Origin of the sequence: Limimaricola sp. G21655-S1, assembly GCF_027213785.1 — a bacterium.
Taxonomy (GTDB): Bacteria; Pseudomonadota; Alphaproteobacteria; order Rhodobacterales; family Rhodobacteraceae; genus Limimaricola.
This window is the reverse complement of record NZ_JAPWGO010000001.1, coordinates 420,586-475,490: the sequence shown is the minus strand read 5'-3', so window position 1 is coordinate 475,490 and position 54,905 is coordinate 420,586. Positions and strand designations below refer to the sequence as shown.

At 68.7% G+C, this 54,905-nt stretch carries 55 protein-coding genes (2 of these 55 only partly in view); 22 read left to right on the top strand and 33 right to left on the bottom strand.

The features are described from left to right. From O4G76_RS02390 to O4G76_RS02380, 3 genes are all read right to left on the bottom strand, one after another. A protein-coding gene (locus O4G76_RS02390; protein WP_269395808.1) for a TRAP transporter large permease subunit crosses the window boundary here: on the bottom strand, nucleotides 1-124 show its 5' end (the start). It extends 1,298 nt beyond the left edge of the window; the window shows 124 of its 1,422 coding nt (coding positions 1-124); its start codon is at nucleotides 122-124; the stop codon falls past the left edge of the window. A 40-nt stretch (nucleotides 125-164) separates the two neighbouring features. Continuing rightward, nucleotides 165-752, bottom strand: a complete 588-nt coding sequence (locus O4G76_RS02385; RefSeq protein WP_269395807.1) for a TRAP transporter small permease subunit — start codon at nucleotides 750-752, stop codon at nucleotides 165-167. 62 nt (nucleotides 753-814) lie between these two features. Then, a complete protein-coding gene (locus O4G76_RS02380; protein WP_269395806.1) occupies nucleotides 815-1,951 on the bottom strand; it encodes a TRAP transporter substrate-binding protein in 1,137 nt (378 codons plus the stop codon). A 226-nt stretch (nucleotides 1,952-2,177) separates the two neighbouring features. On the opposite strand from O4G76_RS02380, the gene O4G76_RS02375 reads away from it, so the two are divergent. Beyond that, nucleotides 2,178-5,090 (top strand): PAS domain-containing protein, encoded by a 2,913-nt coding sequence (locus O4G76_RS02375; RefSeq protein ID WP_269395805.1) that lies wholly within the window; start codon nucleotides 2,178-2,180, stop codon nucleotides 5,088-5,090. A gap of 87 nt (nucleotides 5,091-5,177) precedes the next feature. Here O4G76_RS02375 and O4G76_RS02370 read toward each other — a convergent pair whose 3' ends face one another. The 3 genes from O4G76_RS02370 to O4G76_RS02360 all read right to left on the bottom strand — a co-directional run bounded on the left by O4G76_RS02370 (nucleotide 5,178) and on the right by O4G76_RS02360 (nucleotide 8,222). After that, complete coding sequence (locus O4G76_RS02370) at nucleotides 5,178-6,719, bottom strand: tripartite tricarboxylate transporter permease (RefSeq protein ID WP_269395804.1); 1,542 nt, start codon at nucleotides 6,717-6,719, stop codon at nucleotides 5,178-5,180. Nucleotides 6,720-6,729: 10 nt separating this feature from the next. Continuing rightward, nucleotides 6,730-7,161, bottom strand: coding sequence for a tripartite tricarboxylate transporter TctB family protein (locus O4G76_RS02365; RefSeq protein ID WP_269395803.1), 432 nt, complete (start codon nucleotides 7,159-7,161; stop codon nucleotides 6,730-6,732). A gap of 71 nt (nucleotides 7,162-7,232) precedes the next feature. Next, entirely contained in the window at nucleotides 7,233-8,222 is a 990-nt protein-coding gene (locus O4G76_RS02360) for a tripartite tricarboxylate transporter substrate binding protein (RefSeq protein ID WP_269395802.1), read from the bottom strand. Nucleotides 8,223-8,376: 154 nt separating this feature from the next. Between O4G76_RS02360 and O4G76_RS02355 the strand changes: the two genes are divergently transcribed. The 3 genes from O4G76_RS02355 to O4G76_RS02345 are packed head-to-tail and all read left to right on the top strand — an operon-like array spanning nucleotide 8,377 to nucleotide 11,463. After that, a complete protein-coding gene (locus tag O4G76_RS02355) occupies nucleotides 8,377-9,048 on the top strand; it encodes a response regulator transcription factor (RefSeq protein ID WP_269395801.1) in 672 nt (223 codons plus the stop codon). Further along, a complete protein-coding gene (locus O4G76_RS02350) occupies nucleotides 9,041-10,399 on the top strand; it encodes a sensor histidine kinase (RefSeq protein ID WP_269395800.1) in 1,359 nt (452 codons plus the stop codon). The genes O4G76_RS02355 and O4G76_RS02350 overlap by 8 nt, the downstream gene beginning before the upstream one ends. Further along, a complete protein-coding gene (locus tag O4G76_RS02345; protein WP_269395799.1) occupies nucleotides 10,396-11,463 on the top strand; it encodes an ABC transporter substrate-binding protein in 1,068 nt (355 codons plus the stop codon). Before O4G76_RS02350 ends, O4G76_RS02345 begins: the two co-directional genes overlap by 4 nt. Nucleotides 11,464-11,466: 3 nt before the next feature. On the opposite strand, the gene O4G76_RS02340 is transcribed toward O4G76_RS02345, so the two are convergent. The 9 genes from O4G76_RS02340 to O4G76_RS02300 all read right to left on the bottom strand — a co-directional run bounded on the left by O4G76_RS02340 (nucleotide 11,467) and on the right by O4G76_RS02300 (nucleotide 20,116). Then, nucleotides 11,467-11,799: a cytochrome c gene (locus O4G76_RS02340; protein ID WP_269395798.1), complete on the bottom strand. Its 333-nt coding sequence runs from the start codon at nucleotides 11,797-11,799 to the stop codon at nucleotides 11,467-11,469. A 50-nt stretch (nucleotides 11,800-11,849) separates the two neighbouring features. Beyond that, the gene (locus O4G76_RS02335; RefSeq protein ID WP_269395797.1) at nucleotides 11,850-13,298 is read right to left on the bottom strand and encodes a PQQ-dependent sugar dehydrogenase; all 1,449 of its coding nucleotides are present in this window, start codon (nucleotides 13,296-13,298) and stop codon (nucleotides 11,850-11,852) included. A gap of 91 nt (nucleotides 13,299-13,389) precedes the next feature. Beyond that, on the bottom strand, nucleotides 13,390-14,382 hold the full coding sequence (locus tag O4G76_RS02330; protein ID WP_269395796.1) for a YeiH family protein: 993 nt from the start codon (nucleotides 14,380-14,382) through the stop codon (nucleotides 13,390-13,392). Between the two features lie 162 nt (nucleotides 14,383-14,544). Beyond that, nucleotides 14,545-15,603, bottom strand: coding sequence for a TRAP transporter substrate-binding protein DctP (gene dctP / locus O4G76_RS02325; RefSeq protein WP_269395795.1), 1,059 nt, complete (start codon nucleotides 15,601-15,603; stop codon nucleotides 14,545-14,547). A 29-nt stretch (nucleotides 15,604-15,632) separates the two neighbouring features. Beyond that, the gene (locus tag O4G76_RS02320) at nucleotides 15,633-16,922 is read right to left on the bottom strand and encodes a TRAP transporter large permease (protein WP_269395794.1); all 1,290 of its coding nucleotides are present in this window, start codon (nucleotides 16,920-16,922) and stop codon (nucleotides 15,633-15,635) included. Next, entirely contained in the window at nucleotides 16,922-17,512 is a 591-nt protein-coding gene (locus O4G76_RS02315) for a TRAP transporter small permease (RefSeq protein ID WP_269395793.1), read from the bottom strand. Before O4G76_RS02315 ends, O4G76_RS02320 begins: the two co-directional genes overlap by 1 nt. Nucleotides 17,513-17,565: 53 nt before the next feature. After that, the gene (locus O4G76_RS02310) at nucleotides 17,566-18,075 is read right to left on the bottom strand and encodes a flavin reductase family protein (protein ID WP_085896086.1); all 510 of its coding nucleotides are present in this window, start codon (nucleotides 18,073-18,075) and stop codon (nucleotides 17,566-17,568) included. Then, complete coding sequence (locus O4G76_RS02305) at nucleotides 18,072-18,962, bottom strand: aldo/keto reductase family oxidoreductase (RefSeq protein ID WP_269395792.1); 891 nt, start codon at nucleotides 18,960-18,962, stop codon at nucleotides 18,072-18,074. Before O4G76_RS02305 ends, O4G76_RS02310 begins: the two co-directional genes overlap by 4 nt. Continuing rightward, a complete protein-coding gene (locus tag O4G76_RS02300; protein ID WP_269395791.1) occupies nucleotides 18,962-20,116 on the bottom strand; it encodes an LLM class flavin-dependent oxidoreductase in 1,155 nt (384 codons plus the stop codon). The genes O4G76_RS02305 and O4G76_RS02300 overlap by 1 nt, the downstream gene beginning before the upstream one ends. A gap of 96 nt (nucleotides 20,117-20,212) precedes the next feature. On the opposite strand from O4G76_RS02300, the gene O4G76_RS02295 reads away from it, so the two are divergent. The 3 genes from O4G76_RS02295 to O4G76_RS02285 all read left to right on the top strand — a co-directional run bounded on the left by O4G76_RS02295 (nucleotide 20,213) and on the right by O4G76_RS02285 (nucleotide 23,148). Then, nucleotides 20,213-20,914: a GntR family transcriptional regulator gene (locus O4G76_RS02295; RefSeq protein ID WP_269395790.1), complete on the top strand. Its 702-nt coding sequence runs from the start codon at nucleotides 20,213-20,215 to the stop codon at nucleotides 20,912-20,914. 10 nt (nucleotides 20,915-20,924) lie between these two features. Next, a complete protein-coding gene (locus O4G76_RS02290) occupies nucleotides 20,925-22,058 on the top strand; it encodes a Gfo/Idh/MocA family protein (protein ID WP_269395789.1) in 1,134 nt (377 codons plus the stop codon). Nucleotides 22,059-22,191: 133 nt separating this feature from the next. Next, nucleotides 22,192-23,148, top strand: a complete 957-nt coding sequence (locus O4G76_RS02285; protein ID WP_269395788.1) for a calcium/sodium antiporter — start codon at nucleotides 22,192-22,194, stop codon at nucleotides 23,146-23,148. A gap of 112 nt (nucleotides 23,149-23,260) precedes the next feature. On the opposite strand, the gene O4G76_RS02280 is transcribed toward O4G76_RS02285, so the two are convergent. From O4G76_RS02280 to O4G76_RS02265, 4 genes are all read right to left on the bottom strand, one after another. Next, the gene (locus O4G76_RS02280; RefSeq protein WP_085896092.1) at nucleotides 23,261-23,488 is read right to left on the bottom strand and encodes a WGR domain-containing protein; all 228 of its coding nucleotides are present in this window, start codon (nucleotides 23,486-23,488) and stop codon (nucleotides 23,261-23,263) included. Between the two features lie 322 nt (nucleotides 23,489-23,810). Then, nucleotides 23,811-24,995, bottom strand: a complete 1,185-nt coding sequence (locus O4G76_RS02275; protein WP_269395787.1) for a zinc-dependent alcohol dehydrogenase — start codon at nucleotides 24,993-24,995, stop codon at nucleotides 23,811-23,813. 13 nt (nucleotides 24,996-25,008) lie between these two features. Continuing rightward, complete coding sequence (locus O4G76_RS02270; RefSeq protein WP_269395786.1) at nucleotides 25,009-25,677, bottom strand: SRPBCC family protein; 669 nt, start codon at nucleotides 25,675-25,677, stop codon at nucleotides 25,009-25,011. A gap of 133 nt (nucleotides 25,678-25,810) precedes the next feature. Beyond that, complete coding sequence (locus O4G76_RS02265) at nucleotides 25,811-26,557, bottom strand: alpha/beta fold hydrolase (protein WP_269395785.1); 747 nt, start codon at nucleotides 26,555-26,557, stop codon at nucleotides 25,811-25,813. A 77-nt stretch (nucleotides 26,558-26,634) separates the two neighbouring features. Between O4G76_RS02265 and O4G76_RS02260 the strand changes: the two genes are divergently transcribed. Beyond that, nucleotides 26,635-27,081, top strand: a complete 447-nt coding sequence (locus O4G76_RS02260; protein WP_269395784.1) for an NUDIX domain-containing protein — start codon at nucleotides 26,635-26,637, stop codon at nucleotides 27,079-27,081. On the opposite strand, the gene O4G76_RS02255 is transcribed toward O4G76_RS02260, so the two are convergent. After that, nucleotides 27,078-27,824: a sulfite exporter TauE/SafE family protein gene (locus O4G76_RS02255; RefSeq protein WP_269395783.1), complete on the bottom strand. Its 747-nt coding sequence runs from the start codon at nucleotides 27,822-27,824 to the stop codon at nucleotides 27,078-27,080. The two genes, O4G76_RS02260 and O4G76_RS02255, sit on opposite strands and share 4 nt — an antisense overlap. 162 nt (nucleotides 27,825-27,986) lie before the next feature. On the opposite strand from O4G76_RS02255, the gene O4G76_RS02250 reads away from it, so the two are divergent. Next, entirely contained in the window at nucleotides 27,987-28,451 is a 465-nt protein-coding gene (locus O4G76_RS02250) for a GFA family protein (protein ID WP_306467150.1), read from the top strand. 63 nt (nucleotides 28,452-28,514) lie between these two features. On the opposite strand, the gene groL is transcribed toward O4G76_RS02250, so the two are convergent. Continuing rightward, a complete protein-coding gene (gene groL, locus O4G76_RS02245; RefSeq protein WP_269395781.1) occupies nucleotides 28,515-30,164 on the bottom strand; it encodes a chaperonin GroEL in 1,650 nt (549 codons plus the stop codon). Nucleotides 30,165-30,212: 48 nt separating this feature from the next. Then, a complete protein-coding gene (gene groES, locus O4G76_RS02240; RefSeq protein ID WP_085896098.1) occupies nucleotides 30,213-30,500 on the bottom strand; it encodes a co-chaperone GroES in 288 nt (95 codons plus the stop codon). Between the two features lie 669 nt (nucleotides 30,501-31,169). Here groES and O4G76_RS02235 point away from each other — a divergent pair. The 6 genes from O4G76_RS02235 (at nucleotide 31,170) to O4G76_RS02210 (ending at nucleotide 35,849) form a co-directional block, all read left to right on the top strand. After that, entirely contained in the window at nucleotides 31,170-31,421 is a 252-nt protein-coding gene (locus tag O4G76_RS02235; RefSeq protein ID WP_269395780.1) for a hypothetical protein, read from the top strand. Between the two features lie 148 nt (nucleotides 31,422-31,569). Beyond that, nucleotides 31,570-32,487 (top strand): manganese-dependent inorganic pyrophosphatase, encoded by a 918-nt coding sequence (locus O4G76_RS02230; RefSeq protein ID WP_269395779.1) that lies wholly within the window; start codon nucleotides 31,570-31,572, stop codon nucleotides 32,485-32,487. 5 nt (nucleotides 32,488-32,492) lie between these two features. Further along, entirely contained in the window at nucleotides 32,493-33,371 is an 879-nt protein-coding gene (locus O4G76_RS02225) for a TIGR01459 family HAD-type hydrolase (RefSeq protein ID WP_269395778.1), read from the top strand. 60 nt (nucleotides 33,372-33,431) lie between these two features. Next, a complete protein-coding gene (locus O4G76_RS02220) occupies nucleotides 33,432-34,370 on the top strand; it encodes a bifunctional riboflavin kinase/FAD synthetase (RefSeq protein WP_269395777.1) in 939 nt (312 codons plus the stop codon). Continuing rightward, entirely contained in the window at nucleotides 34,363-34,803 is a 441-nt protein-coding gene (locus O4G76_RS02215; RefSeq protein WP_085896103.1) for a YcgN family cysteine cluster protein, read from the top strand. Before O4G76_RS02220 ends, O4G76_RS02215 begins: the two co-directional genes overlap by 8 nt. Next, nucleotides 34,803-35,849 (top strand): low specificity L-threonine aldolase, encoded by a 1,047-nt coding sequence (locus O4G76_RS02210; protein WP_269395776.1) that lies wholly within the window; start codon nucleotides 34,803-34,805, stop codon nucleotides 35,847-35,849. The genes O4G76_RS02215 and O4G76_RS02210 overlap by 1 nt, the downstream gene beginning before the upstream one ends. 30 nt (nucleotides 35,850-35,879) lie before the next feature. On the opposite strand, the gene O4G76_RS02205 is transcribed toward O4G76_RS02210, so the two are convergent. Continuing rightward, complete coding sequence (locus tag O4G76_RS02205) at nucleotides 35,880-36,479, bottom strand: 2-hydroxychromene-2-carboxylate isomerase (protein WP_269395775.1); 600 nt, start codon at nucleotides 36,477-36,479, stop codon at nucleotides 35,880-35,882. Between the two features lie 126 nt (nucleotides 36,480-36,605). On the opposite strand from O4G76_RS02205, the gene O4G76_RS02200 reads away from it, so the two are divergent. Continuing rightward, on the top strand, nucleotides 36,606-37,625 hold the full coding sequence (locus tag O4G76_RS02200) for a ribose-phosphate pyrophosphokinase (protein ID WP_085896108.1): 1,020 nt from the start codon (nucleotides 36,606-36,608) through the stop codon (nucleotides 37,623-37,625). A 19-nt stretch (nucleotides 37,626-37,644) separates the two neighbouring features. Here the strand turns inward: O4G76_RS02200 and O4G76_RS02195 are convergent, their stop codons facing one another. Continuing rightward, entirely contained in the window at nucleotides 37,645-37,995 is a 351-nt protein-coding gene (locus O4G76_RS02195; protein ID WP_269395774.1) for a hypothetical protein, read from the bottom strand. Nucleotides 37,996-38,127: 132 nt separating this feature from the next. Beyond that, nucleotides 38,128-39,000 (bottom strand): 50S ribosomal protein L11 methyltransferase, encoded by an 873-nt coding sequence (locus tag O4G76_RS02190; protein ID WP_269395773.1) that lies wholly within the window; start codon nucleotides 38,998-39,000, stop codon nucleotides 38,128-38,130. A 200-nt stretch (nucleotides 39,001-39,200) separates the two neighbouring features. On the opposite strand from O4G76_RS02190, the gene O4G76_RS02185 reads away from it, so the two are divergent. Next, entirely contained in the window at nucleotides 39,201-40,709 is a 1,509-nt protein-coding gene (locus tag O4G76_RS02185; RefSeq protein ID WP_269395772.1) for a PAS domain S-box protein, read from the top strand. Nucleotides 40,710-40,736: 27 nt separating this feature from the next. Here O4G76_RS02185 and msrA read toward each other — a convergent pair whose 3' ends face one another. The 5 genes from msrA to O4G76_RS02160 form a co-directional block, all read right to left on the bottom strand. Beyond that, nucleotides 40,737-41,387 (bottom strand): peptide-methionine (S)-S-oxide reductase MsrA, encoded by a 651-nt coding sequence (gene msrA / locus O4G76_RS02180; RefSeq protein WP_269395771.1) that lies wholly within the window; start codon nucleotides 41,385-41,387, stop codon nucleotides 40,737-40,739. Nucleotides 41,388-41,443: 56 nt separating this feature from the next. Beyond that, nucleotides 41,444-42,682, bottom strand: coding sequence for an MFS transporter (locus O4G76_RS02175; protein ID WP_269395770.1), 1,239 nt, complete (start codon nucleotides 42,680-42,682; stop codon nucleotides 41,444-41,446). Nucleotides 42,683-42,726: 44 nt separating this feature from the next. Next, the gene (locus O4G76_RS02170; protein ID WP_269395769.1) at nucleotides 42,727-43,152 is read right to left on the bottom strand and encodes a cupin domain-containing protein; all 426 of its coding nucleotides are present in this window, start codon (nucleotides 43,150-43,152) and stop codon (nucleotides 42,727-42,729) included. Between the two features lie 120 nt (nucleotides 43,153-43,272). Beyond that, entirely contained in the window at nucleotides 43,273-43,857 is a 585-nt protein-coding gene (locus O4G76_RS02165) for a YdeI family protein (RefSeq protein WP_269395768.1), read from the bottom strand. A 66-nt stretch (nucleotides 43,858-43,923) separates the two neighbouring features. Beyond that, nucleotides 43,924-46,116, bottom strand: a complete 2,193-nt coding sequence (locus O4G76_RS02160) for a primosomal protein N' (RefSeq protein ID WP_269395767.1) — start codon at nucleotides 46,114-46,116, stop codon at nucleotides 43,924-43,926. 235 nt (nucleotides 46,117-46,351) lie between these two features. Between O4G76_RS02160 and fsa the strand changes: the two genes are divergently transcribed. The 4 genes from fsa (at nucleotide 46,352) to O4G76_RS02140 (ending at nucleotide 49,483) form a co-directional block, all read left to right on the top strand. Then, nucleotides 46,352-47,005 carry a fructose-6-phosphate aldolase gene (gene fsa, locus O4G76_RS02155; RefSeq protein ID WP_269395766.1) on the top strand — a complete coding sequence of 218 codons (654 nt, stop codon included), beginning with the start codon at nucleotides 46,352-46,354 and terminating at the stop codon, nucleotides 47,003-47,005. Nucleotides 47,006-47,126: 121 nt separating this feature from the next. Then, the gene (locus O4G76_RS02150) at nucleotides 47,127-47,834 is read left to right on the top strand and encodes a DUF484 family protein (protein WP_269395765.1); all 708 of its coding nucleotides are present in this window, start codon (nucleotides 47,127-47,129) and stop codon (nucleotides 47,832-47,834) included. After that, a complete protein-coding gene (locus O4G76_RS02145; RefSeq protein ID WP_269395764.1) occupies nucleotides 47,831-48,745 on the top strand; it encodes a tyrosine recombinase XerC in 915 nt (304 codons plus the stop codon). The genes O4G76_RS02150 and O4G76_RS02145 overlap by 4 nt, the downstream gene beginning before the upstream one ends. 42 nt (nucleotides 48,746-48,787) lie before the next feature. Beyond that, nucleotides 48,788-49,483, top strand: coding sequence for a phosphatidylcholine/phosphatidylserine synthase (locus O4G76_RS02140; RefSeq protein WP_269395763.1), 696 nt, complete (start codon nucleotides 48,788-48,790; stop codon nucleotides 49,481-49,483). Nucleotides 49,484-49,495: 12 nt separating this feature from the next. Here O4G76_RS02140 and O4G76_RS02135 read toward each other — a convergent pair whose 3' ends face one another. Continuing rightward, complete coding sequence (locus O4G76_RS02135; RefSeq protein WP_269395762.1) at nucleotides 49,496-50,332, bottom strand: EamA family transporter; 837 nt, start codon at nucleotides 50,330-50,332, stop codon at nucleotides 49,496-49,498. A gap of 118 nt (nucleotides 50,333-50,450) precedes the next feature. Beyond that, on the bottom strand, nucleotides 50,451-53,372 hold the full coding sequence (ileS, locus tag O4G76_RS02130) for an isoleucine--tRNA ligase (protein WP_269395761.1): 2,922 nt from the start codon (nucleotides 53,370-53,372) through the stop codon (nucleotides 50,451-50,453). A 244-nt stretch (nucleotides 53,373-53,616) separates the two neighbouring features. Between ileS and O4G76_RS02125 the strand changes: the two genes are divergently transcribed. Continuing rightward, nucleotides 53,617-54,018: a group III truncated hemoglobin gene (locus O4G76_RS02125; RefSeq protein WP_269395760.1), complete on the top strand. Its 402-nt coding sequence runs from the start codon at nucleotides 53,617-53,619 to the stop codon at nucleotides 54,016-54,018. Between the two features lie 155 nt (nucleotides 54,019-54,173). Here O4G76_RS02125 and O4G76_RS02120 read toward each other — a convergent pair whose 3' ends face one another. Next, on the bottom strand, nucleotides 54,174-54,905 hold the 3' portion of the coding sequence (locus O4G76_RS02120) for a YcjF family protein (RefSeq protein ID WP_269395759.1). Its footprint extends 279 nt past the window's final position; only the last 732 of its 1,011 coding nucleotides appear in the window; its start codon lies beyond the right edge, outside the window — the gene reads right to left on this strand; its stop codon occupies nucleotides 54,174-54,176.

Sequence of the window (54,905 nt, the reverse complement as noted above, 5' to 3'; positions counted from 1 at the left end):
CGAAATAGGCGTAGTAGCCGAAGCCGATGCCGAGCGCCATCAGCGTGAAGGCGATGGGAAAGCCCAGGAAGACGAGGCAGATGAAGACGCCCAGCATCATCAGGGCGATTTGCGGTTCGGTCACGTGCGTGCGCTCCGTATCGGGTTAACGCGGAAGCCGCGCGTCATTTCATGTCCGGGTGATCGCTGGGGGCGGTCATCTGCTTCATCAGAAGCTGCTCGGTCTCCTCGACATCCTCCGCCGCGGCGAGCCAGACGCCGTCGCGCATCGCGAGGATGCAGCGGAAGACCTGTGCGACCCCCTGGATCGCGAGCAGGATGCCGGCGGCGACGATCACCGTCTTGAACTGGTAGATCGGCACGCCCGCCGGGCTGTTGACCGACACCTCGCCGTATTGCCAGGAGCGCGAGGCGTATTTCCAGCCCGCGAAGATCAGCGCGAAGACGCCAGGAAAGAAGAATATGATGTAGAGCAGGCCATCGACCGCGGCCTGCACCCTGACCGGCCAGAGCCGGTAGAGGAAGTCGCCGCGCACATGACCGCCGCGCGACAGCGTGTAGGCGCCGCCGATCATGAACAACGTGCCGTACATGATGAAGGAGAGGTCGAGCGCCCAGGGCGTGGGCGCACCCAGCACGTAGCGCACGAAGACCTCGTAGCTGACCCCGAAGGTCATCAGCACGATGAGCCAGCCGAAGACCTTGCCGAAGGCGGCGGAGAGGGCGTCGGCGAATTTGATGTATCCGAGCATTCGCGTCCCGTATGGTTGCGGGCCCGGCGACGCGGTCGCGCCGCCGGGCGGTCAGGCTTGGCTCAGAGCGCCAGCTTGCCGGGGTAGTAGTGCTCGTAGGCGAGCGTGTAGTCCGGCGAGTTCATCAGCGTGTAGTAGGTCACGCGTTCGACCCATTCGCGCTGGCTGTCGAGCACGCGCTTCATGAACTCGTCCTGCTCGAGCTCGGGGATCAGCGCGTCCCAGGCGTCGAGCTGGGCCGAGAGGATCGCCTGCGGCGTGCGGTGCACGGTGACGCCGCTCTCGGAGAGCTTCTGCAGGTCGCGCGAGTACTGGTCCAGCGCGGTCGCCGAGTTCGCGGTCGAGGCGGCTTCGACCGCGTGGCGCATGATCGCCTGCAGGTCGGGGTCGAGCCCTTCCATGAAGCTCTTGGAGAACAGGAACTCGAAGCTCTCGGAGGCCTGGTGGTAGGACGAGAGATAGTAGTTCTTGGCCACGTCCTGCGCGCCGAAGCGGCTGTCGGAGGTCGGGTTGTTGAACTCGAAGGCGTCGATCACGCCGCGCTCCATGGCGGGCACGATCTCGCCGCCCGGCAGCTGCGCCACCGACATGCCCATCGACTGCATCAGATCGGCCGCGAGTCCCACGGTGCGGTACTTCAGGCCCTTGATGTCGTCGACGCTGGCGACCTCGTTCTTGAACCAGCCGAAGGGCTGCGCCGGCATCGGGAAGCCGAGCATGCCCTCGACGTCGAGGCCCATCGTATCCATCAGCTCGGCGTAGAACTCCTTGCCGCCGCCGGCGTAGAACCAGCCCAGCATGGTATCGGCCGAACCGCCGAAGACGGGGCCGGTGCCGAACAGCGAGGCGGCCTTGTTCTTGCCGTACCAGTAGACCGGCACCGAGTGGGCCATGTCGATCAGCCCGTCGCTCACCGCGTCCATCACCTGGAACGCCGCGACCACGGCGCCTGCGGGCAGCACGTCGACCTTGAGCCTGCCGCCCGACATCGCCTCGACGCGGTCGGCATAGGCCTGCGCCATTTCCTGCCAGATGTCCGAGGCCGGCCAGGAGGTCTGCAGCTTCACGACGATCGGGCTCTGGGCGAGCACGGCCGGTGCGGCGAGACCGCCGGCCGCGGTGACGCCCGCGCCGAGCGCGCCCTTGCGCAGGAACGAACGCCGCGACACCTGCGCGGTCTTCTTCGGGGTAACTGTCATGAACTCCTCCCAGATATCCAATTGGGCCGGCGCTCCCCCGCGCGGCCACCCCGATCATTGAGGTTCGGCCACGTAAACGCAACTGGTAATTATTCTTGACCAGATCGGCGCCGCGTCTAGTTCGGCCCGTCCTCGTGCTCCGATTTGCATTGCGGCCCGCCCTCCACCTTGTTCGCGGGCGCGATGCCGATATATCTGGCGGGCTGGCAATCGCAGGAATTTCCCGATGACGCTCGACATCAGCACGGTCTTCGAATCGGCCGCGACGGCCTACATGCTGATCGATCGCGACCTGCGCTATGTCTGGGTGAACCGGGCCTATTGCGAGGTCACCGGGCGCAGCCCCGAACAGCTGCTGGGCCGCAGCGTACCCGAAGTGTTTCCCGCCCAAGGCGAAGCCGAGGCGATGCTGCACGCCTCCTTTGAACGGGTATTCCGCAATGGCCGGACCGATCACCTGCCGCTGATCCCCTACCCGATCGCCGATGCCGACGGCGAGGTCGAGCACCGTTACTGGAGCGCCACCCATACGCCGATCCCGGGCGGTGACGGCCGGGTGCAGTATCTGCTGCAGAACACCCATGACGTGACCGACCTGTACATGCGGGCGCATCGCGGAGAGCCCGACCAGGAGCAACTCGCGGAGCGCGGCAAGGAGGGCGAAATGCTGCTCCGGGCCGAGAGCGTGGCGCAGCAGAACCTCGAGCTCGGCATGGCGGCGCGGTTCTTCGAGACGGTGTTCGACCAGGCGCCGAGCTTCATCGCCATCGTCAGCGAGCCCGATCATATCTTCCGGCTGGCCAACCGCGCCTACATGCAGATCGTCGGCGTCGACCGGCATCTGATCGGACGGCCTGTCCGCGAGGCACTGCCGGAGGTGGTGGAGCAGGGCTTCATGGAGCTGCTCGATCAGGTCTGGCACAGCGGCGAACCGCTCACCATGCGTGACGTGCAGGCCTATCTCGAGGACGAGGAGGGCCGGCGCAAGGAAGTCTTCGTCGACTTCGTCTACCAGCCGCTCTTCGGCCCCAACGGCCGCACCATCGGTATCCTCATACAGGGCCACGACGTCACCGCCCAGCATCGCGCGGTGACCGAGCTGCGCAATGCCGAGGAGCGATTCCGCACCTTGGCGCAGAACATGCCGGCCCATGTCTGGACCGCCCGGCCGGACGGGATGCTCGACTGGGTCAGCGACCCGATCCATGCCTATGCCGGCACCAGCGACGGCCAGCTGCTGGGCGAGGATTGGGGCCGGATCGTGCATCCCGACGACCGCGCGCAGGTGGTTCCGATCTGGGAGAGTTCGATCGCGCGTGGCGAGACTTACGAGACCGAATTCCGCCTGCGGCGGGCGGATGGCAGCTGGCGCTGGTTCCTGGTGCGCGCGGTGCCGGTGCGCGACCCCGAAGGGCGGATCGCGCAATGGATCGGCACCAACACCGACATCGAGGACCGCAAGGCGACCGAGGCGACACTGGCCGAGCTGAACGCAACGCTCGAGGAACGGGTCGAGAACCGCAACCGGGCGCTCGAAGAGGTCAACGCGACGCTGCGCCAGAGCCAGAAGATGGAGGCGATCGGCAACCTCGCGGGCGGCGTCGCGCATGATTTCAACAACCTGCTGCAGGCGATCACCGGCAGCCTGCAGCTGGCCCAGCGCGAGCTCGGCCCCGATGCGCCGGCGGCGCGGCGGATCGGCCAGGCGATGGGCGCGGTCGAGCGCGGCGCCACGCTCGCGACCCAGCTGCTGGCCTTCGGCCGGCGCCAGCCGCTCGAGCCGCGCGCCGTCGACCTGGGGCGGATGCTGGACGAGCTGACCCCGATCCTGCGCTCGGCCGTGGGCGAGGGCGTGCGGATCGAAACCCGGTTGGCGCCGGGGCTGTGGAACACGCTGGTCGACGCCGCCAATCTCGAGAACGCGCTCCTGAACCTCGTCGTGAACGCGCGCGACGCGATGCAGGGCCAGGGCCGGCTCACGATCGAATTGAGCAACACCGAGATCGATGCCGGGACCGCACGGGCGATGACCGACGTGGTGCCGGGCGAATACGTGCGGCTCTCGGTCAGGGATGACGGCAGCGGCATGGAGCCCGAAGTGATCGAGAAGATCTTCGAGCCCTTCTTCACCACAAAGCCCGAGGGCAAGGGCACCGGGCTCGGCATGGCGATGGTCTATGGCTTCGTGAAGCAGTCTGGCGGCCATGTGACGATCGACAGCGCGCCGGGCCGCGGAACCACGGTACGGGTCTACCTGCCCCGTTCGCTCAGGACCGCGGCCCCGGCGCCGCAGCGCAGCGCCGGGCCGGTGCTCGGTGGTCGCGAGACGGTGCTGCTGGTCGAGGATGATTTCGACGTACGGCAGGTTGCGGCCGAGATGCTGGAGGATCTGGGCTACGCGGTGATCACGGCCGAGGATGCCGATGCAGGTCTCGGCGTGATCGAATCCGATCGCGGCTTCGACCTGCTGCTCACCGACGTGGTGATGCCGGGGCGGCTCACCAGCCGCGAGATGGCCGAGCGGGCGCAGGCGCTGCGGCCGGGGCTGCCGGTGCTGTTCGCCTCGGGCTATTCGCGCGATGCGATCGTGCATGACGGCCGTCTCGACGAAGGCATCCAGCTGCTGCCCAAACCCTATCGCCGCGAGACCCTGGCACGGCGGCTGCGCGAACTGCTCGACCGACCGGCCGGATCGGAGAGCGCCGCCCCAAGCAAGGCGCCGCAGACGCCCGCGCCTGCCCCGGCTGTCTCTGCGGCGCCGGCCCCGACCCTGCCTGCGCCGTCCGAGGGCATCGGCGGCCTGCGGGTCGTGGTCTGCGAGGATGACACCTTCATCCGGCTGGATCTGGTGGAGATGCTGATGGCCGCGGGCGCCGAGGTACGCGAGGCCGCGACGGGCGCGCAGGCGCTGGCGCTTCTGGAGGCGGCACCGGCGGACCGGCTCCTGATCGATGTGGGCCTGCCGGACCGCTCCGGCCTCGAGGTCGCGCGCGACGCGGTGGCGCGCCAACCGGATCTGTCGGTGATCTTCGCCACCGGCCGCGACACGGTGCCCGGCGCAGAGAACCTGCCGCAGGCGCGGGTGCTGACCAAGCCCTTCGGGCAGGAGGCGCTGTTGCGGGCGGTGGGTCTCGCCTGAACGCGCACGGGCCGCGCATTCCCGCGCGGCCCGTGCCTCTCCCCCGCTCCGGGCGGGGGTCTTTCGCCCCCGTCCCGCCCGTTTGCCTTAGTCGGTGATCGCGGCCTCGCGCTGGGCCGCGCCGCGCATCCGTGCCTTGACCACGCCGCCCACGAAGATCGGCAGCACGAAGCCGATGATCGCCACGGCCCAGAGCGCCAGCGTCAGCCAAGAGCCGAACAGCACCGAGTAGTCGCCATCGGCGATGGTCACGGCGCGGCGCATGTTCACTTCCATGGCATTGCCCAGAAGCGTGCCGAGGATCACCGGCACCAGCGGCACATCGAGCTTCCTGAGCACCCAGCCCGCGACGCCGAAGGCGATCATCACCATCAGGTCGAAGCTGGAGCCGGAGATGCCGTAGATTCCGACGAAGGAGACCATGGCGACGATCGGCATCAGGATGCGCGGCGGCACCATCAGCACCCGCACGAACAGCCCCACCATCGGGATGTTCATCGCCAGCAGCATGACGTTGCCGATGAACAGCGCCGCGATCAGGCCCCAGACCACGTCCGGGTTCTGGGTGAACAGCAGCGGTCCGGGGGTGATGTTGAGCGACAGCAGCACCGCCAGCAGCACCGCCGTGGTGCCCGAGCCGGGCACGCCCAGCGCCAGCATCGGCACCAGCGCGCCGCCCGCGGCGGCGTTGTTGCCCGCCTCGGGCGCCGCGACGCCGCGCGGATCGCCGGTGCCGAAGGTGCCCTCGCGGTCCACCAGCTTCTTTTCCATCGAGTAGGAGATGAACGAGCCCAGCGAGGCCCCGGCGCCGGGCAGCACGCCCGCGATGAAGCCCAGAACCGTGGTGCGCAGCATCGTCGGCGTGCAGGATTTCAGCACTTTCCAGGACGGGGTGATCCGGCCGATGTTCAGCTTCGGCGCCGTGCTGGCATCCTTGTCGGTGCCGCGATGCTCGAGGAAGATGAACACCTCCGACAGCGCGAACAGCCCGACGATGGCGACGAGAAAGTCGATGCCGTCATAGAGATGCACCTCGCCGAAGGTGAAGCGCGGCACGCCGGTCTGGGTGTCGACGCCGACCATGGCGAGACCGAGGCCCAGCGCCGCGGCGAAGGCCGATTTCGCCTGGTTGGTCGAGGACACGCCGCCCAGCGTCATGAACGCCAGCGCGAAGAGCGCGAAATACTCGGCCGGTCCGAACAGCAGCGCCACCTTGACGAGCTGCGGCGCCAGCATGACGAGGCCCCAGGTCGCGAAGAAGGCACCGACGAAGGAGGCGACGCCCGACAGCGCCAGCGCCTCGCCGGCCCGGCCGTTTCGGGCCATCGGGTAACCGTCGAGGCAGGTCATCATCGCCGGTTCGTCGCCGGGAATGTTGAGCAGGATCGACGAGATCCGCCCGCCATACATCGCGCCGTAATAGACCGAGGTGAGCAGGATCAGCGACGGCGTCGCGCCGAGGCCCAGCGTGAAGGCCAGCGGGATCAGGATCGCCACCCCGTTCGACGGACCGAGACCCGGCAGCGCCCCCATGATGGTGCCCAGAAAGCAGCCCATCAGCGCCAGGCCGAGGTTCTGCCAGGTGAGAGCGACGGCGAAGCCGTCGCCGAGTGATGCGAGCAGTTCCATGATCGCTCCTTCAGAAGCCCAGAGGCCCGCGGGCGAGGCTGAGCCCGAGGACGAGATGGAAGATGGCGTAGATGCCCAGGCTCGTGCCGACGCCGATCAGCACGCTCTGCAGCGGCGACGAGCCGAGCCGCCAGGTCAGGTAGGCGGCCGCGAAGGCGGTGGCGATGACGAAGCCCAGCTCGGGCAGCAGCTGCGCGTAGGCGATCATCACCAGCGCGGCGAGACCGATCTCGGCCAGCCGTCCCGCGCGGGGCCATTCGGGTTCCGGGTCCGGCTTGAACAGGAACCAGATCGAACTCAGCGCCATGACCGCGGCGATACCATAGGGAAAGGCGCGCGGGCCCACCGCATCCGACATGAAGCTGTCGGGGATGATGGTGGCGCGCCAGATATAGAGCAGCGCGAGCATCAGGCCGATGCCGCCGAAGATTCGATCGCTCATGCGATCCTCCCGGAATTGGGGGACGGGGCGCGCCTCGCGGCGGCGCCCCGTCCGGGCCCTCGAGGGGCCGGTTACTGGATGATGCCGATTTCCTTCGACAGCTCGGTGATCTCGCTCACCGAGTCCTGCACGAAGGCCTGGAACTCCTCGCCCTGCAGGTCGAGCGGCGCGAGGCCGTTGGCCTCCATGATCGCCTGCCATTCGTCGGAGGCGTAGAGCTGGTCGATCGAATTCGCCCAGTAGTCATAGGCCTCCTCGGACATGTCGCCCGGACCGTAGAAGCCGCGCCAGTTGGCGCCGACCGCGTCGATGCCCTGCTCCTTGGCGGTGGGGATGTCCGAATACTCGCCCTCGAGCCGCTCCGGCGCCAGCACCGCCAGCACGCGGATGTCGCCGGATTCGATGAAGCCGGTGGATTCGGACAGATCGCCGGTGAAGGCCTGGAGCGAGCCGCCCAGCAGCTGCGTGACCGCCTCGCCGCCGCCGTCGAAGGCGATGTACTTGACGCCCCGCACCTCCTCGATGCCGGCCTCCTGCGCGGCGATCAGCACCTTGAGGTGGTCCCAGCCGCCCACGGCCGAGCCGCCGCCGATCGAGATCGAGGTGGGGTCGGCCTTGATCATCTCCATCAGATGCGGCAGGTCCTGCACCTCGCTGTCGGCGGCGACGGCGATCACGCCGTAATCGGCACCGACGGAGCCGAGCCAGCGGACCTGGTCCATGGTGTTGCCGGGATAGGCGTTCTGCGCCAGACGGGTCGCGGTGGCCGAGGAGGCGGCGACGATCAGATCGTTGTCATCCTTGCGCTTGTTCACCACCTCGGCGAAGGCCACGCCGCCGCCACCGCCGGCGAGGTTGACGACCTGCATGGTCGAGGGGATCAGGCCGAGATCCTGCAGGGTCTTGCCGACCTGGCGGCAGGTGAAGTCCCAGCCGCCGCCCGGGTTGGCGGGTGCGATGCATTCGGGGTTCTGGGGCGTGAAGTCCTGCGCCATGAGCGCGGCGGGCGCGGTGCCCAGGAACGCGGCCGCGATCAGGCCGCGGCGGAACGTGATGGTCATGTCTGTCCTCCCTGTGGTCTCTGGCCGCCCGGAGCGCTCTCCGGCAGCCTCGTCCGCCCTTGTGCCGGGCCAAGCTGTCATCAAGCTGTCATGCCCCGGCTTCGGGCTTCTTTCCGCGCCGCGACGCCCCTATGCTGGGCAGCCGGAGGAGCGCATGCGGATACTGATCGTCGAAGACACGCCGGATGTCGCCGAGGCCGCGAGCGCGAGCCTCGGGCGGGCGGGCTTCGCCTGCGACATCGCTCCGACGCTGGCGGATGCGCGTGCCTGCATCGACATCACCGACTATGCCGCGATGGTCCTCGACCTGAACCTGCCGGACGGCTCGGGCCGCGATTTCCTGCGCGAGCGCCGCCGCACGGGCGATCTCACCCCGGTTTTGGTGCTCACCGCGCAGTTCTCGGTCGAGGACCGGGTCGGCGCGCTCGACGAGGGCGCGGATGACTATCTCGTGAAGCCCTTCGACCTGCGCGAGTTGGAGGCCCGGCTGCGGGCGCTGACCCGTCGCGAGGCCGGGCGCGCCGAGAACCGGATCGCGCTGGCCGGGCTCGATTTCGACGCGGGCGCGCAAAGCCTGCGGGTGAACGGGGCCGCGGTGACGGCGACGCGGCGCGAACTGGCGCTGTTGAACCTGCTGCTCGCCAACCGGGGCCGGATCATGCCCAAGGACCGGCTGTTCGATGGGCTGTTCGGCTTCGAGAACGCCGATGTCGGCACCAACACGATCGAACTCTACGTGGCGCGGCTGCGCAAGAAGCTCGCGGGATCCGGGGTCTCGATCGAGACCCATCGCGGCCTCGGCTACCGGCTCGACCTCGATGGCTAAGATGCGGAGCTGGTCGCTCAAGGCGCGAGTGGCGCTGGCGGTGGGCGCCGTCCTGGGGCTGGGCGGGATCGTGGTGCTGTCGGTGGCGCTGGCCTATGGGCGGCAGGCGGCGCGAGAGGCCTATGACCGGTTGCTTCTGGGCGCGGCCAGCGACATCGCCGCCTCGATCAGCATCCGCGACGGCGCGGCGCTGGTGGACATGCCGGCCTCGGCGTTCCAGATGCTGGCGCTCGCGCCGGAGGACCGGATTCGCTACCGCGTCACCGGCCCCGACGGCACCACGCTCACCGGAGCCGAGGACGCCCCCGCCCCGCCGCGTCAGGAAGGCACCGGGCCGGTGTTCTACGACGGCGCCTTGGGCGCCGAGCCCGGGCGCTACGTCGCAGTCACTCGGCGCTTTGCGGAGCGCAGCTTTTCGGGACCGGTGCGGGTGATCATCGGCCAGACGCTGCGGGCGCGGCAGGCGCTGGCGCGCGACATCGCCGGCGGCGCGCTGGCGGTTCTGGCGACGGCGGGGCTCGCCATCGGGCTCTTCGCCTGGCTCGCCACGCTCTCGGCGCTGCGCCCGCTGCAGCGGCTGGGTCAGGCGCTGGCCCGGCGCGATCCGGTCGATCTGACACCGATCACCCTGCCGATGCCGAGGGAGATCGCGCCGATGCTGGGCGCGCTGAACGGGTTCATGGGCCGTCTCGACCGGCAGGCCGCCGCCAGTCGCAACCTGATCGGCGACGCCGCGCACCAGCTGCGCACCCCGGTCGCGGCGATCCGCGCGCAGGCGCAGGACGCGCAGGAGGAGACCGACCCGGCGCGGCGCGACCGGCTCCTGGCGCGGATTCACGAGCGCAGCGTCGGGCTGTCGCGGCTGCTCGACCGGATGCTCGACCGGGCCATGATCATCCATCGCAGCGACACCGCGCCGCGCAGCGCCATCGATCTGCGCGACGTGGCGCTCGAGATCTACGAGGCGCTGGAGGACGCGCCCGGCGGCGCCGCGATCCGGCTCGACCTGCCGCCGGGCCCGGTCGTGGTGCGCGGCGATGCGCTGTCGCTGGTCGAGGCCGGCAAGAACCTTGCCGCCAACGCGCTGGCCCATGGCCGCGCGCCGATCCGGCTCGGCGTGGCGCGCGAGGAGGGCACCCCACTGCTGTTCGTCCGCGATGGCGGCCCCGGCCCCGCGCCCGCGATCCTCGAAGGTCTGGGGGCGCGCTTTGCCTCGCACGCACCGGGCGGTGCGGGGCTTGGCCTCGCCATCGCGCGCGAGGTGGCGCAGAGCCATGGCGGCGCGCTGCGGCTCGGCCCGCGCGAGGATGGCTTCGAGGCGGCGCTGTCGCTGCCGAGGGCGGTCGCGTGATCCGCGCCGCTCTCATCGCCTGCGCACTGATGACCGCGCCCGTGGCCGCGCAGGAGCTGGTCCGAGATTTCGGACCGGAGAGCGCGACCGAGACGCTGCGGCTACGTTCCACCACCGACATCGCGGTGCTGGGCCCGGTGATCGAGCGATTTCTCGAAAGCCGGCCCGGTCTGCGCGTCGCCTACGAGCAATGGGGCTCCAACGCGCTGTATGGGCTGCAGGCGTCGGATTGCGCCGCCGGGCGCGCCGGTGCCGATCTGGTGATCTCCTCGGCGGTGCACCAGATGGTGGATCTGGTTAACGAGGGCTGCGCCCGGCCGCATCGCTCGGCCATCACCGCCGCCCTCCCCGACCCGCTGGTCTGGCGCGACGAGTTGTGGGGCGTCACCCGCGAACCGGCGGTGATGGTCTACAACCGCGATCTCGTGCCGCCCGCGCAGGTGCCGCGCTCGCGCTTCGACCTGCTGGACCTGCTGCGGCCGACCGAAAGCCCGTTCCGCGGCCGCGTCGCCACCTACGACATCGAGCGCTCGGGGCTGGGCTACCTCTTTGCCTTCGCGGACTCGATGGAGGCCACCACCTTCGGCGGCCTGATGGAGAGCTTCGGCCGCTCGGGCGCCGTCGCCACCTGCTGCTCGGCCGAGATCATCGACGGCGTGGCCGAAGGGCGCTACCTCGTGGCCTACAACGTGCTGGGGTCCTATGCGCTGGTCCGCGCGCGCCGCGACCCGCGTCTCGGTGTGGTGGCGCCGCTGGACTACACGCTGGTGCTGTCGCGCGCCGCGATGATCCCGAGCACCGCCGGTCAGCCGCGCGCCGCGACGCAGCTCGTGGATTTCCTGCTCTCGCCCGGGGGGCGCGTGGCGCTGGAGCAGGCGCTTTTGATCGTGCGGCTCGAGGATGGCGACAGCACGGCGCTGGATCTTGGCGGGGCGGCCGAGACCCTGCAGCGCCCCATCGCGCTGGGCCCGGCATTGCTGATCGCGCTCGATGCGCACAAGCAGGCGCTGTTCCGGGCGCGCTGGCGCGACGCCTTTCCCGAAACGGGCGGCGCCGCGCCGTGAGGCTCACTGCAACGCGTCGGGGATCGTCGCGCTGATCTCGATGGCCGCGAAATAGGCGGCGAGATCCTCGATCTCCCCCTCCTCGAGTCCTTGGGCGATCAGCGTCATCTGCTCATGCGCCCGTTCGCCCTCGCGGTAGGCGCGCAGCTGTGCCGCGAGGTAATCCGCCGGCTGCCCGGCGAGGTTGGGCGCATCGGGTGCCATCGAAACGCCGTCGCGACCATGGCAGGCGGCGCAGGCGCCGACCGCGGATTTTCCCGCTTGCGGGTCGCCTTGCGACATGGCGGCGATCGGTATCAGCCCGGCCAAAACCGGGCCGGTCAGGTATCTCGTCATCATGCTCTCCGATAGGAGCCCCGCGGTTTCGGGCCGCGGGGCGAGAGGTTTCAGTTGCCCGTGCCGCTTCCGGCGTCGTGCTCCATGCCTTCCATGCCTTCCTGCATCTCCTCCATGTGCTCCTGCATGTCCTCCATCCCTTCCATGCCTTCCTGCATGCCCTCCATGTTCTCGTGCATCTCGCCTTCCATGGCCGCGTTGCCCATGGAGCCGCCGGACATGCCGGCCGAGCCGCCCTCGCCGCCGCTGTAGGAGATCCGGTAGATCGCCCCGGCGAAGTCATCGGAGACGAGAAGCGAGCCGTCCTTCATCACCGCCACATCGACGGGGCGGCCGAGATACTCGCCGTTCTCGGTCAGCCAGCCCTCGGCGAAGACCTCCGGCTCGCCGGCCGAGCCATCCTCGTTCACCGGCGTGAACATCACCCGCGCACCGACCGGCTCGGTCCGGTTCCAGGAGCCGTGCTGGGCCGAGAAGATGCCGCCGTGATACTTCGCGGGGAAGCTGTCGGCGGCGTAGAAGGCCATGCCGAGATCGGCGGCATGAGCGGTGTACTCGGCCTCGGGATTCACCACGTCGGAGGGAATTTCCTCGTCCATGTACTCGTTGGTGCGGGTCGTGCCGCCGCCATACCACGGGAAGCCGAAGTTCTGGCCCGCAGCGGTGATGCGGTTGATCTCGCCCGGCGGGATGTCGTCACCCATGCCGTCAACCTGATTGTCGGTGAACCACAGCTCGCCATTGGCCGGGTTGAAGTCCATGCCGACCGAGTTGCGGATGCCGCGTGCATAGACCTCGCGCCCCGAACCGTCGGTGTTCATGCGGATGATGCCGCCGATCCCCTGCTCGTTATAGAGATCCATCTTCTCCTTGGGCGGCACGTTGTAGGGCTGGCCCAGCGCGATGTAGAGCATGCCGTCGGGGCCGATGTCGCAGACCCGGGCGCCATGGTTGAAACTCTCCTCCTCGACCGGGATCAGCTCGCCCTGCGGCACCAGCTCGGCCACCGCCACGTCGGGCGATTCATAGAAGAACTCGGCCGCCGGGAACATCAGCACGCGGTTGTGCTCGGCCAGCACGAGAAAGCCGTCCGGCGTCATGCAGGGGCCATTGGGCACCGCGAGGTCGAGCGCCGGAGCGAATTCCTTGACCTCGTCGGCGACGCGGTCGCCGTCGCGGTCGGTCACCGCCCAGAACTTGTCCTTGCGGGTGCCGACGAAGACCACCGGCACCGAGTTGCCCAGCGCCATGTGTCGTGCGTCGGGAACGATGGCGAAGAGATCGATCTCGAAGCCCTCGGGCATCTCGATGTTCTCGAGGATGCTCTTCAGGCGTTCGGCCTTCTCGCCGGTCTGTTCGACCTGCGGGATGTCGAGCGAGGTGCCGGTGGTCCGGAACTCCCGCATTTTCTGCAAGCTGTCGTCGCCGCCCTGCGCGAGCGCCGATACCGGTAATGCCGCGCTCATCAGAAGCGCGGCCGTCATCTGGGAAATACGCATCGTGTCCTCCCTCACTTTACGCAAGGTAAAACTAACGCCGCCCAAAATTTGGTCAACAAATATTACCGCGCTTCCGGTCGTGCGAAACCGTTCAGGCGATCACCGCGATTCCCACGCCGAGCAGCACCGCGATGAAGGCGGTCTGGACCGCGACGAGGGCGATCGCCGGGCCGCCGACATCGAGGAGTTTCTTCAGCGAGGTCTTCATCCCCACTGCCGCGATCGCGGTCAGCAGCGCCCAGCGCGATACCGCGCTCGCCGCTTCGGAAAACCAGACCGGCAGCAGCCCGGCGGAGTTCAGCGCCGCCAGCGCCAGAAACCCCAGAACGAAGCCCGGCACCAGCGGCGGACGCTTGGCCCCCTCGGGCGCGCGGCGTCGCATGACCAGCGCGGCGCCGAGCACGATGGGCGCCAACATGGTGACGCGGATCAGCTTGACCAGCGTCGCGAGATCGCCGGTCTCCTCGGAGACCGAGTAACCCGCCCCCACCACCTGCGCCACGTCGTGGATCGTGCCGCCGAGGAACACCCCGGTCTGGCGCATGTCGAAGCCGAGCCGGTCGGCGAGAATCGGATAGGCGATCATGGCCAGCGTCGAGAGCATGGTCACAGAGACCACGGTGAAGATCAGGTCGCGCTCGCCCTCCTCGCGCCGCGGCAACACCGAGGAAATGGCCATCGCGGCCGAGGCGCCGCAGATCGCCACCGCGCCGCCCGAAAGAAAGGCAAAGAGCCGGTCGCGACCGAGCACCCAGGCCGCGAGGATCGAGGCGCCGATGGTGGCGAGCACGCCGCCGATGATCAGAGCCAGAAGCCCCAGCCCCAGTTCCTGCACCATGCCGGTGGAAATTCGTACGCCCAAGAGCGCCACGCCGATCCTGAGCAGCACGCGCGAGGAAAAGGCGATGCCGGGCGCGCTGCGCGGCTCTTCCGAGAGAAAGGCCAGCGCGATGCCCAGAAGGATCGCCATCAGCATCGCGGGCGCGCCGTAATGCTCCGACAGGAACTGCGCCGCCATCGCCACCAGAGCCGCGAGGGCCACGCCCGGGAACAGGCTCCGGGCGGTATCGGCGAGGCGGGTCATGGCGGCTCCTTCGGGCATGGCGGGCATGGCGGGGGTAATGCCGGGCTCTGCCCGGGCGCGGAGAGGACGGATTTCGGGAAGGATCGATGCCCCCGAACGGCTCCGGAGACACCGAGAAAGGCCCGGGGGCGGCAACCGCCCCCGGGCACGGTCCGGAGGGGCTTACTCCATGTCGGCGGCGCGGACCGCCTCGAGTTCGGTCTCGGCCTCGGCCACGGCGGCGGTCAGCGCGTCATAGATCTCCTGCCCGCCTTCGACATTGGCGGTGAACCACTCGTAGACCGGCTGCGCCGCCTCGGCGAAGGCGGCCTTCTCCTCGGGGGTCGGCACGTAGAGGTCGCCACCACCGGCGACGAAATCCTCATAGGCCTGGATCGACTTGCGCTTCGGGCTGGCGAAGGTCGCCTGCTGCAGCTGATAGAAGCCGTCGACCACGACGCGTTTCATGTCGTCGGGCAGCTCCTGGAAGGTCTGGTTCGACATCCACCACAGTGCGCCCATATAGGCGTGGCCGTCCAGCGTGACGTATTGCAGGCCCGCATCGGGGAACTTCATCGACATGATGTCGGTAATGCCGTTCTTGGTGCCCTCGACCACGCCGGTCTGCAGCGAGGTGAACAGTTCGGGCCACGGGATCGGCGTCGGCGAGGCGCCCAGCGCCCGCACCAGCTCCTGCGGCAGGTCGGCGACCACGGTGCGGATCTTCAGCCCCTCGATGTCGGCGGGCGCGGCGATCCGACGCTGGGTGTTGGCGAAGTTGCGCCAGCCACCGGTGTTGCCGATCGTCATCAGCCGGATGCTGTCGCCCGAATCCTCGAGCGCCATGTCGCGCATGGTGCGGGTGAAATCGCCGGACAGCACGGCCTCGGCGATACGGTCATCGGCCATCACGTAAGGCAGGTCGAGCACCTGCACGTAGGGGAACAGCCCCGAGGCGCCGCCGGAGGTCGAGATGTAGATGTCGATCGAGCCGTCGGCCACGCCCTGCAGGCATTCCGCGCCGTTCGAGCACAGCTGCGTGCCCATGAAGATCTCGACCGCGATGGCGCCGTTCGAGGCGGCTTCGACATGGCTCTTGAAGGCTTGCAGCCCGTCGTAATCCTCGTCGGCCTCGTTCGAGTTGGCGGTGGCGCGCAGCGTGTATTCCTGGGCCGTGGCGGGCAGCGCGGTGCCGGCCAGCAGCGCCGCGAGACCGGCGGCCTTGAAGGTGTTCGTGAGCATGGTGTCCTCCCTGTTGCTCGTCTTGTTGTTCAGTCTGCAAAGCCCGTCAGGCGCGGGATCGTCATGGAGATCTCGGGCACGAAGGTGATCATCATGATCACCAGGATCTCGACCGCGAGGAAGGGCAGGATCGCCTTGGAGATGGTCTCGACCTTCTCGCCCGAGACCGAGGCCGCGACGAAGAGCACGAGCCCCATCGGTGGCGTCGCGAGCCCGACCGTCAGATTCACGCACATGATGATCGCGAAATGCACCGAGTCGACGCCCAGAGATGTGAAGACCGGCCCGAGGATCGGACCCAGGATGATGATCGCCGGGCCCGCGTCGAGGAACATGCCCACCGCGAACAGCAGCAGGTTGATCAGGAACAGGAGCAGCAGCGGGTTCTCGGTTAGGGTCAGGATGAACTCGGCCAGAAGCTCGGGCGCATGGGAGAGCGACACCACCGTCTTGAACGACATCGCCGCGCCGACCAGCAGCAGCACCACGGCCGAGGTGATGCCCGCCTTCGACAGCACGTCCGACAGCTCCGAGAATTTGAGCGTGCGCAGGACGAAGAGGCCGATGATCAGCGCGTAGGCCACGGCCACGGCGGCGGCCTCGGTCGGCGTGAACACCCCCGACAGGATGCCGCCGAGTATGATGACCGGCGTCAGCAGCGGGAAGAAGGCCTTGAGCGAGGCCTGCCCGCGCTCGCCCCAGCTGTGACGGCGCGAGGCGACCGGGAAGTCGTAGCGATCGGCCATGATCTTCACGAGGACCATCAGCCCGACGCCGACCAGCATGCCCGGCACGATGCCCGCGAGGAACAGCGCCGCCACGCTCTCGCCCATGACATAGGCGTAGATGATCATGATGCCCGAGGGCGGGATGATCGGGCCGATCACCGAGGACGCGGCGGTGATCGCGGCGGCGAAGCGGCGGGTGTAGCCCTGCTTCTCCATCGCCGGGATCAGCATCGAGCCCAGCGCCGAGGTGTCGGCCACCGCCGAGCCCGACAGGCCCGCGAAGAGCATCGAGGACAGGATGTTCACATGCGCGAGCCCGCCGCGGAAATGGCCCATCATCGCCTGGGAGAACTCGACGAGGCGCAGCGTGATGCCGCCACGGTTCATCAGTTCGCCCGCCAGCATGAAGAACGGGATCGCCATCAGCGGAAAGCTGTCCATGCCGTTGTAGAGATTGCGGTACAGCAGCGTGAGATCGCGCTCCTGGCCGTTGAGCCAGAGCAGGATGCCCGGAGCGAACAAGAGGCCGAAGAAGACCGGCAGGCCGACCATCAGGAAGAACAGGAAGACCGGAAGGAACAGGACCAGCATTATTCGGCGCTCCCCAGAACGGGATTACGGACCATGGGCAGCCGGTCGGCGGCCCCGAAGAGCCCCATCAGGGCGCGCAGCATCAGCTCGAGATTGACGAGGATCAGCATCGCGAAGCCCACCACGAGCGACAGCATCATCCAGCTGCGCGGAATGCGGAACCAGCTGTCGAAGCCCCAGGATGTCGGCAGGTAGAGCGAGGCGGTGTCGAACCGTCCGCCCAAGCCGTTCACCTCGGCCCAGCCGATGGAGAGCCCCATCACCAGCACCAGCATGGCGATCGAGAGCAGGATCAGCGACAGCAGAGACGACAGACGCACCGGCAGCGCCATCAGCAGGCTGTCGATGGCGACGAAGCCGCCATGGCGCAGCGCGGTGGGGGCCATCAGCCCGGTCATCCACAGCATGCAGAAGCGCGCCGCCTCGTCGGGCCAGGGCAGCGCGTTGTTGAACACGTAGCGCATGACGACCTGCAACAGCGTCACCGCCACCATCACGGCGATGGCCACGACGCCGATCGCGCGGCCCGCGGTGCAGAGCGCCGCATTGAGCCGCCCCAGCGGCCCCAGCACGGCCAGAACTCCTCCCATTCCTCTCCCCTTCCCTCTCGGGTGGCCGCTCCTCCCCAGGATGCGGCGGTGTCTCAGTCCTGCGCGATCCGCGCGGTCTTGCCCGCGTAGAAGACGAGCGGGGTGCCGTCGCGCAGTTCGCAACGATCGACCCGGCCCACGACGATCACGTGGTCGCCGCCATCATGCGTGGCCTCGCGCGTGCAGTCGAAGCGGGCCAGCGCGCCGGGGATCACCGGCACGCCGTCGGCGTTCACCTCCAGATCGTGCTCGCCCAGCTTCCAGGCGTCCTTGGAGACGCCGAAACACAGATCGGCCTGCTCGGCGGCCAGCACGTGGATCACGTAATTCGTGGCATGGGCGAAATGCCCGAAGCGGCGCGACTTGCGATCCGGCGACCACAGCACCAGCGGCGGGTCGAGCGACAGGCTCGAAAAGCTGTTGGCGGTGATCGCCACGGGGCCGTCCTCACCGGCCACCGTGACGATGGTGACGCCGGTGGCAAAGCGGCCGAAAGCATCGCGCAGGAGCCGCGTGTTCTCCGCATCCGGCACGAAGCCGGTGATCTCGGCCGCCGCGCTCATGGCACTTCGGTGCCGAGGCCGGCCTCGTAGAGCGAGAACCAGGTCTCGCGGTCGATCTCGACCTTGCGCGCGTCGGAAATCTTCGCGATCCGCTCGACGTTGTTGGTGCCCAGCACCGGCAGGATGCCCGCCGGATGCGCGAGCAGGAAGGCCACCGCGACGGCGGCGCGGTCGACGCCCTGCGCCGCGGCGATGCGGTCGAGACGCTCGGCCACCGGCCCCTGCCCGGTCATCAGGTCACCGCCGCCCAGCGGCGACCATGCCATCAGCGGGATGTTCCGCCGCTGGTGATAGGCGAGATCGCCATTGGTGAAGGGCGCGAGTTCCTTCAGCGAGATCTCGATCTGGTTGGTGGCGAGCGGCGTGTCCATCGCCGATTCCAGCAGTTCCACGTCCCATGGCCGGAAGTTCGAGACGCCGACGGCGCGGACCTTGCCACTCGCCACCAGCGCGTCGAGCGCGGCGCCGGTTTCGCGGGGGTCCATCATCGGGTCGGGGCGGTGGATCAGCAGCAGGTCGAGATACTCGGTGCCCATGTCGCGCAGGCTCGTCTCGACCGCCTGTTCGATATAGGCGCGCGAGGTGTCGTAATGCTTGACCGTCTTGTCGGCGTGGCGGCCCATCGGCGCGACGATGCCGCATTTGCTGACGATCTCGATCCGGTCACGCAGCGAGGGGTCTTCCTTCAGCGCCGCGCCCAGCACCGCCTCGGCGCCATAGGCGCCGTAGATGTCGGCCTGATCCATCGTCGTGATGCCCTGCGCGAGGCAGGCGTCGATCTTGGCGCGGACATGGGCGGGGCTGGTGTCGGCGTCGTCGGCGATGCGCCACATGCCATAGACCAGGCGGCTCAGCGCCACGTCGCGCGAAATCTCGATACGGTCCATCAGCGTCGTTCTCCTGCGCCCAGCGGCGTCTTCGGTGTCTGGCTCGGCACCCGGCCATAGGCCTCCGGCAGCGAGCATGTCTTCATCATCGGCAGCACGCGGGCGCCGAAATGCTTGGCCTCGTCGATATGCGGATATCCCGACAGGATGAAGGCCCGCATGCCCATCTTCCGGTATTCCTCGAGCTTCGAATAGACTTGGTCGGTCGAGCCCACCAGCGCCGCGCCGCAGCCCGAGCGTGCCCGGCCGACGCCGGTCCAGAGGTTCGGCTCGATGAAGCCCTCCATATCCGCAAGCTCACGGTTGCGCGCCTGGTGCGACACGCCCAGCGAGGTGGCGTCGAGCGCCCGCTCGCGGATCGTGCGGCCCTGCTCGTCATCCAGTTCTGAGACGAGATGCTGCGCGTATTCGCGCGCCTCGGCCTCGGTGTCGCGGACGATGACGTGCACCCGCAGCCCGTAATCCAGCGTGCGGTCGTATTTCTCGGCCACCGAATGCACCGCGCGCATCCGCTCGGCGAGGTCTTCCTTCTTCTCGGGCCACATCAGGTAGACGTCGCAATGCTGGCCGCAAAGCTCCAGCGCGTCGGGGGAGTAGCCCCCGAAATAGAGAAGCGGACCGCCCTCCTGATAGGGCTTGGCCGGGTCGGTGGTCAGCCCCTCGAAGTCGTAGACCTCGCCCTTGTAGTTGATCTCGTCGCGGGTCCAGGCCTGCTTGAGGATCTCCACCACCTCGCGCGAACGCTGGTAGCGGAACTTGCTCTCGGCCTTTTCGCCCGGGAAATCCGAGGAGATGACGTTCAGCGTCAGGCGGCCCTCCAGCATGTGGTCGAGCGTGGCGACGGTGCGCGCCAGCATGATCGGCTGCATCTCGCCACAGCGGATCGCCGCCAGCAGGTTGATCTTCGAGGTGATCGGCGCGCAGCCCGCGACGAAGCTCAGCGTGTCCTGCCCGACCTGATAGGAGGACGGGCAGAGGATGTTGCGGAAGCCCTGAGATTCGGCGGTCTTCACGATCTCCGAGCAATGCGCCCAGGACGAGCGCAGGTCGCCCTCGGGCTTGCCCAGCAGGCGGTAATCATCCGAGCAGAGCGCTGCGAACCACGACACCTCGACCGCGTCGAGATCGGGCGAGGTGATGGGGACGACGGTCATGCGGGGGCTCCTCCAAGCGTGCGATTTCCACTTGCGTAACAGCCCGGCAAATGCAAATCAATGGTGCATCAATTTCGACCGCGAGATTTTCGCAAGATGCCCGAAGCCCCCGCCGCCCTGCCGATCCACCAGCAGATCAGCGAACTTCTCGTGCGCGAGATCGCCTCCGGGCGGCTGGTCGAGGGAGAGCGGCTGCCTCCAGAGCGCGACTTCGCGCAGCGTCTGGGCACCTCGGTGCGCACGCTGAGAAAGGCGCTGGCCGAGCTGTCGGAGAAAGGCATGCTGGAGCGGGTGCAGGGCTCGGGCAACTACGTGCGCCGCAACGCGCAGGCCGAAAGCGTCTACTCGATGTTCCGGCTGGAGCTGCCGGAGGGCGGCGGCCTGCCCCGCGCCGAAGTGCTCGATCTCGCGCGAATGGAGAAGCCCGCCGATTTGCCCGGCTTCGGCGCCGCGCCGGACGCCACGCGGATTCGCCGCCTGCGCCGTCTCAACGACACGATCATCGCGGTCGAGGAGATCTGGCTCGACGGCGCGGCCGGCGCGATCGACCCCGCGAAACTCGCGGATTCGCTCTACCTCTACTACAAGACCCATCTCGGCTTCTGGATCACCCGCGCCGAGGATCGGGTCACCATCGGGGAGGTGCCGCACTGGGCGCCGGCGGCCTTCACGCTGCGCCCCGGCACCGTCACCGGATACATCGAGCGGCTGAGTTGGGCGCAGGGCCCGGCGCCGGTCGAGTTCTCGCGCACATGGTTCGACACGGCGCGTGCCCATTACGTGCAACGCCTGATCTGAGGGAGGATCAATGACCACGCCCACCAATTACGGCATCATCGGCTGCGGCATGATGGGACAGGAGCACCTGCGCAACATCGCGCTGCTGCCCGGCACGCGCGTCGCGGCGATCTTCGAGCCCGACGCCGAGATGGCGATGCAGGCGCAGGCGCTCGCGCCCGAGGCGCGGCTGTGCGATTCGGTCGCCGATCTGATGGCGACCGAGGGGCTCGATTGCCTGCTGATCGCCAGCCCCAATTTCCGCCATCTCGAGCAGATGGAAGAGATCGCCCGCACCCGGCCGTTGCCGGTCCTCGTCGAAAAACCGCTCTTCACCGATCCGGCCGAGACGGCGCGGCTCGCGGCCTTCCGCGACAGCTACCCCGCCCCGGTCTGGGTGGCGATGGAGTACCGCTACATGCCGCCCATCGCGGCCTTCCTGAAGGAGGCGCAGGCGGCCACCGGGGGCATCAAGATGCTCACCATCCGCGAGCATCGCTTCCCGTTCCTGCACAAGGTCGGCGGCTGGAACCGGTTCAACCGTTTCACCGGCGGCACCTTCGTCGAGAAGTGCTGCCACTTCTTCGACCTGATGCGGCTCACGCTCGGCGACGAGCCGGTGCGGGTCATGGCCTCGGGCAGCCAGGCGGTGAATCACCAGGACGAGAATTACGAGGGCGTGGCGCCCGACGTGCTCGACAATGGCTATGTGATCGTCGATTTCGCGCGCGGCGGTCGTGCCCTGCTGGAATTGTGCATGTTCGCCGAGGGCGCGCGCTACCAGGAAGAGGTCACGGCGGTCGGGCCGCGGGCGCGGATCGACGCTCTGGTGCCGGGGCCGGGCCGGTTCTGGCCCGAGCATCTGGGCGAGCCGCCGGTGCCGCAGCTGATCGTCAGCCCGCGCGAGCCCAAGGGTCCCGAGATCCGCGAGATTCCGGTCGACCCGGCGCTGCTGGAGGCGGGCGACCACAATGGCTCGACCTTCTATCAGCATGCGCGCTTCCTCGAACTGGTGCGCGGCCAGCGCGCTCGCGCCGAAGTGACGCTCGAGGATGGCTGGGCCGCCGTGGCCATGGGCATCGCCGCGCAGATGTCGATCCGCGAGGGCCGCGCCGTCTCGATGGAGGAAACCGGGCTGATGCCGGCACGGCTGCGCGCCGCCTGACGGCCCGCTGGCCGACACGGCGCGAAGATTTTCGCGCCTCGAGGGGTCCGACCGCTTGTCGGACCCCCGCCCGCCATCCCATCTCTGCGCGAGGCCGGAACCACGGCCTCGGGATGGTGAGAAGGAATCCGACATGGGAATGTGGCTGTCGCTGGTCGCGGGCCTCGTGCTGCTGGTGCTCGGCGGCGAATTTCTGGTGCGCGGCGCGGTGCGCGTCGCCGAACGGCTGGGCGTGTCGCCGCTGGTGATCGGCCTGACGCTGGTGGGCTTCGGCACCTCGACGCCCGAGCTGGTCACCTCGGTGCAGGCCGCGCTCAAGGGCGTACCGGGCATCGCCTATGGCAACGTCGTCGGCTCGAACATCGCCAACATCCTGCTGATCATGGGCGGCGCCGCGCTGATCACCCCGATCGCCGTGGCCTCGGCCGCGCTCAAGCGCGACGGCGCGGTGATGGTGGCGGTCACGCTGAGCTTTGCCGCGCTGGGCCTGCTGATGCCCTTGGGCGTGGCGGTGGGCGCCGCCTTCGTCACCGCGCTCGCCCTCTACATCTACATGGCGTTTCGCCAAGAGAGCCGTGGTGCCGTGCGCGAGAAGGCCGATGCAACCCAGAGCGCCGACCCGGCGCTGGCGCCCGACGGCACCACCTCCCTGCCCGTCTCGCTCCTCACCGCACTGGGCGGCCTCGCGCTGGTGGTCTATGGCGGCTACCTTCTGGTCGAGGGCGCGACGACGCTGGCGCGCAGCTTCGGCATCTCCGAGACGGTGATCGGTCTCACGGTTGTCGCGATCGGCACCTCGCTGCCGGAACTGGTGACGTCGGTGATGGCGGCGATCCGCAAGCAGGCCGACATGGCCTTCGGCAACATCATCGGTTCGAACATCTACAACATCCTCGGCATCGCCGGCGTCACCGCGATGGTGTCTCCCGGCAACGTGCCGACCGAGATCCTGAGCTTCGACAACCTCGTGATGATCGCCGCCTCGCTCGCCGTCGTCGGCCTCGCCTGGACCGGGCTGCGGATCTCCCGCCGCGAGGGCGCCCTGCTGCTGGCCGGCTACGCGATCTATCTGTGGTCGCTCTGGCCCTGAGAACGGCACCGGCCAAAGGCGCGGCCGTCGCGCCTCGGGCGGACAGGGTCGACCGGTCAAACTCGGTGGATGGAGGTCGAAACCATCCGCCGCTCAGCTACCACGGCGACGCTCAGCGCAGCGCGTAGCCGTGGCGCAGCCGGAGCTTGAGCAGGCGTGTCGCGAGATCCTGCGCCTCTCGCACCGATCCAGAACCGGCGATACGCGAACGCCCGCGCCCGCCGATCCGGCCCCAGCGCACCACCAGCGCCGCCTGCGCGAATAGGTCCGGCTCGACGGTGATCTCGTAAAAGCGGTAGCAGTTGCGCCGCGCGTCGATCTTCTCGAGATGGATCTCCATGAGGCGGTGCCTCCGAGGCTTGCGATACATCTCATAAGAAGCGCCCGCGCGCCGCAAAACAAGGGGCGGAGGATCACCTTCGCGCAGGCCGGGATGGCCGGTGCCTTAACCCAGCGCTCCGCCTCAGGGGCGAGGCCCGCCATTTCCAGCGGGCCAAGCGCTTGGCCAGCGCGCGCTCCTCGACCTCAAGCGGCGGCATGACGGATACCGGGGCCATTCTCCCCGGAAGCACCCTACCGCGGTTTCGGCCGACCGCTTGATTGGCCCCGATGCGCCGAGGGGTCAGGAAGCCCGTCCCTCGGCTATCCAGCACGGACCGAATTTAGACCGCCGCCGTGCCGGGCTTGAGCACGACCTTGGTCCACTCGTTCTGGTTCTCCTTGAAGTTGGCATAGCCGCGCGGTGCCTCTTCGAGCGGCAGCCGGTGCGAGATCAGGAAGGTGGTGTCGATCTCGCCCTCCTGAATCCGGCGCAGCAGGTCCTTGGTGTAGCGCTGCACGTGGGTCTGGCCGGTCCTGAGCTGCAGCCCCTTCTCCATCAGCGCGCCCAGCGGAAACTTGTCGGCGAAACCGCCATAGACGCCGGGCATCGAGATGCGTCCGCCCTTGCGCACCGCCATGATCGCCATGCGCAAGGCATGCGGGGCGTCGGCGCCCATGCCCACCTTCTGCTTGATCGTGTCGAACACGTTGTCGGGCGCGAAGCCGTGGCTTTCCATGCCGACCGCGTCGATCACCGCGTCGGGACCGATGCCGCCGGTCATCTCCATCAGCGCCTCGAGCACATGGGTCTGGGTGTAGTCGATCACCTTGGCCCCCATCTGCCGCGCCAGCTCCAGCCGGTGCGGGTGGTGGTCGATGGCGATCACCTGATGCGCCCCCATGATCCGCGCGCTTTGCACCGCGAAGAGCCCGACCGGGCCGCAACCCCAGACGGCGACGGTGTCGCCATCGGTGATGTCGGCGTTCTCGGCGGCCATCCAGCCCGTGGGCAGGATGTCCGAGAGGAACAGCACCTCGTCGTCATCCATGCCCTCGGGGATGACGATCGGACCGACATCCGAAAACGGCACCCGGACATATTCCGCCTGCCCGCCCGGATAGCCGCCGGTCAGGTGCGAATAGCCGAACAGTCCCGACAGAGGATGGCCATAGAGCGGTTCGGTCAGGTCCTGCTTCTCGGCCGGGTTGGAATTGTCGCAAGCCGAGAACTGCTGCATCTTGCAGTGAAAGCACTGGCCGCAGGAGATGGTGAAGGGCACCACCACGCGCTGGCCCTTCTTCAGGGTCGAGCCCGGGCCGGTCTCGACCACGCGCCCCATGAATTCGTGGCCAAGGATGTCGCCCGACATGACACCGGGGATCACCCCGTCATAGAGATGCAGGTCCGAGCCGCAGATCGCGGTCGAGGTCACCTCGATGATCGCGTCGCGCGGGTTGACGATCTGGGGGTCGGGCACGGTATCGACGCGGACGTCGTGGCTGCCGTGATAGGTGAGTGCGCGCATGTCTCAGGCCCCCTCAGCCGTCGTTGCGGTTGCGATTGGTGGCGATCTCGCCGGTCTCCAGCAGCATCTTCAGCCGCTTCAGGTCGCGGCGCGCCTGCACGCCGGGCTCATCCTGGAACAGCTTGGCCACGATCCGGCCCAGCTCGCCCATCGGCGGGCGATAGGCGATCACCGTTTCGACGATGGTGCCGCGCATGCCGGGCGCATCGCGGAACATCACCTTGCCCTCCGTGTCGATCTCGCTGTCCTCGGTGGAGCGCCAGGCGATCTCCTGGCCGGGGCGGTCGCTGACGATGCGGGTGACGACCTCGACCGCGCGGCCCATCGGGCCGCTGATGGTCCAGCGCGTGACCTCGCCCGACGCGTGCACGCTTTCGATGTTCTCCATGAACTTCGACAGGTTCGAGAAGTCCCGCCAGAAATCGTAGATCTCCTGGCGGGGACGGTTGATGGTCACGCTGCGGCCGGTGACGGCGTAGTCGCCGAAGCGTCTTTGCCGGGCAGTGCGGCCGGGGGCGCTGTCGGCGGGACGGCGCGGTGCCTGTTGCCCGGCATATTGCCGGGCCGCGAGGCCGCCGAGCAGCAGCAATCCGAGGCCGACCGCCAGCGCCGCACCGCCGGGCTGCGCCGCATGGCGCGCGCGCCGGGCGCGCCGGTCGTCCTCAAAGGTCCTGTAGGTCATCGCAGCCTTCCTCCTGGACGGTGGGACCGCGCCGCCCGCCGTTCGGTCGCGCAGCGCGTGTGTTCGATGACTCGAACCACCGATCCATGGCGCGGTTCCGACGCGGTACAGGACCGCGCGAAGATCCGCCGCCCTAGTCGAGGCCGAACAGCACGCCGCCGAGGCTCAGCTCGCGATCGAACCGGCCCTGCCGCAGGAAGGCCAGCACCTGCGCCATCACCAGCGGATTGTTCATCATGAAGGTGTGGCTCACCGGCAGGGTGATGTGATCGGCCGCGCCTTCGAGCCGGGTCGAAGCGACCGAGACCTTGCCGTCATCCGGCCCCTCGATCAGCGCCGAGAAAACCGGGTTGAGCGAGGAATCCCCGGCGATGATGCCGACCTCGTAGGAGGGCAGCGGCTCGAGCCGGTTCGGCAGGCTCTGCGGATCGGTGCCGAGCTGCAACCCCGCCGGGCCGTTGATCCATTCGAACGGTTCGAACTCGCCGAACACGTCGACAAGCTCCGAGCCCTTGTTGGGCGGCGCCAGCATCACCACCCGGCCCATCTTCGCCGGGCGGTGATCGGTGAGCCAGAGCCGCACGAGGATGCCGCCCATCGAATGGGTCACGAAATGCACGGTGCGGTCGCCGCAGGCCGCCACGTCGTCGGGCACCGCCTCGACCAGATCCTCGATCCGCGCCTCGGTCGAGGGATAGCCGCGATTGACCACCTTGTAGCCGTTGGCCTCGACCACCTCGGCCATCGGCGCGAAGCTGAGATCGGTGCGCGCCAGACCGTGCAGGAACACGACGCAATCCGCCGTCTCCTCCGGCGCGGCGCGGGCGCAGGCGGAGAGCAGGGCGAGGCAGACGGACAGCATCAGGACGGGGCGTATCATGCACATCAGATAGGTGGCGCGACCGCCGCGCACAGGCCGGTCTTGCCTGCGCCCGCCGCCACGGCCATGGTCGCGCCATGACATCCCCCGTCCGCCTCGCCGTGCGCGCGATCCTGATGCGCGAGAACCGCCTGCTTCTGGTCAATGCCTACAGGGGCCGCGACGATCTGTGGTGCGCGCCGGGCGGCGGCGTCGAGCCGCACGCCTCGCTGCCCGACAACCTCGCGCGCGAACTGCGCGAGGAATGCGGGTTGGAGGTCGCGGTGGGCGCGCCCTGTCTCGTCAACGAGTTCCACCACCAGCGGCGCGGCTTCCATCAGGTCGATCTCTACTTCCGCTGCGCACTGGTCTCGGGCGATCCGCATGGCGACTGGGTCGATCCCGAGGGGGTGGTGAGCCATCGCCGCTGGGTCACGCGCGCCGAGATGGCCGGGCTCAGGGTCAAGCCCGACAGCCTCGCCGCCGTCGCCTGGGAGGACGGAGACGCGCCGGGCTACGACCCGCTCGAGCCGATCCTGCTCTAGAGCGCGAAGAACAGCAGCGTCATCACCAGACCGACGCCGGTAATGCCGATGCGCAGATGGTCCATGCGGATGAGCTTGGCGCCGCGCGCGCCCAGATAGCCGCCGATCGTCGTCGCCACCGCCATGATCAGCGCCGCGTCCCAGTCGATCAGCCCAGCCGCGGCATAGGCCGCCGCCGAGACCAGCGACAGCACCGCCGAGAGCAGCACCTTGAGCCCGTTCATGCCGTGCAGATTCACGAAGCCGATCAGCCCGAGCATCGCCAGGAGCAGGATGCCCAGTCCACCGTTGAAATAGCCGCCATAGATCGACACGGCGAGCACCGCCGCCCCCGACAGCACCGGGCCCGCCGGGCCGAAGCCGCGCGCCCGCACGAAGGCCAGAACCCGCGGCCCGGTGGCGAACAGCACGGTGGCGACGAGCAGCAGCCACGGCACCAGCCCCTCGAACACCGCGCCCGGCGTCACGAGGAGCAGCCCCGCCCCCAGAAGGCCGCCCAGTGCCCCCAGCCCCACGATCGCGCGCAACCCCAGCGTGCCCTCGGCGCTGACATCCGAGCGGTAGCCCCAGGCCGAGCTGGCATAGCCCGGCAGCGCGCCGATGGTGGCGGTGGCGTTGGCCATGATCGGCGGGACGCCAAGCCAGACCAGCGCCGGGAAGGTCAGGAAGGTGCCGCCACCGGCGACCGCGTTGAGCGCGCCGGCAAGCAGGCCCGAGATGGTGATCGTGACGAAGAACAGCATGGGGTCTCCCATCGGTCCGGACTGTCGGGCCGCGCAATCCATGCCGTGCGCATGCAGCAGGGGCAAGGGCAGTCGGTCAGGCGGCCGTGCGGCGGCAGGGGCTTCGCGCGGCTTCGGGGCCGCGCTAGGCTCGCCCCGCGACAGGAAGGACCCGGCAAGATGATGCAACCGACGCTCCCGCTCGACGGCGCCTGCCGGTGCGGCGCCACCCGCATCCGGATCACCGCGCTGCCGCTGATGACGGCGGCGTGCCACTGCACCGGCTGCCAGAAGATGACCGGAAGCGCCTATTCGCTTACCGCGATGGTCCCGGCCGAGGGCTTCGAGGTGATCCAAGGCGAACCGGTGATCGGCGGGATGCACGATCCGCAGCAGCGCCACCATTTCTGCCCGCGCTGCATGAGCTGGATGTTCACCCGCTTCGACGAGATGCCCTTCGTGAATGTCCGCCCCACCATGTTCGACGACGCCTCCTGGTTCGCGCCCTTCGTCGAAACCATGACGCGCGAGAAGCTGGCCTGGGCCGAGACCCCAGCGCGGCACCGCTTCGAGGGGTTTCCACCGGTGGAGCGCTACGAGGCGCTGATGGCGGAATTCGTGCAGGCGCAGGCCGGGCCCGGGGCCTGAAAGCGCAAAAGGGGGCTCCGAAGAGCCCCCTTTCCCGTAACGATCGGTGTGGATCGCGGCAGATTACATCATGCCGCCCATGCCACCCATGCCGCCCATGCCGCCCATGTCCGGGGCACCGCCCTCGTCCTTCTTGGGCTTGTCGGCGATCATGGCTTCGGTGGTGATCAGCAGACCGGCGACCGAGGCTGCGTCCTCGAGCGCGGTGCGGGTCACTTTGGCCGGGTCGATCACGCCGAACTTGAACATGTCGCCATATTCCTCGGTCTGCGCGTTGAAGCCGTAGGTCAGGTCGGTCGACTCGCGGACCTTGCCGGCCACCACGGCACCGTCGACGCCGGCGTTCTCGGCGATCTGGCGCAGCGGCGCTTCCAGCGCGCGACGCACGATGGCGATGCCCGCATCCTGGTCCGAGTTCTCGCCTGCGAGACCTTCGAGCGACTTGCCGGCCTGCACGAGGGCGACGCCGCCGCCGACGATCACGCCTTCCTGCACCGCGGCGCGGGTCGCGTTGAGCGCGTCATCGACGCGGTCCTTGCGCTCCTTCACCTCGACCTCGGTCATGCCGCCGACGCGGATGACGGCGACGCCACCGGCGAGCTTGGCAACCCGCTCCTGCAGCTTCTCGCGGTCGTAATCCGAGGTGGTGTCCTCGATCTGGGTGCGAATCTGGGCGACGCGCGCCTCGATCTCGGCCTTGTCGCCATGGCCGTCGACGATGGTGGTCTCGTCCTTGGTGATCGACACCTTCTTGGCGGTGCCGAGCATGTCCATGGTGACGTTCTCGAGCTTCATGCCGAGATCTTCCGAGATCACCTGGCCGCCGGTCAGGATCGCGATGTCCTGCAGCATGGCCTTGCGACGGTCACCGAAGCCCGGCGCCTTGACGGCGGCGATCTTCAGGCCGCCACGCAGCTTGTTGACGACGAGCGTGGCCAGGGCCTCGCCCTCGACGTCCTCGGCGATGATCAGCAGCGGCTTCTGCGACTGGATCACCTGCTCGAGGAGCGGCACCATCGGCTGCAGCGAGGAGAGCTTCTTCTCGTGCAGCAGGATCATGCAGTCTTCGAGCTCGGCGACCATCTTGTCGGGGTTGGTCGCGAAGTAGGGCGACAGGTAGCCGCGGTCGAACTGCATGCCCTCGACGACTTCGGTCTCGGTCTCGAGGCCCTTGTTCTCCTCGACGGTGATGACACCCTCGTTGCCGACCTTCTGCATCGCGTCGGCGATCTGGCGACCGATCGAGGCTTCGCCGTTGGCGGAGATGGTGCCGACCTGGGCGACTTCGTCGCTGTCGTTCACCGGACGCGCGGCGGCCTTGATCGCCTCGACGACCTTGGCGGTGGCGAGATCGATGCCGCGCTTGAGGTCCATCGGGTTCATGCCGGCGGCGACCGACTTCAGGCCTTCCTTGATGATGGCCTGGGCCAGCACGGTGGCGGTGGTGGTGCCGTCACCCGCTTCGTCGTTGGTGCGGGAAGCGACTTCCTTCACCATCTGCGCGCCCATGTTCTCGAACTTGTCCTCGAGTTCGATTTCCTTGGCGACGGTGACGCCGTCCTTGGTGATGCGGGGCGCACCGAAGGATTTCTCGATGACCACGTTGCGGCCCTTGGGGCCGAGGGTCACCTTGACCGCGTTGGCGAGCGTGTTGACGCCCTTGAGCATGCGGTTGCGGGCATCGGTGTCGAACTTGACGTCCTTGGAAGCCATGTGAGTGCTCCTTGATCTGAATTCAGTGGGAAAGGGTCAGCGTGGGTCTCAGGCGATGATGCCGAGAATGTCGCTTTCCTTCATGATCAGCAGCTCTTCGCCGTTGACGGTGACCTCGGTGCCGGACCACTTGCCGAACAGGACGCGATCGCCTTCCTTGACGGCCATCGCGATCAGCTCGCCATTGTCCTTGCGGGCGCCGTCGCCACAGGCGATCACTTCGCCCTCGGCCGGCTTTTCCTTGGCGTTGTCGGGGATGATCAGACCGCCCTTGGTCTTCTCTTCGCCCTCGACGCGACGCACCAGGACCCGGTCGTGAAGCGGTTTGAATGCCATCTCTGCAGCTCCTCAGCAGTATGTATGTTCCCATGCCCCCGGAAGAGGCATTAGCACTCCCTGTCGGTGAGTGCCAACGACGAGAGAGGTAAGCAGGGCTCACGGAGCTGTCAAGCGCCTCGCGACGCGGAAATGTCACGCCTCGGACGCGCGCACGAGAAACCTGAAAAAGGGGCTTCTCAGAACGGCGTCTTCGTGCATGATGCCGTCAGGACAACCCCGGATCGGGAGGGCGGCTTATGACTCGAGGATATCTCTCTCACGGCTGAACGCCGCGCCGCCGCCTGTCGCGGATGGCCGGCTCGCCCCCGCCTCCGCCCGTCGATTTTACCAGTTCCAGGGCTTAGTCCATGACCCCCCGTATTGACGTGGTCGATCGCTCGACCGCCGCCACCCGTCGCCCCGTGCGACGCGCATCGCGCCAGACCCTGCCGTATTGCGCCGTCCTTGGGCGGCCGCGATCCGGCATGCTTGCGCATGCGGGCAGCGGCGCGGCGATCCTCCACCACCCGCGCGCCTCCCCGCTTTAGGGCGAGACCCGCAAGCGACCCTTCATCCCGCCCCGGCGGCGCGACCCGCGCCACCGGCCGGGAGAGACGTGGCCGCACCACCCCGGACACGGCCGAGCCATGTCCGAAAACTCAACCCAAGGATGAAAAGGAACATCCCATGCATCCGCCCTTCTACATCATCGATCACCGTGCCCAGCCCGACAGCCCCGCCCCGTGGGAAGAGCGCCCCCGGGTCCGGCGCGGCGGGCCCGCCCGGCTCGACCTGGAGATGCCGCATACCGGCACCGGTCTGGCCCTGCTGCGTGCCGCAAAAGACGATCCCCCGGCGGCCCGCGCCACGGCGGGCGGCATCTGGCCGCGCCTGCGGGCGCTGGTGAGCCGCAGGCCGATGACGGAGCCCGTGCGGTGACACATGGGGGCGGCGCGGATCATCGCGCCGCCCCTCCCCCGATGCGCTACCCCTCTCGCCGGCGGACCTCCGGGCGGGTGACAAGCCTCGTGCCCCTGCCTATAAGGCGCGCGACCCGTTCACCCGTATCTCTCCGAAGGATTTCCCCATGACCACGCTCGTCTTCGGCCACAAGGCGCCCGACACCGATTCGACCGGCTCGCCGCTCATCTGGGCCTGGTACCTGTCGCAGCGCGGCCAGTCCGCCGAGGCCCGGCTCCTGGGCGAGCCCAACACCGAGGCGAAATTCGTGGCCGAGCGCTGGGGCTTCGAACTGCCGCAGATCATCGACGACGTCGAAGAGGGCCAGAAGGTCGTCATCGTCGACACCAACAACCCCGCCGAGCTGCCCGCCTCGATCAACAAGGCCGACATCACCGCGATCATCGACCACCACAAGCTGTTCGGCGGCCTCGAGACCAAGGGCCCGATCGACATCACCATCAAGCCGCTGGCCTGCACCGCCACCATCATGCACGACCTGATGGGTCACGTCGCCACCGAGATGCCCGAGGGCATCAAGGGGCTGATGCTGTCCTGCATCCTGTCGGACACGCTGGAATTCCGCTCGCCCACCACCACCCCGGCCGATCAGGCGCTGGCCGAGCGCCTCGCTGCCGACCTCGGCCTCGACGTTTCGGACTACGCGGCCGAGATGTTCGCCGCCAAATCCGACGTTTCGGCCTTCTCCGAGGCCGAGCTGCTGCGCATGGACAGCAAGGAGACCACCGTCGAGGGCAAGAAGCTGCGCGTCTCGGTGCTCGAGACGACCTCGCCCGATCAGGTGCTGTCGCGAAAGGCGGCGCTGCTCGAGGCGATGCCCAAGGTCGCGGCCGAGGACGGTGCCGACGAGGTGCTCCTCTTCGTGGTCGACATCCTCGCCGAGCAGGCGACGATGCTGATCCCCAACGACACGGTAAAGGCGATCGCCGAGAAGAGCTTCGACGCGACCATCGAAGGCGACAGCGTCGTGCTGCCCGGCGTGATGAGCCGCAAGAAGCAGATCATCCCCGTGTTGAAGGTCTGAGGCGCATGACCAGGATCATCGAGAGCTTCGCCGCGATCTCGGGCGATTACGACGCCGCCTTCGTCGACCTGTGGGGCTGCATGCATGACGGCGTGCGGGCTCACGAGGCCGCGGTCGCCGCGATGCGCGGCTTTCGCGCGGCCGGCGGCAAGGTGATCCTGGTCACCAACTCGCCGCGCCCGCGCGCCTCCGTCGAGGGCCAGATCGAGGGTCTCGGCGTGCCGCGCGACTGCTGGGATTCGATCGCCAGCTCCGGCGATTCGGCCCGCGCCGCTATGTATGAGGGCGTGGTCGGCGAAAAGGTCTGGTTCATCGGCGACGAACGCGACGAGGCCTTCTTCGAGCCGCTGAAGATCATCAAGGACCCGGTCCCGGTCACCCGCACCGATCTCGACAAGGCCGAAGGCATCGTCTGCTGCGGCCCCGAGGACGAGCACGCCGAGCCCGACGTCTACCGCCCTCAATTCGAGCAGGCGATCGCGCGCGGGCTGAAGCTGCTCTGCGCCAATCCCGACATCATCGTCGATCGCGGCGACGAGCGGGTCTGGTGCGCGGGCGCGCTGGCGCGGCTCTATACTGAGATGGGCGGCGAGAGCCTCTATTTCGGCAAGCCGCACGCGCCGATCTACGATCTGGCGCGGCGCCGGCTGGCCGAGATCGATCCCGATATCGCCGACGACCGCATCATCTGCATCGGAGACGGTCCGCAGACCGATGTGTCCGGTGCGGCGGGCGCCGGGCTCGACGCGCTGTTCATCACCGGCGGCCTCTCGGCCGAGGAGACCGGCACCGCGCCGGGCGGCCAGCCCGATGCCGACCGGCTCGAGGCGCATCTTCGCGAAGAGCGGCAGGCTCCGGCCTATGCGATGGGCTTCCTGCGCTGAGATGAGCGGCGGCGCGCGCCCCGCTTGCGTGCGCCCCGCCCCGCCGCTACGCAGGGCGCCATGCGCATCCTGAGCGACTTCACCGACATCCCCGCCACCGACCGGGGCGCCGCTGCCGCGATCGGCAATTTCGACGGCGTGCATCTCGGCCACCGGGCGGTCATCGACCTGGCCCGCACCGAAGCCGCGCGTCTCGGCGCGCCTTTGGGGGTGATGACCTTCGAGCCGCATCCGCGTGAGTATTTCGCCCCCGAGGCGCCGCCCTTCCGGCTGATGAACCGGACCGCACGGGCGCATCGGCTGGAGAAGATCGGCGTCGAGCGGCTGTTCGAGCTGCGTTTCGATGCCGCGCTCGCGGCGCTGACGCCGGACGCCTTCGCCCGCGACGTGATCGCGAAGGGTCTCGGTCTGCGCCATGTCGTGATCGGCGCCGATTTCCGCTTCGGCAAGGGGCGCGCCGGCGATGCCGCGATGCTGGAGGCACTGGGTCGTGAACACGGCTTCGGCGTCACCGTCTCGCCGCTGGTGGCGCTCGATGCGGGCGAGGTCAGTTCGACCGCGATCCGCCGCGCCCTGACCGAGGGCCGAGCGCGCGACGCCGCCGCCATGCTCGGGCACCTGCACCGGCTCGAGGGCGAGGTGATCCATGGCGAGAAGCGCGGCCGCGAGCTGGGCTTTCCGACCGCCAACATGACCATCGACGGGCTGCACCTGCCGCGCTTCGGCGTCTACGCGGTCAAGGTCGACGTGCTCACCGGGCCGCATGCCGGCAGCTATGATGGCGCCGCCTCGATCGGCGTGCGCCCGATGTTCGGCGAGAACCACCCGAATTGCGAAACCTTCCTGTTCGACTTCAAGGGCGATCTCTACGGCGCCGAGATCTCGGTGGCGCTGGTCGAGTATCTGCGCGGCGAGGAGAAGTTCGACGGTCTCGACGCGCTGATCGCCCAGATGGACGCGGACTGCGCCCGCGCCCGGAAGGTATTGGCCGATGCGTGACAGGTTCTGGGAACTGCCGCTCGAACAGCTGGACCGCAAGGAATGGGAGGCGCTCTGCGACGGCTGCGGCAAGTGCTGCCTCAACAAGATCGAGGACGAGGACACCGGAGAGGTGGCGCTGACCCGCGTCGCCTGCCGCCTGCTCGACGGTGCCACCTGCCTGTGCACGAAATACGCGACGCGGCACAAATACGTGCCCGAATGCATCGTGCTGACGCCCGAGAAGATCGCCGAGACGATGTATTGGCTACCCGCCACCTGCGCCTACAGGCTGCGCGCCGAGGGCCGGCCGCTCCATGACTGGCACCACCTGATCTCGGGCGACCGAGAAGCGGTTCACCGCGCCGGGGTTTCGATGGCGGGCCGTACCGTGCCGGAAACCCAGGTCGATGACGACGACTGGGAAGACCACATCATCGAGGAACCCGTCTGATGCAGTTCGCCTCCGACAATGCCGGACCGGCCCATCCCGCGATTCTCGAGGCGATCGCCAAGGCCAATGACGGCCACCAGCGCGCCTATGGCTCGGAAAGCGCGATGGACCGGGTTCGCGCCCGCATCCGCGAGATCTTCGAAGCGCCGCAGGCCGAGGTGCACCTCGTGGCGACCGGCACCGCGGCCAACGCGCTGATCCTCGGCTGCATGGCCAGGCCCTGGGACGCGGTCTTCTGCTCCGAACATGCGCATATCGAGCATGACGAGGGCAACGCCCCCGAATTCTATACCGGCGGCGCCAAGCTCAGCCTCGTGCCCGCCCCCGACGGACGCATCACGGTGGCAGAGCTCGACCGGGTGATCGGCCCGGTGGGCGCGCGCTCGTTCCACAACGCGCAGGCCGGCCCGATCTCGATCACGCAGGTGACCGAGACCGGCAGCGTCTATGCGCTCGACCAGATCCGCGCCATTGGCGATCTCGCCCGGGCGCGGGGCCAGCGGCTGCACATGGACGGCGCGCGATTCGCCAACGCCGTGGCGGCTCTGGACTGTTCTCCGGCGGACATGACCTGGAAGGCGGGGGTCGACGCGCTGAGCTTCGGCGGCACCAAGAATGGCTGCCTCGGCGTCGAGGCGGCGGTTTTCTTCGACCCGGCGCTCGCCGCGGATTTCGCGCTGCGCCGCAAGCGCGGCGGGCATTTGTTCTCCAAGCACCGGTTTCTCTCGGCGCAGATGGAGGCCTATCTCGCGGGGGACCTCTGGCACGATCTGGCGCGCCGGGCCAACGCCGCCTGCAACAAGCTGGTGGCGGGGCTGCGCGCCCATCCGGAGGCGGAGATCCTGCATCCGGCCGAGGCCAATCTCGTCTTCGTCGCCCTGCCCCGCGCCACGCTGCGGCGGCTGATCGAGGCCGGCGCCGATTTCTACGTGATGGATGGCGATCCGATGGCGGGCGACCCGGCCGAGCGACTCACCGCGCGCATGGTCTGCGACTGGTCTCTGGGCGAGGAGCGCGTCGCGCGATTCCTGTCGCTGCTCGGCTGAACGAGGGGCCGTCGAAGCCCCCCGCCCCCGTCAGAGCCTTCCCGACAGGTGCAGTTCGAGATCCGACAGCCGGTCCTGGCCCCAGAACCGTTCGTCGGTGTCGGTGATGTAGAAGGGCGAGCCGAAGACGCCGCGCCGCACCGCCTCTTCGAGGTTCTGCGCGTATTCATCCGCAGCGAGCATCAGGTTGCTCTCGGCCAGATCCGGATCGAAGCCCGCCTCCTCGAGCGCCTCGCGGATCACGTCCTCCTGCGCGATGTCCTTTTCCTCGGCCCAGCAGGAGCGCGTGATCGCATGCACCAGCCGCCCCATATCGCCGCCGCCGGCCCGCTGCGCGTTGATGATCGCATAGGACGAGGGCGCGGCGTTGGTCGGCCAGTTGGCGGGCCGCATCACCAGCGGCAGCCCCGCCTTCTTGGCCTGACGCCGCATCTCCTGCTTGCGGTATTCGAGCCGGCTCGGATGCCGGTCCTTCGGCAGCTGGCCGCCCGAGCGTGGAAACAGCGCCATCACGTCCATCGGCTTGTAGGAGATTTCGGCCCCGTGCTTGGCGGCGATTTCCTCGAGCCGGGTTCCCGCGATGTAGACGTAAGGCGACAGCGTCGCGAAAAAGTAGTCGATCCTAGGCATCGAGCCCCTCCCCGGGCGTTACCGCCCATCGGGCAGGTTTGCGCCATGCTAGGGCTGTGCTAGGCGGTGTCAATCTGTCCGCCGCCCCGCTGCGGGGCTGCCCAAGCCTGCCAAGGATGCCGCTTGATGCCCACCCTGAACGAGCCGAAGCTGATCGCCGGTAACGCCAACAAACCCCTCGCCCAGGCGGTCGCACGCCGCATGTCGATGCACCGGGGCATGAATGTCGGTCTCGTCGACGCAAGGATCGAGCGGTTCAACGACCAGGAGATCTTCGTCGAGGTCTACGAGAACGTCCGCGGCGAGGACATGTTCATCATCCAGCCGACCTCGAACCCGGCCAACGACAACCTGATGGAACTGCTGATCATGGCCGACGCGCTGCGGCGCTCCTCGGCGGCGCGGATCACCGCCGTGATTCCCTATTTCGGCTATGCCCGTCAGGACCGCCGCGCCAAGGCGCGCACGCCGATCTCGGCCAAGCTCGTCGCCAACCTGATCGCCGAGGCCGGGATCGAGCGGGTGCTGACCATGGACCTGCACGCGGCCCAGATCCAGGGCTTCTTCGACATCCCCGTCGACAACCTCTACGCCGCGCCGATCTTCGCGCTCGACGTCGCGCATCACTTCAAGGGCCGGCGCGACGAGGTCATGGTGGTTTCGCCCGATGTCGGCGGCGTCGCCCGCGCCCGCGAGCTGGCCAAGCGCATCGGCGCACCGCTGGCGATCGTCGACAAGCGCCGCGAAAAGGCCGGCGAAGTGGCCGAGATGACCGTGATCGGCGACGTCTCGGGCAAGGCCTGCATCATCGTCGACGACATCTGCGACACCGCCGGCACGCTGTGCAAGGCGGCCGAGACGCTGATGGAGGCCGGCGCCACCGAGGTGCACAGCTACATCACCCACGGCGTGCTGTCGGGCCCGGCGGTGAGTCGGATCGAGAAATCCGTGATGAAGTCGCTGGTGATCACCGACTCGATCGAGCCGACCGAGGCGGTGCGCAGCGCCCCGAACATCCGCATCGTGCCGACCGCGCCGATGTTCGCCCAGGCGATCCTCAACATCTGGAACGGCACCAGCGTCTCGTCGCTGTTCGAGCACGAGACCCTGACGCCGATCTACGAAGGCATGTACGCGGCGGACTGAGCGCCGCAGGGCGGGGCCCTCAGCCGAGGAGTCCCGTCAACAGCTGTGACAGCGCTGCGGTCAGCGGCTCCGGCTGCATCAGCCAGAGCAGCGCCTTGCCCGTCTCGCCCATCGCTTCGAAGCGCGACAGCAGTTCCTCAAGCGCGACGGCATCGAAGCGGGCAAGCAGGAAGCTCTTGGCGCCGAGAGCGGTCACCAAGGGCAGAAGCAACACGATCAGGAAGGCGAGGGCCGTGCCGGGGCGACGCCGCGGCATGGCGACGATGAGACCGTCATCGAGCACGTAATGCTCGACGCCTCTCGACAGGCGGCGATTGCGAAACTCGATCCGGTTGAGACGGGCTTCGAAGCTCGGCGAAACACGATACATGGCAAGCAGTCCTGGCGAGGTGCCCCCACCTCACCTTGTCAGGACTATTGCCAGATCATGGCAAGATTATGGCAGCGACGCCAATTTCCGGCGGGAATGCGGCGCGACGCCATCGCGGCGACATGGTTCGGCTCAGCCGTGCTTCATGTCGAGCGTGGTCCATTCGCCGTGGCTCGCGCGCCCGGCCCGGGCGAAGCCGTTCTCGACATAGACCGCCTCGACCGCATCGGCCTGCTCGTTGAGGATCCCGGACAGGATCACCCGGCCGCCGGAGGCCACCTTCTGCGCCATCTCGGGGGCAAGCGCCACCAGCGGCCCCTTGAGGATGTTGGCGAAGACCAGATCGAAAGGTGCCGCCGCCTCGAGCGCCTCGTGCTCGAACCCCGCCGCTTCCAAGCATTCCACCTGCCCCGCCATGCCGTTCGCCGCGAGGTTGGCCTCGGCCACCTCGACCGCCACCGCGTCGATATCCGAAGCCATCACCCGCGCCTCGGGCCAGACCCGCGCCGCCGCCATGGCGAGCACGGCGGTGCCGCAGCCGATATCGGCGACGCGCGCCGGCGTTGCGCCCTCGGCAGCCAGCGCGTCGAGCGCCTTGAGGCAGCCCAGCGTGGTGCCGTGATGCCCGGTGCCGAAAGCCATCGCCGCCTCGATCAAGAGCGGGATGGCGCCCTCGGGCACGCGGTCGGCGTCGTGGCTGCCATGGACGAAGAAGCGGCCCGCCTCGACCGGCGAGAGGTCGCGGCGCACCTTGGCGACCCAGTCCTGATCGGGCACTTCCGACACCAGGAACGGCTTCGCGCCGTGGCTCGCCGCCAGCAGGTCGAGCGCCACCCCGTCGGGGGCCTCCTCGAAATAGGCGGTGACCTCGAACAGGCCCGAGCCATCCTCGATTTCGAACACGCCGGTGCCGTAGGGCGTGGGCTCGAACTCTTCGAGCGCCTCCGAGAGTATCTCGCCGCGGCGCTGGTCGTCGAGCTGGGTGATCGCGGTGAAGACGGGCATCGGCTGTACTCCGGGCAAGGGGCTCGGGCGCGGCATAGGCGCAAGCCATGGCCCTGGTCAATCGCCCTGCCCGGGCCCCGCCCCGAACGCCCACCCCGCCCCGGCCCTGACCTAAGGTTGGCCCCGCCCCGCGCGACGTCTCCTCGACAGCGCCGCAATCCGGCTCTATCGCGACTAGGGAGCAGGGGAGCCCAAAAACCATGCAGCACCTTGAGGCGCTATTCGACCGCGCGCTCGACGCCGTGGTCGGGATGGATCACGAGGGCCGCGTCATCGCTTGGAACGGGTCGGCCGAGGCCATGTTCGGCCGCAGCCGCGCCGAGGCCATGGGCGCGATGATGGACGATCTCATCGTCCCGCAGCAATACCGCGCCGCCCATGCGAAGGGGCTCGCGCATTACCTTGCCACCGGCGAGGGGCCGGTGCTGGAGCAGCGGGTGCGGATCACCGCGCTCGATCGCGAGGGGACCGAGTTCCCGGTCGAGCTGTCGATCCTTCCGGTCGAGGAGGCGGATGCGCCGCCGGTGTTCTATGCCTTCATCCGCAGTCTCGCCGCCGAAGAGGCGCACCGCCACGAGCAGGAGGCCCGCGCCCAGGAGGCCGAGATCCTGCTGCGGGTCGCCCAGAAACTGCTGGAAGAGATCTCCTTCGAGGAGTTCACCCGGTACTGCCTGCAGGAGGTCTGCGAGATCGCCGGGCTCGAGGCCGGACATCTCTTCGTCGCGCGTGGGGCGGGCGCGGCCCGCCACCTCGCACCCTCGGGCATCTGGCATCTGCGTGACACGTGCTACGCCCCGATCTGCGAGGCCACCGAAGCCCAGCGCTTCACACCCGGCATCGGGTTGCCCGGCCGCGCCTGGGCCGAGGGCCGGCTGGTGGTGGAGTCGCATTTGCCGGATGATGCGAATTTCCTGCGCCGCGACGTGTTCGAGCAGGTCGGCCTCACGCGCGGCATCGCCCTGCCGATCCTGCATAGCGGCGAAATGCACGCCGTGCTCGAATTCTACGGCACCGCGCAATCCCGGCTCGATCCGGCCTTCCTGCGAATGCTGCAGACGGTGGGCAGCCATCTCGGCCTCGCGATCCGCCGCAAGGAAGGCGCCGAGCGCCGCGAGACGCTGCGCCGCGAGCTGATCCACCGGGTCGGCAACAGCCTGACCGTCCTCTCGGCGATCTATCGCAGCTGCGCCCGCCAGGCCGCCAGCATCGAGGAGCTGAGCGAGGCGTTTCTCGGCCGCGTCACCGCCGTGGGACAGGCCAATCGCATGGCGATCGAGGAGGCCGAAACCGGTGCGGATCTGGCGGCGCTGATCCGGGATTCAATCGGTCTTCTGCCCGAGAACGGCGCGCGTGACATCGAGGTGCCGGACCTGTTCGTGGACAGCGAAAGCGTGATGCCGCTGTCGCTGGTGTTCCACGAGCTGGCTACCAACGCGCTGAAATACGGCGGCTTCGGCGAAGGCAGCCGGCTCGCGATCCGGACCGTGATGTGCCCAGAGACCGAGGAGCTGGTGATCGACTGGCGGGAGAGCCGGGCCGCGTCGCTCGACGCGCTTCCCGAGAGCGACCGCTCCGGGTTCGGCAGCCAGCTGATCAGGCTGATGGTCGAGGGACGGCTGGGCGGGGGGTTCTCGCGAGAGGTCGGCGCCGAGGGCTGCCGGATCGTGCTGCGCCTGCCGCGCGCGCGGATTGAGCGGCAGGCGGGCTGAGGCGGGGGCGCGCCCCCGCCCGGCGGTTCAGACCCCGACGCCGATCGGGCAGGTCACGCCGGTGCCGCCGATCCCGCAATAGCCGTTCGGGTTCTTGTCGAGATATTGCTGGTGGTAGTCCTCGGCCATGTAGAAGGCCGGGGCATCGACGATCTCGGTGGTGATCGCGCCGTAGCCCGCCCCGGTCAGCCGCGGCGAGAACGCCTCGCGCGAGGCCTCGGCGGCGCGCTTCTGCTGCTCGTCGAAGGCGTAGATGCCCGAGCGGTACTGGGTGCCCCGGTCGTTGCCCTGCCGCATTCCCTGGGTCGGGTCGTGGTTCTCCCAGAACACGCGCAGCAGGTCCTCGTAGCTGGTCTGGGCGGGGTCGTAGATCACCCGCACCACCTCGTTGTGGCCGGTGCGTCCGGTGCAGACCTCCTCGTAGGTGGGGTTCGGCGTGTAGCCACCCGCATAGCCCACCATGGTCGAATGCACGCCCGGCAGTTTCCAGAAGATCCGCTCGACGCCCCAGAAACAGCCCATGCCGAACATCGCGACCTCCATCCCCTCGGGGGCCTCGGGGTCGAGCGGCGTGCCCAGCACGGAATGGGTGGTGGCGGTGGGGATCGGCTGCGGACGGCCCGGCAGCGCGTTCTTGGGGGTGACCATCTCGGTCTTGGTCGAACTCAGGCCGAACATCGCGTTCTCCTCGTCTGGTGGCTTGCCCGGCATATAGGCATGCTTCGCCCCGAGTTCTACTCGGCCGCCAGGGGAAGCGCGCGCCCCGCGAACACGGTCTCGTGGCCGGGCGCGGGATGGCGCGGGATCATCAGCGCCAGCGCGAAGGACAGCCCGGCCATCGCGGCGGCCAGCACGAAGACCGCGTCGGGCGCGACCAGCCACAGGTAGCCCAGGCTCGCGGGCAGGAACACGGCGGCGATGTGGTTGATGGTGAAGGCCACGGCGGCGGTGGGGGCGATGTCGCCCGGATCGGCGATCTTCTGGAAATAGGTTTTGAGGGCGAGCGCCAACGCGAAGAACACGTTGTCGATCACGTAGAGCGCGGCGGCGACCGCGACGCCCCAGCTGAACCAGTAGAGCCCGCCATAGGCGAGGAACACGAACGTCAGACCGGCATATTCGACCATCAGCCCGCGCTTTTCGCCCCAACGCGCGACGGCGCGGCCGATCAGCGGCGCGCCGAAGATGTTGGTCAGGAGCGTGATCAGGAACAGCGCCGTCACCTCGTGCACGTCGTAGCCGAACTTCTCGACCATCATGAAGCCCGCGAAGACGACGAAGATCTGCCGCCGCGCGCCCGACATGAACTGCAGCGCGTAGTAGAGCCAGTAGCGGCGGCGCAGTACGAAGCTCTTGCTTTGCGGATGCGGCTCGCGGAACGCCGGGAAGGCGATCCAGCAATACAGAGCCACGGCGGCGGTGAAGCCACCCGAGACCATGTAGACAAAGTCATAGGACAGCCCGAGGCTTTCCCATGTCAGCACGATCGCCAGATAGGCCACCAGCGTCGCCCCGGCCCCGGCGGAAACGATCCAGCCCAGCATCTGCGGCGCCCGCTCCTTGGGCAGCCATTGCAGCTGCAGCGACTGGTTCACCGTCTCGAAGTAGTGAAAGCCGATCGAGGACAGCATGGTGATCGTCAGGATGCCGCCCATCGAGGGGAACTGGGCGGTGAGCGCGGTGGCCACCCCGAGGAGCCCCAGCGAAACCAGCGCCAGGCTCTGCTCGCGCATGAAGAGCAGGATCGCGATGACCCCGATGGCGAAAAAGCCCGGAACCTCGCGCACCGTGTGCAGCCAGCCGATGTCGGAGCCGTCGAAGCCCGCCGCCTCGATGACGAAGTTGTTGAGCAGTGCCGACCATGTGGCGAAGGCCACCGGCATGGCCATCGCCATCAGGAACAGGAGCGTCACCGGCCTGCGCCACGGCGGCAGGGTCCGGGCCTCGGCAAGCGGCATCGGAATGCGTGTCATGCGCAAGCATTAGGGGCTGCCGCCCCGCTTGGCGAGACGTTCCGTCAACCGCGGGGCGAGAATCTGTAATCGACCTCGGAAAATCGCGCGGTCGGAAACCCGTAGGCGAAGCGCAGCCCCTCCGGGCCCGCCACCACGCCATGCTCGGCCTCGGGCGGGATGAAGACGGCGATTCCCGGCCCGATCGGATGCGCCGCATCGTCGATGGTCACGATGCCCGCCCCTTCGAGCCCGAGATAGAACTCCGCCGGGCCATGGCGGTGCGGCTCAAGCGTGCCCAGGGGGCCGAACTCGGCGAGGCCCAGCGTCATGCCGGAGGACGGCGTGCGGTCGGCCGAGACCAGCGTGCGCCAGCGCACCGTGCCGAAGGCCGGGTCGGTGCCGCCCTCGAGCGCCACGCTCGACGCCTCGACCGAAAAGCCGCGCGCCACCGGCGCGCCCTCCCATTCCGCGATCCCGGGCAGTTCCATGGCGCATCTCCCACCGGCTCCTGTGGCGAGGCTGCGCCGAATCGGGATCGGTGCGCCGGTCCATGCGCGACATGGCGGCGTCGCTTCCGATCGATCCGGAACGGCTGGGCCAAAAGCAGCCTAGCGGTCGTGCATCCCCCTGCCCGCGAGGATGCGCGGCGCGTGCTTGGCGATCCGGGCAAAGCGGGTCTCGGGTTTCTTCGCGCCCGCGACATGGATCGCGTAGCCACGCTGCCGCCCCGGCGTCAGCGCCTCGAATGCGGCCGAGAGGTCCGGATCGGCGGCGAGCGCCTCCTCGAACTCGGCGCATAGCTCGACATCGTCCTGCGCGAAGGCCACCCGCCGCCCGGCCCGGTCGATCTCGACCGCGCGGGCGATCAGCGCGCGCAGCGCCGGCTCATGCGCGCGGATCTCGTCGAGCCCGCGGAACACCACATAGCGCGCCGAGCGCGAATTGGGTCCCGGCGGCACCAGCAGCCCCTCCGGGTCCTCGACCAGCACGCCCTTGAAGAAGGACAGCACGCAGCGGTCGGCCAGCCCGGCGACCATGGCCGTGTTGCCGCCCGCGCAGCAGTAGCAGGGCTGGCGCCATTTCCAGACCTCCTCGATGCCCTCGGCTTCGAGGAGCAGCCCGCGCAGCGCCGACAGCTCGGCCCGCCAGCGCCCCTCGCGGGCAAAGAACTCCTCGATGCGCGGATCGCTCATGGCCCAAACCTCCCTGCCGGTCCTCCCGCCCGCAGCTTCGCGGGCCGCACCGCGCGGGGCAAGAGCCTAGAGAAAGCTCTGCGGATCGATGTCGATGGCGAGCCGCGCATTGGCGGGGACCCGCACCTGCGCCGCCCATTCCGCCAGCGCCGACTGCAACGGCGCGGTCTTCTCGGCCTTGACCAGAAGCCGGACCCGGTGGCGTCCCCGCACCCGGGCGATCGGCGCAGGCGCAGGCCCGAAGAGCTGCGCGCCGATCCGGCGCAGCGGCGCGTCGAGCCGCGCCAGCCGGTTGCCGAGATCGAAGGCCTGCTGCATGTCGGGCGACGAAATCACGATGCCCGCCATGCGGCCATAGGGCGGCACGCCCGCCGCCCGCCGCGCGGCGGCCTCGGCGGCCCAGAACCCCTCCTCGTCGCCCGAGAGAATCGCGCGGATCACCGGGTGCTCGGGCTGGAAGCTCTGCAAGAGCGCGGTGCCCCGCGCCTCGGCGCGCCCGGCCCGGCCCGCGACCTGCCGCATCAGCTGGAAGGTCCGCTCGGCGGCGCGCAGATCCGAGCCCTGCAGTCCGAGATCGCTGTCGATCACGCCGACCAGCGTCAGCTTGGGAAAATTGTGACCCTTGGCGACCAGCTGGGTGCCCACGACGATGTCCGCCGCGCCCTCGGCGATCTCGAGAATCCGCGCCTTGAGCGCCCGGGCCGAGCCGAACAAATCCGACGACAGCACCGTCACCCGCGCGTTGGGAAACAGCGCCTGCGCTTCCTCGGTGATCCGCTCCACCCCCGGCCCCACGGCGGCGAGCTTGCCCGCCACCTCGCAGTTCGGGCAGGTCTCGGGCATCGGCGCGGTCTCGCCGCATTGGTGGCACATCAGCCGCTTGAGAAACCGGTGCTCGACCATCCGCGCGTCGCAATGCTTGCAGCCGATCTGGTGGCCGCAGGCGCGGCACAGCGTCAGCGGCGCGTAGCCACGGCGGTTGAGGAACAGCAATGACTGCTCGCCGCGCTCCAGCCGCTGCATCACCGCGCCCTTGAGAGCGGGGGAGATCCAAGAGCCCGAGGGCACCTCTTCGGTGCGCATGTCGATGGCGCGCATCTCGGGCATCACGGCGGGGCCATAGCGGCTTTCGAGATCAAGCCGGGCATACTTGCCCTGCTGCACGTTGACCCAGCTCTCGAGCGAGGGCGTGGCCGAGGCCAGCACCACCTGCGCCTTTTCCAGAGAGGCGCGCAGCACCGCCATGTCGCGCGCGTTGTAGAGAACCCCGTCCTCCTGCTTGTAGGAGGTGTCATGCTCCTCGTCGACGACGATGAGGCCGAGATCGTGGAACGGCAGGAACAGCGCCGAGCGCGCCCCGACCACCAGCTGCGCGCCGTTCTCGGCCACCATCTTCCAGCAGCGCCGCCGCTCGGTCGTGGTGACGCCGGAATGCCACTCGGCGGGCTTCGCGCCGAACCGCGCCTCGACCCGGGTCAGGAACTCGGCCGTCAGCGCGATTTCCGGCAACAGCACCAGCGCCTGCCGCCCGGCCTTGAGGCAGGCGGCGACCGCCTCGAGATAGACCTCGGTCTTGCCCGAACCGGTCACCCCCTTGAGCAGCGTCGTGCCGTAGCGCCCGGCCGCGATCCCCTCGCACAGCCGTGCCGCCGCCAGCTCCTGATCGGTCGTGAGCGCCTTGCCCGCCATGTCCGGATCGAGCGGCGGATAGGGCACGTCGCGCGGCGCCTCCTCCTCGGCCACGGCACCCGAGGCCACCAGCCCCTTGACCACCGAAGAGCCGACGCCCGCAAGATCAGCCAGCTCGCCCAGCATGAAGCCAAGCCCGTCATACTCTTCGAGCAGATCGAGCACCCGGGCACGCGCCGGCGTCATCCGCGCGGGCTGGCCATGACCGCGACGGTAGATCTTGCGCATCCCCGGCGGGTCGGTGAGGCCCGGCGCGCGGGTGGCGAGCCGCAGCATCGCCGGCATCGGGGTGAGCGTGTAATCCGCGACCCGGCCCAGGAACTCGCGCATCGGCGCGCGCATCGGCGGCAGGTCGAGCACCCGGATCGCGGATTTGACCTTGGCGGGATCGTAATCCCCCGCGCCCTGCCCCCAGACCACGCCGGTGACCTTGCGCGGCCCGAACGGCACCTCGACATGGTCGCCCGCCGCGCAGCCGCCGCGGGGCGCGCGGTAATCGAGCACCCGGTCTAGCGGCTGCGTCGTCAGCACACCGATCAGCGCGCCTTCCTCGAAACGGGGGGATGTCATGGGCCGGTCGGAATCCTCGGGCGGGAAGGAGCCGTCAACATGCGCCGCGCGCCCGGCCGCTTCAAGGGAGCGGCATGTCGCGGGGTTTCGCGCGCGGCGCGTGCTTCCCATATGGGAAAGGCGCTGTTCCACCGCTGCGTCACTTGCTAGACCGGGGCCGAAGCCGCCCCGCGCGGGGGCGTGCGACACCAAGGGAGCGCGCGTGGGCGCGCACCATCTGACAGGGAGAGACCCCATGAAGTTCTTCGTCGATACCGCCGAGATCGACCAGATCCGCGAACTCAACGAGCTGGGCATGATCGACGGCGTCACCACCAACCCGTCGCTGATCATGAAGTCGGGCCGCGACATCAAGGAAGTGACCAAGGAGATCTGCTCGATCGTCGACGGCCCGGTCTCGGCCGAGACCGTGGCGCTCGACGCCGAGGGCATGATCGCCGAGGGCCGCGAGCTGGCCAAGATCGCCGACAACATCGCGATCAAGGTGCCGCTGACCTGGGACGGCCTCAAGGCCTGCAAGACGCTCACCGACGAAGGCCGGATGGTCAATGTCACGCTGTGCTTCTCGGCCAACCAGGCGCTACTGGCGGCCAAGGCCGGCGCAACCTTCATCTCGCCCTTCATCGGCCGGCTCGACGATCTCAACCTCGACGGCATGGAGCTGATCGCCGACATCCGGCAGATCTACGACAATTACGGCTTCGAGACGCAGATCCTCGCCGCCTCGATCCGCAACGCCAACCACATGTCCGAGGCCGCCAAGATCGGCGCCGACGTCGCCACCGCGCCGGCCGCCGTGATCAAGGCCATGGCCAACCACGTGCTGACCGACAAGGGCCTCGACGCCTTCCTCAAGGACTGGGCCTCTACCGGCCAGAAGATCGTGTGATCGCCTTGGCGGGGCGTTGTGCCTTCCGGGCCGCGCCCCGCCGCATTCTTGCCACACCGGGGCGCATCGCCCCGCAGCCACTGTTATGTTCGGGCCGTTGCGACAGCCCGGATGCGCCCAAATGACAGACGACACACCCCCCGATGACGGGCTGCGCGAGCGCATCCTCGCCGATCCGGCCCGCCTGCTCGACGATCCCGAGATCATGCGCGCCCTCGTCGCCGCCGACGCCGAGGCCAAGGGATCGAACGTGGTCGATCTGCGCGGCCTCGCCATGCAGCGCCTGCAGGCACGGCTCGACCGGCTCGAGGACACGCACCGCTCGGTGATCGCCGCGGCCTACGAAAATCTCGCCGGCACCAACCAGATCCACCGCGCCGTGCTGCGGATGATGGACGCGACCCGCTTCGAGACTTTCCTCCAGGATCTCTCGGGCGAGGTGGCCGACATGCTGCGGGTCGACGTGGTGCGCCTCGTTCTGGAGACCGCGAGTCCCGAGGACGACCCGGCCATCGCGCGGCTCTCGGACGTGCTGTCGGTGGCCGAGCCGGGCTTCGTCGCCGATTACGTCACCCAAGGCCGCAACGTGCCGCTGCGGCAGGTATCGCTGCGGCCGGTCGAGCCGATCGAGGCCGGGCCCTACGGCGCCCGCGCGCCCGAGATTCTCTCCGAGGCCTGCCTCAAGCTCGATTTCGGCCCCGGTCGCCTGCCTGGCATGCTGCTTCTGGGCGCCACCGACGCGAGCCGTTTCGCTCCGGCGCAGGCGACGGATCTGATGGGCTTCTTCGCCGGCGTGTTCGAGCGGCAGATGCGGCGCTGGCTGTCATGATCTCGCCCGTCCTCACCGATGCGATGGGCCGGTGGCTCGACCATGAGCGGGCCCTGAACGCCGCCGCGCAGAACACGCTCACCGCCTATCAGGGCGACGTGCTGGGCTTTCTCGCCTTCATGCAGACCCACCATGCCGAGGCGCAGGGCCTCGGGCCCATCGCCCGGGTCACGGTGTCGGACATGCGCGCCTGGATGGCGCATGAACGCGCGCGCGGTCTTTCGGCGCGCAGCCTCGCCCGCGCGCTCTCGGCGGTGAAGAGCTTCTATCGCTGGCTCTCCGCGCGCGAGGGGTTCGAGCCCACGGCCGTGCTCTCGACCCGGGCGCCGCGCATGAAGGCGCGGCTGCCGCGCCCGCTCGACGAGGACGCGGCGGCCCGCGTGCTCGAGGCGGTGGAGCTGCAATCGCGCGAGCCATGGGTCGCGGCGCGCGACACGGCGGTGGTGACGCTGCTGTGGGGATGCGGCCTGCGCATTTCCGAGGCGCTGTCGCTCACCGGTGCGCAGGTGCCGCTGCCCGAGACGCTGCGCATCACCGGCAAGGGCGGCAAGGAGCGGCTGGTGCCGGTGCTGCCGGTCGCGCGAAAGGCCGTCTCGGATTACGTGAAACTCTGCCCGCACCCGATGGACGCCGCCCTGCCGCTGTTTCGAGGCGTGCGCGGCGGCGCGTTGGGCCCGCGTCCGATCCAGAAGGCGATGGAGATGGCACGCGCCCAGCTCGGCCTGCCCTCCACCGCGACGCCGCATGCGATGCGCCACAGCTTCGCCACGCATCTGCTGAGCGCGGGCGGCGATCTGCGCGCGATTCAGGAACTTCTGGGCCACGCCTCGCTTTCGACGACTCAGACCTACACGGCGGTCGACGCGGCCCGGCTGATGGAGATCTATGATCGCGCCCATCCTCGCGCCTGAGCCGCGTTGCGCCCGCCGCCGCTTTCGGCCAAGAGGGACGGCATGACTGACGCACGCAAGGCCCTCGGGGTCCATCTCTTCACCGCCACAGGCGCGGTCTTCGCCATGCTCGCCATGCTGGAGGCGGTGCAGGACGATTGGAGCATGATGTTCCTGTGGCTCGTGGTGGCCTTCGCGGTGGACGGGGTCGACGGGCCGCTGGCGCGCAAATACGACGTGAAGCGCAACGCACCGATCTTCGACGGCGTGCTGCTCGACCTGATCATCGACTATCTCACCTATGTCTTCGTTCCGGCCTTCGCGCTGTTCGAATCCGATCTGCTGCCGGGCTGGACCGGCTGGCTGGCGATCATCGTCATCACTTTCGCCTCGGCGCTCTACTTCGCCGACAGCCGCATGAAGACCAAGGACAACTCGTTCCAGGGCTTCCCCGGCTGCTGGAACATGCTGATCCTCGTGCTCTTCGCCCTCTCGCCGAATTTCTGGATCATCTTGGCGCTGGTGGTGGTGCTCGCGGTGACGATGTTCCTACCGGTGAAGTTCATCCACCCGGTGCGCACCAAGCGCTGGCGCGCGGTGTCGCTGCCGATGGCGCTGGCCTGGACCTTCTTCGCGGGCTGGGCCGCCTGGGTCGATTTCGACCCCGCCAGCTGGGCGCATTGGGGCCTTGTCGTGACCTCGGTCTACCTGCTCGGCGCCGGCGCTGCGCAGCAGCTGGTGCATGGCAGGGACGGCTGAGCACCGGCCCGCCTAGAGCCGGGTCAGCACCACCCCGGTGACGATCAGCCCCGCCGAGATCGCCTTGCCCCGGTCCATGCGGTCGCCGAAGGCGGCCCAGCCGATCAGCACCGCGAAGAGGATCGAGGTTTCGCGCAGCGCGCTCACCAGCGCGATCGGCGCCAGCGTCATCGCCCAGACCGCGATCGCATAGGCCCCGTAAGAGGCCAGCGCCGCCAATGTCCCCTGCCCCCAGACCCGCGCCGATACGCGCAGGAGTCCACGGCCGCGCATCGCGAAGGCCAGGGGCGGGAACAGCAGCGCCTGCGCCACGAAGAGCCAGCCGACATAGGCCACCGGGTCGCCCGAGACCCGCGCCCCCAGCCCGTCGACCAGCGTGTAGCCTGCCGTACCTGCCGCCGCGCCCAGCGCGTAGGGGATGAGTCGCCGGCTCTCGCCCGAGCCCAGCGCGCCGCGCGCCATGCCGAGGATGCCAAGGCCCAGCACCAGCACGCCCGCCACCGACATTGGCTCGATCGCGTCGGACAGGAACAGCGCGCTCGCCACCAGCACCGCCATCGGCGCGGCACCCCGCGCGATCGGGTAGACCCGGCTCAGGTCGCCGTGCTCGTAGGCGAAGGCGAGAAACGTGTTGTAGGTGGCATGACAGACGGCGGAGGCGGCGATCCAGGGCCAGACCTCGGCGGCAGGCCAGGGCCGGGCCAGCGCCACGGCCAGCCCCATCAGCCCCTGCACCAGCGCCAGGATCACCATGCCCGCCACCTTCGAGGCCCCGAGCTTGATCATCGCGTTCCAGCCCGCATGCAGGAAGGCCGCGAGCATCACGGCGAGGAAGATCGGCAGGCTCATCGCGGGCCGAAACCGCGATTGCGTATTTGCGGAACAAAGTCACCAGAGGCGCGCCTGGCAACTTTGTTCTCCAAATACGCAAATCCGACGCCGCGGCTGGGGCGGCGCCGGATGATCGTCACGCCAGCGCCGCGTCGCAACGCGCGCAGACGCCGGGATGCGCATGCGTGCCGACATCGGGCAGGATCTTCCAGCAGCGCTGGCACTTCTCGCCCTCGGCCGCTTCGAACACGACGCCGACGCCTTCCACCTCGGGCAGGCGGAACGCCTCGGCGGGCGACGGGTCGCCGGTCAAATAGATCGCCGAGGTGATGCACAGATCCTCGAAGCTCACGCTCTTGAGCGCGGCCAGCGCCTCGGCGTCGCGCACATGCACCACCGGCGCCGCTTCGAGCGAGGCGCCGATCACCTTGTCGCGCCGCGCCACTTCGAGCGCCGCAGTCACCACCCGCCGCACCTTGCGGATCGCCGCCCATTTCTCGGCCAGCGCCTCGTCGCGCCACGCCTGCGGCGTCTGGGGGATGTCGGTGAGATGCACCGAGGCGTCGTCGCCCGGGTTCCGCTCCAGCCAGACCTCTTCCATCGTGAAGACGAGGATCGGGGCGAGCCAGGTCGTCAGGCGGTGGAACAGCAGGTCGAGCACGGTGCGCGCCGCGCGGCGCCGCGCGGTGTCGCCGTCGCAGTAGAGCGCGTCCTTGCGGATGTCGAAATAGAAGGCCGAGAGCTCCACCGTGGCGAAGGTGAAGACCGACTGGAACACGCCCTGGAAGTCGTAGGCGTCGTAGCCCTCGCGCACGGTCTGGTCGAGCTCGGCCAGACGGTGCAGCACCCAGCGCTCCAGCTCGGGCATCTCCGAGGGCTCAACCCGGTCGGCCTCGGTGAAGTCCGCCAGCGATCCCAGTAGGAAACGCATGGTGTTGCGCAGTCGGCGGTAGCCGTCGGCGGTGCCCTTGAGGATCTCCGGCCCGATCCGCAGGTCGGCGGTGTAGTCCGACTGCGCCACCCAGAGCCGGAGAATGTCGGCGCCGTACTGCTTGGTCACGTCGGCGGGGCTGACGGTGTTGCCCAAGCTCTTGGACATCTTCATGCCCTTCTCGTCGAGCGTGAAGCCATGCGTCAGCACGCCGCGATAGGGCGCGCGCCCCTTGGTGCCGCAGGATTGCAGCATCGAGGAATGGAACCAGCCGCGATGCTGGTCGGTGCCTTCGAGGTAGAGATCGGCCAGACCGTCCTCGGAGCCGTCCTCACGGTCGCGCAGCACGAAGGCATGGGTGGAGCCGGAATCGAACCAGACGTCGAGGATGTCGAAAACCTGCTCGTAATCATCGGGGTTCACGGCATCGCCCAGGAAGCGCGCCTTGGCGCCGTCGCGGTACCACGCATCCGCACCCTCGGCCTCGAAGGCCTCGAGAATCCGGGCGTTGACGCCCTCGTCGCGCAGCAGGAAGTCGGGATCGGTAGGGCGGGCCCCCTTCTTGACGAAGCAGGTCAGCGGCACGCCCCAGGCGCGCTGGCGCGACAGCACCCAATCGGGCCGCTGCTCGATCATCGAATGCAGCCGGTTGCGGCCGGTCTTCGGCGTCCAGGTCACCAACTCGTCGATCGAGGTCAGCGCCCGCTCGCGGATGGTCTTGCCGTACCGGTCCTGGCCGTCGCCGACCTCGCGGTCGATCGCGGCGAACCATTGCGGCGTGTTACGGAAGATCAGCGGCGCCTTGGAGCGCCAGCTATGCGGGTAGGAGTGCTTGATCTTGCCGCGCGCGAAGAGCTTGCCGCTCTCGGCCAGCTTCTCGATGACGGCGGCGTTGGCGTCGCCTTCCTTGCCGTTCGGCTTGAGGATGCGCTTGCCGCCGAAGAGCGGCAGGTCGGCGCGGAAGGAGCCGTCTTCCTCGACGTTGTAGGTGATGACCTCCGCGAGCATCCCCGCATCGCGGTAGAGTTCGAACTCGTCCATGCCGTGGCTGGGTGCGCAATGCACGAAACCGGTGCCGTCCTCGTCGGTGACGAAGGGCGCGGCGCGGAAGTCGCGCGGCTGGTCCCACTCTCCCTCGCCGCCCTCGATGCCGGCAAAGGGATGCGCGACCGACAGCCCGTCGAGCGCGGGTGCGTCGCCGATCCGCTCCCAGCCATCGACGCGGGCCTTGGCCAGGCAGCCCTCGGCCAGCTTGTCGGCGAGCAGCAGCCGGTCGCCCTTCTTCACCCAGTTGTCCTCCGGGGCGCCGGTGATCTCGTAGACGCCGTAGGAGATGTCGGGGTGGTAGACGACGCCCTTGTTCGAGGGAATGGTCCAGGGCGTGGTGGTCCAGATCACGACATCCGCGCCCTGAAGCAGCGGGTCGTCCGAGCCCAGCACCGGGAAGCGCACCCAGATCGTGAAGCTTTCCTTGTCGTGGTACTCGACCTCGGCCTCGGCCAGCGCGGTCTTCTCGATCGGCGACCACATCACCGGCTTGGAGCCCTGGTAGAGCACGCCGTTCATCAGGAACTTCTGGAACTCCTCGGCGATCACCCGCTCGGCGTGGAAGTCCATCGTCAGATAGGGCTTCTCCCACTTGCCGGTGACGCCGAGCCGCTTGAACTCGTCGCGCTGGATATCGACCCAGCCCTCGGCGAACTTCCGGCATTCCTGACGGAAGTCGATCACGTCGACCTTGTCCTTGTCCTGGCCCTTCTTGCGGTACTGCTCCTCGATCTTCCACTCGATCGGCAGGCCGTGGCAGTCCCAGCCGGGGATGTAGCGCGCATCGCGGCCCATCATCTGCTGCGAGCGCACCACCATGTCCTTGAGGATCTTGTTGAGCGCGTGGCCGATATGCAGGTTGCCGTTGGCGTAAGGCGGGCCGTCATGAAGGGTGAAGGGCTTGCGGCCCTTCGCCTTCTCGCGCAGCCGGTCATAGACCCCGATCTGCTCCCAGCGGGCGAGCCAGCCCGGCTCGCGGTTGGGCAGGCCCGCGCGCATCGGGAAATCGGTGCGCGGCAGGTTCAGGGTGTCCTTGTAGTCGGGGGTGTCGGTCTGGTTCTCGGGCGTATCGGCGCACATCGCTGTTCGGTCCTGTCGAAGTCCGGTCGTATCGGAATGTCTGGTGAAGGGCGGCGCGGCGTCAGCTCATGCGCCTTGTCCCGGCGGCCCTGATCCTCAGAGCGCCGGGCCGGTAATTCGCGTGATATGGGCGCGAAGGGCCGTCATGGCGCCGCTTATAGGCGCGGCCGCGCGGCGGGTAAAGCGCGCCCCGGTTTCCCATGCCCGGGCTTGGGTCTATGACAGGGATCGGAAGGAGCCCGCCATGCCGGAACCGCGCATCGAGATCACGCCGGAACAGATCGCGCGCGTCGTCGCGCGGTTCTACGAGCGCGTGCGCGCCCATCCCGGTCTCGGCCCGGTCTTCGCGCGCCACGTCACCGACTGGCCCGAGCACGAGGCGCGGATCGTGACCTTCTGGGAAAGCGCGATCCTCGGCCGTCCCGGCTATCGCGGCAGCCCGGTGACGGTGCATCGCGAGGCCCGCGACGTGCGGCCCGGCATGTTCGCGCCGTGGCTGGCGCTGTTCGACATGACGCTGCGCGAGGAGCTTCCACCCGAGACCGCCGCCGCGTGGTCGGCGCTGGCGCATCGCATCGGCCGGACGCTGCGCGCCGGTGTCACGGAGCGCGAGACACTTCCGGGCGGCATTCCGAAGCTGCTCTAGCTGGCACGCCCCGAAGATACGGGGAAACCCGCATCGGCAAACGGGGCGCGCTCCCTGCCCCACCGAAACCGGGATCGACGTGCTCGGCGCACTGCCCGCGCGCTCGATCATCGAAACGACGAGATGCAGCCATCAGCCAGGCTGCGCCCGGCCGGTCAGCCCTCGCGCGCCCCGAACAGCCCGGTCAGCGCCCTTCCCACGAGGCCCGAGACCGAGGGGCGCTTGGCCGCGCGGAACGGAAGCGGCCGGCAAACCTCGATCGCGGCGACGCCCACCCGCGCCGTCAGCGCGCCGTTCACCACCCCTTCGCCGAAGCGGCGCGAAACGCGGCTCAGCACGCCGCCGCCCGCCACCGAGCTGACGAGGTCGTCGCCCACCGCGACCGCGCCGGTCGCCACGAGATGGGTGAAGACCGACCGCGTCAGACGCCAGGCGCCCAGCGTGCCGGAGCGGCCGCCATAGATCTCGGCAACGCGCCGGATCATCCGCAGATTCGCGGTGAGCGCCGCGGTCACGTCGGCAAGCGCCAAGGGCACCACCGCCGTCACCGTCGCCACCTGCCGCGCCGCCGCTTCGACCTCGCGCAGCGCCATGGCGTCGAGCGGCGCCAGAAGCTCGGTTTCCGACAGCGCCAGCAACCCGTCGGCGTCGAAGACCTCTCCCTCGCGCGCCCGGATCCGCGCCAGCCCCGGCGCCAACTCGTCGCGACCGGCATAGAGCGACAGCATCTGCGCCGAGACCGATCGCGCGAGCGACAGGTCCTGCGCGCCCAGCGCCGCGCCGGCATCCCTCTGGATGTGGTCGAGCCGCGCCAGCCGCCGGAACGCCCAGAACTCCTTTGCCGCGATCGCCAGCAGCAGCGCCAGCACCAGCGCCAGAAGCAGGCT

Coding starts and splice junctions, on each gene's coding strand:
- O4G76_RS02385 (WP_269395807.1), bottom strand. CDS start 752: ATGCTCGGATACATCAAATTCGCCGACGCCCTCTCCGCCGCCTTCGGC.
- O4G76_RS02380 (WP_269395806.1), bottom strand. CDS start 1,951: ATGACAGTTACCCCGAAGAAGACCGCGCAGGTGTCGCGGCGTTCGTTC.
- O4G76_RS02375 (WP_269395805.1), top strand. CDS start 2,178: ATGACGCTCGACATCAGCACGGTCTTCGAATCGGCCGCGACGGCCTAC.
- O4G76_RS02370 (WP_269395804.1), bottom strand. CDS start 6,719: ATGGAACTGCTCGCATCACTCGGCGACGGCTTCGCCGTCGCTCTCACC.
- O4G76_RS02365 (WP_269395803.1), bottom strand. CDS start 7,161: ATGAGCGATCGAATCTTCGGCGGCATCGGCCTGATGCTCGCGCTGCTC.
- O4G76_RS02360 (WP_269395802.1), bottom strand. CDS start 8,222: ATGACCATCACGTTCCGCCGCGGCCTGATCGCGGCCGCGTTCCTGGGC.
- O4G76_RS02355 (WP_269395801.1), top strand. CDS start 8,377: ATGCGGATACTGATCGTCGAAGACACGCCGGATGTCGCCGAGGCCGCG.
- O4G76_RS02350 (WP_269395800.1), top strand. CDS start 9,041: ATGGCTAAGATGCGGAGCTGGTCGCTCAAGGCGCGAGTGGCGCTGGCG.
- O4G76_RS02340 (WP_269395798.1), bottom strand. CDS start 11,799: ATGACGAGATACCTGACCGGCCCGGTTTTGGCCGGGCTGATACCGATC.
- O4G76_RS02335 (WP_269395797.1), bottom strand. CDS start 13,298: ATGCGTATTTCCCAGATGACGGCCGCGCTTCTGATGAGCGCGGCATTA.
- O4G76_RS02330 (WP_269395796.1), bottom strand. CDS start 14,382: ATGACCCGCCTCGCCGATACCGCCCGGAGCCTGTTCCCGGGCGTGGCC.
- dctP (WP_269395795.1), bottom strand. CDS start 15,603: ATGCTCACGAACACCTTCAAGGCCGCCGGTCTCGCGGCGCTGCTGGCC.
- O4G76_RS02320 (WP_269395794.1), bottom strand. CDS start 16,922: ATGCTGGTCCTGTTCCTTCCGGTCTTCCTGTTCTTCCTGATGGTCGGC.
- O4G76_RS02315 (WP_269395793.1), bottom strand. CDS start 17,512: ATGGGAGGAGTTCTGGCCGTGCTGGGGCCGCTGGGGCGGCTCAATGCG.
- O4G76_RS02310 (WP_085896086.1), bottom strand. CDS start 18,075: ATGAGCGCGGCGGCCGAGATCACCGGCTTCGTGCCGGATGCGGAGAAC.
- O4G76_RS02305 (WP_269395792.1), bottom strand. CDS start 18,962: ATGGACCGTATCGAGATTTCGCGCGACGTGGCGCTGAGCCGCCTGGTC.
- O4G76_RS02300 (WP_269395791.1), bottom strand. CDS start 20,116: ATGACCGTCGTCCCCATCACCTCGCCCGATCTCGACGCGGTCGAGGTG.
- O4G76_RS02295 (WP_269395790.1), top strand. CDS start 20,213: ATGCCCGAAGCCCCCGCCGCCCTGCCGATCCACCAGCAGATCAGCGAA.
- O4G76_RS02290 (WP_269395789.1), top strand. CDS start 20,925: ATGACCACGCCCACCAATTACGGCATCATCGGCTGCGGCATGATGGGA.
- O4G76_RS02285 (WP_269395788.1), top strand. CDS start 22,192: ATGGGAATGTGGCTGTCGCTGGTCGCGGGCCTCGTGCTGCTGGTGCTC.
- O4G76_RS02280 (WP_085896092.1), bottom strand. CDS start 23,488: ATGGAGATCCATCTCGAGAAGATCGACGCGCGGCGCAACTGCTACCGC.
- O4G76_RS02275 (WP_269395787.1), bottom strand. CDS start 24,995: ATGCGCGCACTCACCTATCACGGCAGCCACGACGTCCGCGTCGATACC.
- O4G76_RS02270 (WP_269395786.1), bottom strand. CDS start 25,677: ATGACCTACAGGACCTTTGAGGACGACCGGCGCGCCCGGCGCGCGCGC.
- O4G76_RS02265 (WP_269395785.1), bottom strand. CDS start 26,557: ATGATACGCCCCGTCCTGATGCTGTCCGTCTGCCTCGCCCTGCTCTCC.
- O4G76_RS02260 (WP_269395784.1), top strand. CDS start 26,635: ATGACATCCCCCGTCCGCCTCGCCGTGCGCGCGATCCTGATGCGCGAG.
- O4G76_RS02255 (WP_269395783.1), bottom strand. CDS start 27,824: ATGCTGTTCTTCGTCACGATCACCATCTCGGGCCTGCTTGCCGGCGCG.
- O4G76_RS02250 (WP_306467150.1), top strand. CDS start 27,987: ATGCAACCGACGCTCCCGCTCGACGGCGCCTGCCGGTGCGGCGCCACC.
- groL (WP_269395781.1), bottom strand. CDS start 30,164: ATGGCTTCCAAGGACGTCAAGTTCGACACCGATGCCCGCAACCGCATG.
- groES (WP_085896098.1), bottom strand. CDS start 30,500: ATGGCATTCAAACCGCTTCACGACCGGGTCCTGGTGCGTCGCGTCGAG.
- O4G76_RS02235 (WP_269395780.1), top strand. CDS start 31,170: ATGCATCCGCCCTTCTACATCATCGATCACCGTGCCCAGCCCGACAGC.
- O4G76_RS02230 (WP_269395779.1), top strand. CDS start 31,570: ATGACCACGCTCGTCTTCGGCCACAAGGCGCCCGACACCGATTCGACC.
- O4G76_RS02225 (WP_269395778.1), top strand. CDS start 32,493: ATGACCAGGATCATCGAGAGCTTCGCCGCGATCTCGGGCGATTACGAC.
- O4G76_RS02220 (WP_269395777.1), top strand. CDS start 33,432: ATGCGCATCCTGAGCGACTTCACCGACATCCCCGCCACCGACCGGGGC.
- O4G76_RS02215 (WP_085896103.1), top strand. CDS start 34,363: ATGCGTGACAGGTTCTGGGAACTGCCGCTCGAACAGCTGGACCGCAAG.
- O4G76_RS02210 (WP_269395776.1), top strand. CDS start 34,803: ATGCAGTTCGCCTCCGACAATGCCGGACCGGCCCATCCCGCGATTCTC.
- O4G76_RS02205 (WP_269395775.1), bottom strand. CDS start 36,479: ATGCCTAGGATCGACTACTTTTTCGCGACGCTGTCGCCTTACGTCTAC.
- O4G76_RS02200 (WP_085896108.1), top strand. CDS start 36,606: ATGCCCACCCTGAACGAGCCGAAGCTGATCGCCGGTAACGCCAACAAA.
- O4G76_RS02195 (WP_269395774.1), bottom strand. CDS start 37,995: ATGTATCGTGTTTCGCCGAGCTTCGAAGCCCGTCTCAACCGGATCGAG.
- O4G76_RS02190 (WP_269395773.1), bottom strand. CDS start 39,000: ATGCCCGTCTTCACCGCGATCACCCAGCTCGACGACCAGCGCCGCGGC.
- O4G76_RS02185 (WP_269395772.1), top strand. CDS start 39,201: ATGCAGCACCTTGAGGCGCTATTCGACCGCGCGCTCGACGCCGTGGTC.
- msrA (WP_269395771.1), bottom strand. CDS start 41,387: ATGTTCGGCCTGAGTTCGACCAAGACCGAGATGGTCACCCCCAAGAAC.
- O4G76_RS02175 (WP_269395770.1), bottom strand. CDS start 42,682: ATGACACGCATTCCGATGCCGCTTGCCGAGGCCCGGACCCTGCCGCCG.
- O4G76_RS02170 (WP_269395769.1), bottom strand. CDS start 43,152: ATGGAACTGCCCGGGATCGCGGAATGGGAGGGCGCGCCGGTGGCGCGC.
- O4G76_RS02165 (WP_269395768.1), bottom strand. CDS start 43,857: ATGAGCGATCCGCGCATCGAGGAGTTCTTTGCCCGCGAGGGGCGCTGG.
- O4G76_RS02160 (WP_269395767.1), bottom strand. CDS start 46,116: ATGACATCCCCCCGTTTCGAGGAAGGCGCGCTGATCGGTGTGCTGACG.
- fsa (WP_269395766.1), top strand. CDS start 46,352: ATGAAGTTCTTCGTCGATACCGCCGAGATCGACCAGATCCGCGAACTC.
- O4G76_RS02150 (WP_269395765.1), top strand. CDS start 47,127: ATGACAGACGACACACCCCCCGATGACGGGCTGCGCGAGCGCATCCTC.
- O4G76_RS02145 (WP_269395764.1), top strand. CDS start 47,831: ATGATCTCGCCCGTCCTCACCGATGCGATGGGCCGGTGGCTCGACCAT.
- O4G76_RS02140 (WP_269395763.1), top strand. CDS start 48,788: ATGACTGACGCACGCAAGGCCCTCGGGGTCCATCTCTTCACCGCCACA.
- O4G76_RS02135 (WP_269395762.1), bottom strand. CDS start 50,332: ATGAGCCTGCCGATCTTCCTCGCCGTGATGCTCGCGGCCTTCCTGCAT.
- ileS (WP_269395761.1), bottom strand. CDS start 53,372: ATGTGCGCCGATACGCCCGAGAACCAGACCGACACCCCCGACTACAAG.
- O4G76_RS02125 (WP_269395760.1), top strand. CDS start 53,617: ATGCCGGAACCGCGCATCGAGATCACGCCGGAACAGATCGCGCGCGTC.